Genomic DNA, 57,671 nt, shown 5'->3' on the forward strand with positions numbered 1-57,671 from the left:
TTGGAGAGGTGCCGTATTGGGACAGACCCTGACGGTCTGCCCCGGCAACGCCGTCAGATCCGGAACTGGCCCACCAACTTGCCCAACCGCTGCCCCAACTCCGCCAGACTGCGCGACGTCTGCGCCCCCAATTGGGTCTCGTCCGCCACGTTATCCACCGCCACCGCAATCTGATGCACGCTGCGGTTGATCTCTTCGGCCACGGCCGTCTGCTCTTCGGCGGCACTGGCGATCTGCGCGTTCATCGAGTTGATGGTCGCGATCAAGTCCGCCATCGCGTCGAGCGATGCCCCCGCCTGATTCGCCTGGGCCGACGTACCGTCACCGGCCTCGCTGGAGCGGCGCATCGCTTCGACCGCCGACTGTGTGCCGGCCTGCAAGCGGTCGATCATGCCCTGGATTTCCTGAGTGCTGATCTGCGTGCGTGAAGCCAGCGCCCGCACCTCGTCCGCCACCACCGCAAACCCACGCCCGGCCTCGCCGGCCCTTGCGGCTTCGATCGCGGCGTTGAGGGCCAGCAGGTTGGTCTGTTCGGCAATCGAACGAATCACCCCGAGCACGCCGACAATCGACGCCACGTCCTGTTGCAGGCTGTCGAGGGACACACCGCTGCTGCGGATGTCGTCCACCAGCGCATGAATCTGCCTGATGCTGCCGGCCACCACGCGCTTGGCGGTCTGGCCTTCTTCGTCAGTCTGCTGTGCGGCGACCGCAGCATTCTGCGCGCTCTTGGCGACTTCTTGTGCGGCAGCGGACATTTCATTGATCGCCGTGGCCACCTGATCGGTCTCGTGGCGTTGGCGTTCCATGGCCTGATCGGAGCGCTGGGCCTGATCCGACACCTGGTTCACCAGTCCGGTCAGTTGCGTGGTCATTTCGGTGATCTGCCGCACCAGGCCGTGGATCTTGTCGACAAAGCGGTTGAACGAACCGGCCAGTTCGCCGAGCTCGTCCTGACTGGCGAGGATCAGGCGCCGGGTCAGGTCGCCCTCACCCGCTGCAATGTCATCGAGGTTGGCTTTCATCAGGTTCAGCGGCCGCAGAATGGTATTGGCCAGCACCAGCCCGGCCACTGCGATCACCAGCAACACAATCACCGCCACGCCGACGATGCTCAGCACCACGCCTTCCATGCGCTCCTGAACCTGAGCCTGCACCAGCGCCACTTGCGCCTCGATGCCGTCGAGATTGACCGACGTCCCGACCGCCATGTCCCACTTCGCCAGGTATTCGGTGTAACCGAGTTTGGGCACCAGCACCTGCGCATTGCCCGGCAGCGGCGAGCTGTATTGCAGGTAGTGGGTGCCATCCTTCGCCACTTTCACCAGGTCGCGGTTGACGTAGACGCCGTTCGGGTCACGGTTGTCCTTGAAGCTTTTGCCCACGCCTTCGGGATCGTTGGCCTTGAACAGGCGCACGGTCTCGGAGTCGTAACCGAAGAAATAGCCATCCTTGCCGTATTTGATGCCCGACAGCAACTTGATCACCTGCGCCCGCGCGTCGGTATCACCGGGGGCGGCAGCGTCGTACAACGGCTTGATGGTGGTCATGGCCACCGCGACATAGCTGGCCAGGGTGGCCTTGGCGTCGCCGAGCAGACGCTCGCGGGTCTGTTCGACTTCCTTGTGCGCCTGTTCCTGGAGAATGAACAGCGTGGTCAGACTGATCACCAGCGCAAAGAGCAAGACCGGAAGGACGGCAAGGGACAGGACTTTAGCCTTGAGGCTCAGGCGCATGGGGGGCTCACTCTTTTGGTTTTATTGGCGTGGTTAAAGGCGTTAACGGCACGCGAAAGCAAAAGTTGAGTCTGGAGACACCTCATGTCCTTGTGGGAGCGGGCTTGCCCGCGATAGCGGTGTTTCAGTCACACAAATATTGAATGTGCGGACGCCATCGCGGGCAAGCCCGCTCCCACAGGGAATTTGGTTGTTACAGGACCATCGCGGCCACCCAGCCGAACGCCAGCAACGGCAGGTTGTAGTGCAGGAAGGTCGGTACCACGGTGTCCCAGATGTGGTGATGCTGGCCGTCGATGTTCAGGCCGGAGGTCGGGCCCAGGGTCGAGTCCGAGGCCGGCGAACCGGCATCGCCCAGCGCCCCGGCCGTACCGACGATGCAGACGATGGCAATCGGGCTGAAACCCAGTTGCACGCACAGTGGTACGAAAATCGCCGCCAGGATCGGCACAGTGGAGAACGAAGAGCCGATGCCCATGGTCACCAGCAATCCGACCAGCAGCATCAACAAGGCACCGATGCCTTTGCTGTGGTTGATCCACGACGCTGAAGACTCGACCAGCGTCTGCACCTCGCCAGTGGCTTTCATTACCTCGGCGAAACCGGAGGCAGCGATCATGATGAAGCCGATCATCGCCATCATCTTCATGCCTTCGGTGAACAGGTCATCCGTCTCGCGCCATTTGACGATGCCTGATGCCGAAAAGATCAGGAAGCCGGACAAGGCACCGATAATCATCGAGTCCAGCAGCAACTGAATGATGAAAGCGGCTGCAATGGCAACACCGGCGATCATCAGGCTGCGCGGGTTGTATCGCACCGCCACTTGCTCGACCTGTTCGATTTTTCCCAGATCGTAGACGCGCTTCTTGCGATAACTGATGAAAGCCATGCCCAGGCCGGCCAGCATGCCCAGCGCCGGAATCCCCATCGCATGAGTGACGTTGATGCCGCTGACATCCACACCACTGCGGGCGACGTTGGCCAGCAGGATTTCGTTGAGGAAAATGTTGCCGAAGCCCACCGGCAGAAACATGTACGGCGTGATCAGACCAAAGGTCATGACGCAGGCGATCAACCGACGATCCAGTTGCAGCTTGGTCAGCACATACAAAAGCGGCGGCACCAGCAACGGAATGAACGCAATGTGGATCGGCAGGATGTTTTGCGAAGCGATCGCCACCACCCACAGCAGGCCGATCAGCAACCATTTGACGCTGCCGCCGCCGGATGCGTGCTGACGGTCGACCATGGCCAGGGCCTTGTCGGCCAGCGCGTGGGCCAGACCGGACTTGGCGATCGCCACGGCGAAAGCACCCAGCAAGGCATAGGACAACGCCACCGTCGCCCCGCCGCCCAGGCCACTGTTGAACGCCTTGAGCGTGGCGTCGATGCCCAGGCCGCCGGTCAGGCCACCGACCAGCGCACCGACGATCAACGCGATCACCACATGCACACGGGACAGGCTGAGGATCAGCATGACGCCGACCGCAGCAATCACTGCATTCATTTCACTACCTCAAAAACACGACGGTAAAGCCATTCACCGCCAGACAGGATGAGTCCGCCCGGCAAGCCACGAAGGTCGCCAGCGGATTGGCATGGAGGGTCTTATTAGAAGGGCGCGCACTGTGCCGCAGAGCGGGCGCAGTGTCAAAGCGACCGGTCGCGTCACTGTGTAACTTTCCATGATCAAACCGGCGACAACGGCATATCCGCCACAAAGTGCGTCAATTCGCCATATTGCCTTTGCGCCATAAAGAAAGTCGAAACGCGGCCGTTACAGTGCAAAGTCTCAGATATTTATCGAATAAGGACGTTTCCATGTCGCTCAGACAACTTTCCATCCAATGGAAAATCACCCTGCTCGCCGGCCTGTGCCTGGCCGGTATCGTGACCCTGTTGGTGGGTCTTTCGCTGTATCGCATGGAGCACAGTTCTGAACTGGTCAAAGCCTCCAGCATGGAGATGCTCACCGAGTCGGCCCAGGCTCGCATCGAATCCCAGGGCGAGGTTCAGGCCGCGGGCATTCGCCAGCAGTTCATGGACGCCTATCAATATGGCCACGGCTTCTCACGTCAGGTGCTGTTCCTGCGCGAACAGGCCGAGAAGCGCTTCCTCGATGCCTTCGACCTGCGCGAGGACATGACCCGTCAGGTGAAGTCCGCATTGCAGGCCAACCCGGAATTGCTCGGCCTGTCGCTGGTGTTCGAAGCCAACGCGCTGGACGGCAAGGACGAGCTATTCGCCGGACAAAGTGAATTAGGCAGCAACGACAAGGGCCGCTTCGCCCTGTACTGGTCACAGCCGACCCCGGGCAAGTTGACCTCGATGGCGCTGCCGGAAAGCGACATGGCCGACACCAGCACCGGCCCCAGCGGCCAGGCCGCCAACGCCTGGTTCACCTGCCCGCGCACCACGCTCAAACCGTGCGTGATCGAACCCTACTTTTATGTGATCGACGGGCAAAAGGTGCTGATGACCAGCATCGTGTTCCCGCTGATGGTCAACGGCAAAGTCATCGCCTCGCTGTCGGTGGACATCAACCTCAACAGCCTGCAGGCCATCAGCCAGGGCGCAAGCAAAAAGCTCTATGACGGCCAGACTGCCGTGAGCATCATCAGCCCGGTGGGCCTGCTCGCCGGTTACAGCCCGGACGCCGGCAAGCTCAGCCAGCGCCTCGATGCCGTGGACACCACCAGCGGCGCTGAACTGCTGCGCCTGCTGACGTCGAGCAAAACCGTCAGCAGCCTGCACAGCAACGCGCAGCTGAAAGTGCTGTCGCCGTTCCAGCCGATTCCTGGCGGCCCGTCCTGGGGCGTGCTGCTGGATGTGCCGGAAAAAGTCCTGGTCAGCCGCGCCGAAGCACTCAAGCAGCAACTGGATGCCAGCAACACCTCCGGCACGCTGATCGAGCTGAGCCTCGGCGTCCTCGCCGCCCTGCTCGGCCTGCTGCTGGTCTGGCTGACGGCACGCAGCGTGACCCGACCGATCCTCGGCGTGGCGAACATGCTCGAAGACATCGCCAGCGGCGAAGGCGACCTGACCCGCCGTCTGGCCTATGACAAGAAAGACGAACTCGGTCAGCTGGCCGGCTGGTTCAACCGCTTCCTCGACAAGCTGCAACCGATCATCGCCGAGGTAAAACGCTCGGTGCAGGACGCACGCAACACGGCCGACCAGTCTTCGGCCATCGCGACCCAGACCAGCGCCGGCATGGAGCAGCAATACCGTCAGGTCGATCAGGTTGCCACCGCGTCCCACGAAATGAGCGCCACCGCCCAGGATGTGGCCCGCAGCGCCGCGCAAGCGGCCGAAGCGGCCAAGGATGCCGACCGTGCCACCCGCCAGGGCCTGACCGTGATCGACCGCACCACCGCCAGCATCGACAATCTTGCCGCCGACATGAGCGCCGCCATGGTGCAGGTCGAAGGCCTGGCCGCCAACAGCGAAAAAATCGGCACCGTGCTGGAAACCATCCGCGCCATTGCCGAGCAGACCAACCTGCTGGCGCTCAATGCCGCCATCGAAGCCGCCCGTGCCGGTGAAGCCGGACGTGGCTTTGCGGTGGTGGCCGACGAAGTGCGCAACCTCGCCCGCCGCACTCAGGAGTCGGTGGAAGAAACCCGCCAGGTGATCGAACAACTGCAAAGCGGCACCCAGGACGTGGTCGGCTCCATGGGCAACAGTCATCGTCAGGCTCAGGGCAGCGTCGAACAGGTCGGCCAGGCCGTGACCGCGCTGCGCCAGATCGGCGATGCGGTGACCGTGATCAGCGACATGAACCTGCAGATCGCCAGCGCCGCCGAGGAGCAAAGCGCAGTGGCCGAAGAGATCAACAACAACGTGGCGACGATTCGTGATGTGACGGAGTCGCTGTCGGGGCAGGCGAATGAATCGGCGCGGGTGAGTCAGTCGCTCAATAGCCTGGCGAATCAGCAGCAGAGTTTGATGGACCAGTTTCGGGTCTGACGCTCAAACCCGCTCACCTCAGACTCCTGTGGGGGCGGGTTCACCGCCGAGGCAACTGAATCTCAACCTTCAACCCGCCCCACTCACTCTCCCCCAGCACCAGAACCCCGCCCCACGTCTCAACGATATCCCGCACAATCCCCAGCCCCAATCCATGCCCATGGGTCTGTTCATCCAGCCGCGTGCCCCGGCTGAACACCTGATCGCGCTGCGCCTCGGGAATCCCCGGCCCATCGTCTTCCACGCTCAGCACAAAACCTTCAGCCGTCTCGACCACGCTCAACCGCACCTCGGCATCCGCCCATTTGCAGGCGTTGTCCAGCAGATTGCCGAGCAGTTCCAGCAGGTCCTCACGGTCCCACGGCAATTGCAGCCCGGTCGGCGCGACGTAGTTCAACGAAAGGTGTTCGCCGTGGATCATGCTCAACGTCGCCAGCAACCCAGGCAGTTCCGCATCGCAATCGAACAGCGCCCCCGGCAACGCATCGCCGGAAAGCCGCGCACGGTTGAGCTCGCGGTTCAGTCGTTGCTGCACCTGCTCGAGCTGTTCCTTGAGGATCCTGCGCAACTCGGGATGGGCATCGAGCTGTTCGTTCGAGGCCAGGCTCAATAACACCGCCAGCGGGGTTTTCAGCGCATGCCCCAGATTACCCAGTGCGTTGCGCGAACGCTTGAGGCTGTCTTCGGTGTGGGCCAGCAAATGGTTGATCTGCGCCACCAGCGGTTCCAGCTCCGCCGGCACTTGTTCATCGAGCTGCGAACGCTGGCCCTGCTGCAACTGGGCAATCTGTTCGCGGGCCTTTTCCAGCGGACGCAAGGCCCGATGCACGGTCAGGCGCTGCAGAATCAGGATCAGCAGCAATCCGGCCAGCCCCAGACCCAGACCGATCTGGCGCATGCGCTGGAAGCTCTCGCGCACCGGGGTGTAATCCTGAGCCACGCTGATCGAGATCGACTGGCCAAGCCGTCGATAGTCCGAGCGCAATACCAACAGTTGCTGTCCGTCCGGCCCCAGTTGCAGGTTGCTGTGCAGACCCGGTTGCGGCAACAGCGGCAGGTCCTGATCCCACAGCGAGCGCGAACGCCAATGACTGTCGGCAAAGTCGATGCGGAAATAATGGCCGGAAAACGGCCGCTGATAGGCCGGCGACAGGTGTCGCTCATCCAGTTGCAAGCCCTGCGGACCACGCACCAGCGCCACCAGCAGGCTTTCGCTGTCGTTGCGCAGGCCGGCTTCGAGATAACGCTGCAACCCCACCTCGAACAGCCACAGGCTGACTTGCGCCAGCACCACGCCGACCACCACCATCACGCTGATCAGGCCAAGACTCAAGCGGCGCTGGATCGATCTCACGAAGCCTGCCCGCCGAACAGATAACCCTGGCCGCGACGGGTTTCGATCACGCTTTTGCCCAGTTTGCGCCGCAGGTGATTGACGTGGACTTCCAGCACGTTGGAATCGCGCTCGGTCTCACCGTCGTAGAGGTGTTCGGCGAGGTGGCTTTTGGAAAGAATCTGTTCCGGGTGCAGCATGAAATAGCGCAGCAGGCGGAATTCGGCGGCGGTCAGTTGAATATCGGCGCCGTCACGCACCACGCACTGACGACCTTCGTCCAGGTGCAGCCCCGCGGCCTTGAGCGTCGGCTGGTTGGCCTGTCCCTTGGAGCGGCGCAGCAGCGACTGAATGCGCAAGTACAATTCTTCCGGATGGAAAGGTTTGGTCAGGTAATCATCGGCGCCGGCCTTCAGGCCTTCGATGCGCTCGGCCCAGGAGTCCCTGGCCGTGAGGATCAGCACCGGCGTCGCCAGCCCGCCGGCGCGCCATTGCGCCAGCACGTCAAGGCCCGGCACACCCGGCAGGCCCAAATCGAGAACGATCAGGTCATAGGGTTCGCTGCAGCCTTGATAAATCGCGTCACGCCCGTCCGCCAGCCAGTCCACGGCATAACCCTGACGCTGCAGGCCGGCGATCAGTTCATCGGCCAGAGGGACGTGGTCTTCCACCAGAAGTAAACGCATCGCTCAATCTTCCTTGTCTTTCAGTAAACGGCCGGTGGCGGCTTCGAGATGAAGTTCACGGGTCACGCCGTCGACGGTCACCAACTCGACTTCGTAAATGTAGACGTCGTGCTTTTCTTCCAGCTCGACCTCCAGCAGTCTGGCGCCGGGATAGCGATCCATTGCGTTATGCAGCACCTGCTCCAGCGGCAGGATCACCCCCTGCTGGCGCAGGCGCAGGGCTTCGTCCTGATCGAGATCGCGAGCCCCGGCCACTGAACAGACAATCAAAAGCGCCAACGCGGTTCGACCGCCGGCACGAGCACTGAGCTTCATTACGTATCCTGATGATCCTTGAGCACTTGCCCGCTGACAGCATCCAGCTCCACATCCCATTCCAGTCCCTGCGGATCGCGCAGATCGACCTGATAGAGGTACTTGCCATACTTCTCTTTCAGCTCGGCGTCGGTAATGGTGGCGCCCGGATGCCTGGCCAGCGCCGTGGCAATGAGTTGCTCGAAAGGCACGATAGTACCAGCGTCGAGCAATCGTTGGGCTTCGTCCGGGACAAGATCCCGGGCCTGGACCAGGCTGGCGCTCAATCCGATGAGCGAGGCAAGGCTCAGGGCAGTCAGGGTTTTCATGGAGTCTCCGCGTTGTCAGTGCCGCTATGGACAGCACCCTAACGGTGCGAACTTAACTGAAACTGAATGGCCATCATCGGGCCAGCTTCAGCAAGGCCGGCAACATGTGCTTATAATCTTTCGCTTGCTAACGATCGAGACCGGTATGACCGCCATCCACATCAAGTTCCCTGCACTCACTCTCAAGGCCGGCCCTCGTGCCATGGCACGCATTCGCAACCAGGGCCTGAATGCCGCCGACGTCGGTACCCTGCCCGGTGCAGCCGGCGGGCCGAAAGCGCTGGGGATTCAGGGACTGGATCTGGCTCTGTTCGGCGAGTGGCTGCCGGCGGCACCGCGTGAGCGTTCGCTGATCGGTGCGTCGGTGGGTTCCTGGCGCTTCGCCAGCGCCTGTCTGCCGGATGCCGCCGAAGGGATTCGCCGCCTCGGTCATCTGTACACCGAGCAGAACTTCAACAAAGGCGTGACCATCAGCGAAGTCAGCCGCAGTTCGCAGCGCATGCTCGACGACCTGCTGGACGGGCGCGATGCAGTGCTGCTCGACAACGCTCATTACCGCTTGAACATCATGGTGGTCAAAAGCCACGGCGGGTTGGCGGACGACCATCGTGGCCGGCTCGGGCTGGCGCTGGGTTCGGTGATCGCCGACAACCTGCGGGGCCGCGCGCGGCTGTCGCGGCACTTCGAACGGCTGATCATCCACGACCCGCGCCTGGCGCCGCCGGTGCATGCGCTGAACGATTTCCCGTCGCGTTTCGTCGCCCTCAACGCCGGTAACCTGCGCCAGGCATTGCTGGCTTCGGGGTCGATCCCGATGGTCATGGAAGGCGTGCGTGACCTGCCGGGTGCCGGTGCCGGCACATTTCGCGACGGCGGCCTGCTGGACTATCACCTCGACCTGCCCTACAGCGGCGACGGCATCGTGCTCTACCCGCACTTCACCGACCGGGTGATTCCGGGCTGGTTCGACAAGACCCTGCCCTGGCGCAAGGCCTCGACCGAGCGTTTGCAGGACGTGCTGTTGCTGGCGCCGTCGAAGGAATACCTGACGCGCCTGCCCTACGGCAAACTCCCCGACCGTAACGATTTCAAGCGTTTCATGGGCGATGCACCGAGCCGGCAGAAGTACTGGCGCACAGCGATGGACGAAAGCCGCCGGCTGGGCGACGAGTTCCTCGAACTGACTGCCAATGGTCGCCTCGCCGAGCGCTTGCTGACCCTTTAGTCAGTGTTTTGCCCGCAGCTCTGGTAGACTCGCCGCCTGCCCGAATCGCTGCGGCGACCGTCACCTGAACAGAGCTGAAATCACTGTGGAAATTTTCAAAGAGTTCACCTTCGAATCCGCCCACCGCCTGCCCCACGTCCCGGACGGCCACAAGTGCGGACGCCTGCACGGTCACTCGTTCAAAGTGGCGATTCACCTGAGCGGCGACCTCGACCCGCACACCGGCTGGATCCGCGACTTCTCCGAGATCAAGGCGATTTTCAAGCCGTTGTACGAGCGTCTGGACCACAACTACCTGAACGACATTCCGGGCCTCGAGAACCCGACCAGCGAAGTGCTGGCCAAATTCATCTGGAATGAATTGAAGCCCCTGCTGCCGGAACTCAGCGCCATCCGCATCCATGAGACCTGCACCAGCGGTTGCATCTATCGCGGCGAATGAATTCCGTGACACAAAAAACCACCGAGACCGGTGGTTTTTTTACGCCTATGCTTTTTGGTTCGAAACCGCCAAGAGGACAGCCCCATGACGGACTGGCTGCTGGATCAGGTCTTTGAATTCAACGGGCGACTGATACGCCACGGGGTGCGCGGCGACGGCCCGCCACTGGTGTTCGTGCACGGCACACCCTTCTCTTCTTACGTGTGGCACCGCATCGCGCCGCATTTTTTTTCCAGCCATCGGGTGCATTACTTCGACCTGTTGGGCTACGGACAGTCCGAGCAACCGGACGCCGATGTCTCCCTCGGCGTGCAGAACGAATTGCTGGCGCAACTGCTGGATCACTGGGGCCTGCAGCGCCCGGACGTGGTTGCCCACGACTTCGGCGGCGCCACCGCCCTGCGCGCGCATCTGCTCAATGGCAAGGATTACCGCAGCCTGACCCTGATCGACCCGGTTGCACTGACACCCTGGGGCTCGCCGTTCGTGCAGCACGTGCGCCAGCATGAAACGGCGTTCAGCGGTCTGCCCGATTACATTCAGCGCGCCATTGTCCCGACCTACATTCGCGGAGCCATTCACCGGGAGATCCCCGATGATGAACTGGCGCCCTATGTGCAGCCGTGGCTCGGCGATCCGGGGCAAGCGGCGTTCTACCGGCAGATCGCGCAGATGGACCCGCGTTACACGCTGGAAGCGCAGCCGCTGTACTCGACGATCCGCTGCCCGGTGCAGATTCTCTGGGGCGAAGAGGATCAGTGGATTCCCGTTGAGCGCGGACGCGAGTTGCACCACATGATCCCGGGATCACAGTTTCACCCGATCCCGAATGCCGGGCATCTGGTGCAGGAGGATGCGCCGGAAGCCATTGTTGCCGCCCTGCTGCGTTTTCTCTGACCCGAAAATAATCTGTGGGAACCAGCCTGATGGCTCCCGCATTGTGCTTCAGCGGAGACCGGCGCACCGCTTTCGCGCCAAATCAGCCACCTCGTCTATACATAACCCCGTCAATCCGAGACTGGCACGACCGCTGCAACTTCCTCGCGTCCTCCCTTTTCCAGCAAGGAATGCCTCCCATGACGCAGAACGATCCCGGCAACGATTACCCCCTCAGCGAAGTCCCCATGCACGCGCGTAAAGGCCTGGCCTCGACAGCCATGGTGCTGCTGGGCTTCACGTTCTTCACCGCGACCATGTTTGCCGGCGGCAAGCTTGGCGTGGCGTTCGACTTTGGCGAGATGATGGCGGTGATCATCATCGGCAATCTGCTGCTGGGCCTGTACGCCGCCGCACTGGGTTACATCGCCTTCAAGAGCGGGCTGAACTCGGTGCTGATGGGGCGCTTCTGTTTCGGCGAAGTGGGCAGCAAGCTCAGCGACCTGATACTCGGGTTCACCCAGATCGGCTGGTACGCCTGGGGTACTGCGACGGCCGCGGTGGTGCTCGGCAAATATTTCGCCCTGGACGACGACACGGTGCTCGGACTCATGGTGCTGTTCGGCCTGGTGTTCTGTGCCACGGCGTATGTCGGTTATCGCGGACTGGAGATTCTTTCGTACATCGCGGTGCCGGCCATGATGTTGCTGCTGATGCTGTCGATGTGGGTGGCCACGGTGAAGGTCGGCGGCCTTGATGGTTTGCTGGCCGTCGTACCGACCGGTTCACTGGACTGGTCCACCGCCATCACCCTGGTATTCGGCACCTTCGTCAGCGGCGCGACCCAGGCCACCAACTGGACGCGTTTCTCGCGCTCGGCGCCGGTAGCGGTGCTGGCCAGCCTGATCGGCTTTTTCATCGGCAACGGTCTGATGGTGCTGATCGGCGCCTATGGTGCCATCGTCTATCAACAGCCAGACGTGGTCGAAGTATTGCTGCTGCAAGGTTTCGCCATGGCCGCAATGGCCATGCTGCTACTGAATATCTGGAGCACCCAGGACAACACCATCTATAACTTCGCCGTCGCCGGCTGCAACCTGTTGCGCACCGGACGCCGCAAGACCGTGACCCTGGCCGGTGCGGTGATCGGCACGCTGCTCGCGCTGTTGGGCATGTATGACATGCTGGTGCCTTATCTGATCCTGCTCGGCACCGTGATTCCACCGATTGGCGGGGTCATCATGGCCGACTTTTTCTTCCGCTGGCGCGGTCACTATCCGCGCCTGGCCGACGCACGGCTGCCGGCCTTCAACTGGCCGGGGCTCGGGGCTTACGCCGTCGGCACCCTCGCGGCGTTTCACTCGCCCTGGATCGCGCCGCTGGTGGGGATCGCCGCTGCCGCGCTAACGTATGTCATCGTCACAAGCCTGCTTGGCGCCCGTCGCGCCAGCGCGCCACTACAAGACCTATAAGAAGGATTCGCCCGATGCACATCATCAACGCCCGACTGCGCAACCAGGAAGGTCTGCACGAACTGAACCTGGAAGACGGCCTGATCCGCAGCATCGCCCGCCAGACCGAAGCGCCGACACTGGGTCCGGACGACCTCGACGCGGGCGGCAATCTGGTGGTGCCGCCCTTCGTCGAACCACACATTCACCTCGACGCCACCCTGACCGCCGGCGAGCCGCGCTGGAACATGAGCGGCACGTTGTTCGAAGGCATCGAATGCTGGGGCGAGCGCAAGGTCACCATCACCCGGGAAGACACCAAAACCCGGGCAAAGAAAACCATTCAGGCGCTGGCCGCACACGGCATCCAGCACGTGCGCACGCACGTCGACGTCACCGACCCGCAACTCACCGCGCTCAAGGCCATGCTTGAAGTGCGCGAAGAAAGCCGGCACCTGATCGACCTGCAAATCGTCGCCTTCCCCCAGGAAGGCATCGAGTCGTTCCGCAATGGCCGTGAGCTGATGGAAGAGGCGATCCACATGGGCGCCGATGTAGTCGGCGGGATTCCGCATTTTGAATACACCCGCGATCAGGGCGTCAGCTCGGTGAAGTTTTTGATGGACCTGGCCGAACGCACCGGTTGTCTGGTGGACGTGCACTGCGACGAAACCGACGATCCGCATTCACGCTTCCTTGAGGTGCTGGCCGAAGAGGCTCGCAGCCGCGACATGGGCGCACTCGTGACCGCCAGTCACACCACGGCGATGGGCTCCTACGACAACGCCTACTGCGCCAAACTGTTCCGCCTGCTCGGGCATTCGGGGATCAGTTTTGTCTCCTGCCCGACGGAAAGCATTCACCTGCAGGGCCGCTTCGACACCTTTCCGAAACGCCGGGGCGTGACCCGCGTGAACGAATTGCTCGACGCCGGCATGAACGTCTGTTTCGGCCAGGACTCGATCGTCGACCCGTGGTATCCGCTGGGCAACGGCAACATTCTGCGGGTGCTCGAAGCCGGGCTGCACATTTGCCACATGCTCGGTTACCGCAACCTGCAGAACGCCCTGGATCTGGTCACCGACAACAGCGCCAGGGCCATGCACCTGGGCGAACGATACGGTCTTGAACCGGGCCGCCCGGCCAACCTGCTGATCCTGTCGGCAGACAGCGATTACGAAGTGATCCGCAGCCAGGGCCTGCCGCTGTATTCGATCCGCGGCGGCAAGGTGTTGATGAAGCGACAGATGCCGGTGGTGGAGTTCGTCTAAGGTGTAGAGGTCGGCGTCGCAACGGCGCCGACCTCTCCCGATGGACGCTCTGTCATGCCGTAGTTCGCGCGTAGTTGCTCCGCTGCCATCCTCATTGATGCACGAGGACGCGACATGCACCCGAAAACCGCTTCTGATCCCATGGCCACGCTGTACCGCGAAGGCCGCCATACGTTTGTCGATCTGGTGCCCGATGGCGGGGCTCGACTCGATACCTTGTTTCACACCGCTCCTGCATTGGGTGAACTGGCTGTTGGCGTGGTGTACGGACATTTGCATGCGCGCCCCGGTCTGGACCCGCGATTGCGCGAGGCGGTGTCATTTGCCGCCGTTGTCGCGTCGGGCATGGTCGGACCACCGCTCAGCGTGCACCTCAAGACCGGGCTCGCATCAGGCCTCGCGCCCGGGGAAATGACTGAAGTGCTGCTGCAAGCTTCGGCCTTTGCCGGTTTTCCGCGAGCCGTCAGCGCGGCGGAGCAGCTCAATCATTTGTTTGTCGAAGCGGGCCTTGTCTCACCGCCACCCGCCACCCCAAGAGAAATCTCTTTGAAATTTTGCACTGCAATTCGCGAGGGGCACTCACCGATCCCCGTCAGTGCGGCGGTGAAACGACAGCTGCGCGATGCTGACCGGCTGGCGATGCAGGCCTGCACGGCACGCGCGGTGATCGTCGAATGTTTCAAGGATGCGCAGACCACTCCGCAGGCACTGCTGCATCTGACGGTGGATGCCGAGGCCGTGGTCGCCGTGACACTGTTCAAGGCTCATTGAGCCGAAAACTCTCACGGTTATGGTTCAGGGCGGCGTTATCGCAAAACGATAGCGCCGCCCTGTCAGATCTGACAGGCGACAACCACTGTCAACCGGTTCACAGTAAGCCCCAAGGGATCCATCGTGCCCGGGGGGACGATCATGAAAGGGACTTCACTTTTTCGACTGATTTTCGCTATCTGCCTTGCCATCGCCACGACCTTTGCATTGGCCGGCGTGCGAAACGGCAACGGTGAAGAAGTCCTGCTGCAAGGCTTCCACTGGAACTCCAGCCGTAATCCTGTGCCTTGGTACTCGGTGCTTGCACAGCTGGCAGCAACCATCGGCAACGACGGCTTTACGTTGATCTGGATGCCGCCGCCCTGGACCGACGCCTCACAGTGGAACACCCCCACGGCAGCCGGCGGTGGAGAAGGTTATTTCTGGAACAGCTTCGACAAGAACAGCCGTTACGGCAGTGACCAACAACTCAAACAAACGGTGCTGGCGCTCAACAACGCTGGCGTGAAAGTCGTCTTCGACGTGGTGCCCAATCACATGAGCGATAAAGCGGTCTATTCAATGTTTCCGAAAGGAACCAACGAATGGCGGCAAGACTGCGTGCAATGCGATGAAGGTGACGCGTTCATGGATGGCGCCGCGGACCTGAACACGGCCAACCTTAAGGTTTTCGAGGCGTTCAAAAACGAATTCATCAATCTGCGTGACAACTACGGCGCCCAAGGGCTGCGCTTTGACTTCGTCCGTGGTTATGCGCCGGAAACGGTGGATCGCTGGATGAACGCCTTTGGCAACCAACAATTCTGCGTCGGTGAAAACTGGAAAGCCCCCAACGAATACCCGCAGGACGACTGGCGACACAATGCAAGCTGGCAAGATGTGCTCAAGGACTGGTCGGATCGCTCGCACTGCACAGTATTCGATTTTGCCCTCAAGGAGCGAATGCAGAACGGCTCGCTCGCCGAGTGGCGCCACGGTTTGAATGGCAATCCGGATCCGGCCTGGCGCGCAATCTCTGTGACCTTCGTCGACAATCACGATACCGGTTATTCGCCAGGTGCTTACGCAGGCCAGCATCATTGGGCCCTGCCCGATCCACTGGTCAATATGGCGTACGCCTACATTCTCAGCAGTCCCGGCACACCCACGGTGTACTGGCCGCATATGTACGATTGGCAGAAGGATCGATTGATCCGGCAATTGATCGGACTGCGCAAGAGTGCCGGTATCCGCGCTGATTCGCCGATTCGCTTCAACACCGCTTATTCGGGTCTGGTCGCCACCACATCGGGAGCGCGCGGGACTTTGGTAATAGCGCTGAAATCCGATCTGCAGCAGTTACCGCAAGGCCTCGGCACGCCAGCCTTGAGCTGGGATAACGGCGATATCCGAATCTGGAGCACCCCTGTCGAACCGGCGACCGTTGCAGTCAACGTGCATTGTGACAACGCCAATCCGCAACCTGGCGAACGGGTCCTTGCAGCAGGCTCATCCCTGGAATTCGGAGCCTGGGATCCCCAGCATGCTTTGGCACTGACGCTTGCCAATGGCCGCTGGAACACTACGGTCAACCTGCCAGCTCAGCAGAACATCGAGTGGAAGTGCATCGTGCGGGGGCAAGCCCCGGATGCGGTGTATTGGCAGGCGGGGGCGAATAACTCATTCATCAGCGGGGCCGTAACCGACGCAGTCGGACGGTTCTGATCCAGTATTTCTATATTTACCCTGTGCGTATTGCCGTGCCGAACAGGTGCACCCGGATCAGCTCACCGTCACTTTCTTCCAGTAATACCGGTACCGTTCCACCCGGCATGACCACCTGTACTTCTCCCGCCGACACCCAGCCCGCCCGCCACGCCGCACTCGCCACCGCACTGGCACTGGTGCCGGAAGACGCCGTCGGGCCTTCACCACGCTCGAATACCCGCGCGACGATGCGTTGATCACCTGCGTGCCTGGCCCACTGCAGATTGACCCCGGCCGGGCACGGCTGGCCGGCGCCGACGGGCATGGCGAAAGCGATGGCGGTCAGGCTGTCTGCCAGCGGTGACTCAAGCATCTGCGCGTTGCTCGGCAATGCGGTTTCATCTTGCACCAGTGTCACACAATGGGGATTCCCGATACGCACGAACTGGCTGTGCGCCCACGCAGGATCGATTTGCGCCAATGGCCTTACGCGACTCACTTCCACGTTATCGAGCCGCACCGATTCAACGTCGATTGCACCAACAGCCGCCGGGCCGAATCCGGGTTGCCCGAGGTCCAGCCAGAAACCTTGCACGCCTGCGATATCAGCCGGGTTGACGGAAACGGGCACTGGCGACGGCGCATCCTGTTTGTCGTGATGCACCTGCAACGATGCACCCTGCTCCGGCATCAGCCCTTGCTCAAGCAGTGTCTGAGAGAAAATCGTCAAGCCGTTGCCGCTGCGCTCGGCCAGCGTACCGTCGGTGTTGAGAATCAGCAGATCGAAGGGTGGCGAGGATTGGAACGGACCGATCAGCAAACCATCGCTGCGGTGGGCCTTGCTGCCGGCAGGTCGCTGACCGTCAGGCCAGTCACAACACAGGGCGATCGCGGCGCGGCTCCAGGCCTTCCGAGACATGGCACACTGCGCGGCATCGGTGGGCAGGTCGATGCCCGACTCCCGCAGCGCCCGGGGTGAGATCACCCCGTAGAGATTGCCCCGTGCATCGTAGAACTGCGTCATGAATCGCCTCTTGGTTTCAAGTTGCCAAAGGCCTCACTGTAAAACGTAATTCCCTGTGGGAGCGAGCTTGCTCGCGATGGCGGTGTATCAGTCAATGAAAGTCCGACTGACACGACGCTATCGCGAGCAAGCTCGCTCCCACGGGACAGCTGTGCAAGGATGTCCGCTGCTGAAACGTTTTTTGCCAAGGATTCCCATGACCAGCCTCACGCCCAAAGACACCTTAGTCCCCGGACGTCTGCAACAGATGTCCACGCGCATCGCCTTCTTCATCGCCGGGCTCGGCATCGCCGCCTGGGCGCCGCTGGTGCCTTATGCCAAGGCGCGGGCCGGGCTCGATGAAGGGACGCTCGGCCTGTTGCTGCTGTGTCTGGGTGTCGGTTCGATTCTGGCAATGCCGCTGGCGGGAGTTCTGGCCACGCGATTCGGCTGCCGGCGAGTGGCCACTGGCGGGACGCTGTTGATCTGTGCGGCGTTGCCATTGCTGGCGACGGTGTCGTCGATTCCGGCGTTGATCGCCACGTTGTTCATGTTCGGCGCCGGACTCGGCACGGTGGACTCCACGGTGAACCTGCAAGCGGTGATTGTCGAGCGGGCCAGCGGCAAGAACATGATGTCGGGGTTTCACGGTCTGTTCAGCCTCGGCGGGATCGTCGGGGCGGCGGGTGTCAGCGGCCTGCTCGGTCTCGGGCTGACGCCTTTGGCGGCGATGCTGGTAGTGGTCGCGGTGCTGATCGCGGCCCTGTTCAAGGCTGTGCCGCACATGTTGCCTTACGGCAGCGAAAGCTCGGGGCCGGCGTTCGCGGTGCCTCACGGGATCGTGCTGTTCATCGGCGGCATGTGCTTCATCGTGTTCCTCACCGAAGGCGCGGCGCTGGACTGGAGCGCGGTGTTTCTGGCCGAGGAACGCGGGATCGATACCGCGTATGCAGGCCTGGGTTACGCGGCGTTCGCACTGACGATGACGGCGGGTCGGTTGACCGGTGACCGGATCGTTCGCGCACTCGGTGCGACCCGGATCATTCTGTTCGGCGGTCTGCTGGCGGCGACGGGATTGTTTCTGGCGACATTCGCGCCGGGCTGGGAAGCCGCGCTGCTGGGTTATGCACTGGTCGGCGCCGGGTGTTCGAACATCGTGCCGGTGCTGTACACGGCGGTGGGCAAACAGACAGTGATGCCGGAAAGCATCGCGGTGCCGGCGATCACCACGCTGGGTTACGCGGGGATTCTGGCGGGGCCGGCGGTGATCGGGTTTGTCGCCCATGCCAGCAGCCTGAGTTTCGCCTTCGGGTTGATGGCGACGCTGCTGGTGGCGGTGGCGATAGGCGGCAAAGCCCTCAAGGTCTGAGCAGACAGGCTTGAGACAAAGATCGATTTACGAGAGGTCCACTGTCAGATCTGACAGTGGACGGGCGTAGTACCGCGTCGCAGCATGGGGTCTGCCCACCGCGTGCCGGACCTGTCATGAAATCGAACTTCGGATATGGAATTCTGGTGTCTCTGTTGCTCTGTTTGAGCAACATTACTCTGGCCTCTTCCTTGACCGATCTGGGTGAAGGCTCGGCAAATTTTTCGTCCGAACAGGTCCTGAACAATGACCATGGGCAATACCGGCATTGGTTGTCGATCGGACGGGTTCTCATGAATGGAAGTCAATGCACTGGCAGCCTGATCGATACCCACGGCACCCGCACGAAACGGGACGGCCCGGCCTATGTATTGACCGCCGGTCACTGTGTCGACAGTAACGCCGATCGCTTTACCCTGAACGCTCCTGCCTCCGGCGAAGTGATTTTCAACTATTTCAAGGATACACAGTCCCGCCAACTGGCCTATCCGATCACCCGGATTGTCTGGGGTACACGACGCGGTGGCGACATCGCCATCGTCGAGCTCGATCGATCATTGAAACAGCTGATGGATGACGGAATCATGCCCCTTGAACTGGCACGACAGCCCGTCCCCATCGGTTCCGACGTATTGATCGTCGGTGCTCCTTTCTCCGGTTTCATGATGCGTGTCGCCTGCAAGCAAGGGGCGTCTGCCGACGTTTTTGAAGCAGGGTTCGCCTGGTTTGATCAACTGAGCAATCGCTGCGAGGGAGTGCGCAGTGGTGTTTCGGGATCTCCATTACTGACTCGCTACAGCAACGAAATCCTTGGTGTGATCGGCACCACCACGCGTACGGGCGGACACACGCGATGCGCCCCGGACAGCCCCTGCGAAATCACGAACGGCATACCGCGAAAATCACAGGGTACCAATTACGCGACGTCCGCTGTTCGACTCGCTCACTGCTTCAGGGCGGGCCGCTTTGCCCCGCAAGACACCCATTGTCCACTCGGTCCATCCAGCGACTTTGGGCCACGGCACGATGAAAACTACGTGAGAGTGGCACGTGACAAGCGGGGAAACTTCACTCGGATACAGTGGAAACAGACCTTCACTCTGGATCAGCCGTTTCACCGGATCAAATACACCCGAACGCTGTCTGACTGCGCGAACAGCGAAGGTTATGGGCCAGCCCGGCCAACTCACGCCAACGACACAGACACCTCAATCTACACGTTGCGTGCAGGTCCCGGCTTTTACTTTCTGTGCGTCGTCGGACAACGACACAAGCACGTCTCGCGGAATCGATGGGCGGTTCGCAATGCCAGAGTCTATTGGCGCTGGGCACAGATGGGGCCGATAAACAGCGCTCCGCTCTACAGGCTGTTTGAAAGCATCGAAAACACTTTCATCATTACTCCGATCGACGTCGCACCCGATCAGATTGAAGGCCCATATGACTATAAAGTAGTGCAATGGCAAGGTTCGGATTGCCGGGACCTCGAAGGCTATCAACGCCTCGATCCGGACCTGTGGTCATTCACCGTCTCCGTTGTTGATGGCCCGAGAAGGGTTTGCCTCCGGGGCCATGACATCACTGGAAATCCTTCACCTGCAGCGGATTTCCAGTTACCGGGCTCGGCCGACAGGCGGAACAGGTGAATTACAGGCGACTGACAGCCGCCTGCATGGCAGGTCAGAAACCGACGCTGGCCTGCACGAAGAACGTGCGCGGCGCGCCGACATACATGCCCGAGTTGTTGTCGCTGGAGCGGGTGAAGTACTGCTTGTCGAAAATGTTTTTCACCCCGGCGCCAAGCTTCAGGTTCGACAGCTGCGCACCGAAGTCATAACCGCCGCGCACGTTCCAGGTCATGTAGCCCGGGATGTCGCCATACTGCCCGTCCGCCGTGCCTTCGGTGATGTAGTTGTTGCTGAAGCTGCCGTCGGCATTCACGCCGGTGCCCGGCGAGCGCTGTTTGGACTGAGCGAAACCGTCGATGTTGTAGGTCCAGCGGTTGATGTCGTAACGCAGGCCGACGGTCGCCACCTGACGCGAGTAGAACGGCAGGTCGCGGCCCTTGAAGCCGGGAATCTCGCCTTCATAGGTGGCGCGGGTGTAGGTGAAACCGGCGTTGGCGGTCAGGCCGTCGAGGCGCGGATCGAGCGCCGCCAGGTCGTAGTGCACCGACGCCTCGATGCCCTGATGCCTGGTGGCGCCGAGGTTGGTCCAGCCCACGTCGTTGCTGATGTACTGCAGTTCGTCATCGAAGTCGATGTAGAACAGCGTCACTTCACCGCCCCACACGTCATCGTTGTAGCGGGTGCCGACCTCGTAGGTCTTGGCTTTCTCAGGCTCCAGACCATTGGCGGTCTGGTCACCCGCACCGCCCTGACCGAGTTGGAAATACTGCAGGCTGCCGAACGATGTTTCGTAGTTGGCGAACAGCTTCCACGCATCCGACAGGTGATACATCACGCTCAGCGCCGGCAGCGGCTCGTTGCTCTCGATGCTGCGGTTTTTCTCCGGTACGCGCTTGCCGGCGGTATCGAGCACGGCGCGGTCATGCCAGTCGGTGTTGATGTGCTCGAAGCGAATGCCCGGGGTGATGGTCCATTTGCCGACGTCGATCTTGTTGTCGACGTAGACCGAGTTGGCCTCGGTGCCACCGGTACGGTCCTGGAACACATGGCCGTCGGACGTCCTGGTGACCACCGGCTCATTGTTGACCAGCGCCAGACGGCTCGACTGCTCGTGCATCGCTTCTTTCAGATAGCGGTAACCGACGCTGACTTCCTGGGTGGTCGAGCCGACGTCGAACACACGAGACACTCGCGGTTCGATGCCCAACGTGTAGTAGGAACGCGGGTACGAGCTCAGGGTTTTCAGGTCGCGGGCGGCGATGGTGCTGCCGCGGAAGCTGTCGGTGTAATAGGTCAGCACTTCGGCCTGGGTGCGTTCGTCGATCTGGCGGATCCACTTGAACGATACATCCTTGCGGCGGCCGCTGAAGTTGTCGTAGTCGCGCACGGAGTCGTACGGTTTGTCGTCGTACTGCTTCTGCGTCAGGCCGCCGGGCATGTCGGCGCTGGCATCGTAGTAATGGAAGTTGAGGCTGAAATCGTCCTGATCGGTCGGCGCCCAATGGGTCTTGAGCAGCACATCGTCGATGTCGTTGCCATTGTTGCGTTCGCGGTAACCGTTGCCGTTCACCCCGGAATACAACAGCGCCACGCCCATGCCGTTGTCGGCGGTGCCACCGAGGAATGCCGTGTCGATGTGTTTCCAGCCGCCGTAGCGGGTGGTTTCCAGGGTCGTGCCGATTTCACCGGTGGCCTTTTCCGGGATGGCACGAGTCACGAAGTTGATCACACCGCCGACGTTCTGTGGCCCATAGCGCACGGATCCTGCGCCGCGCACCACGTCAATGCTGTCGAGGTTGCCGGAGGAAATCGGTGCCATCGACAGCTGTGGCTGACCGTAGGGTGCGAACGCCGCCGGCACGCCGTCGATCAGCACCGTGGAGCGCGGCGACAGACGCGACGTCAGGCCACGCACGCCGACGTTCAGCGAAATATCGCTGCCGCCGGTACCGTTGGAATCCTGCACCTGCACACCCGGCACACGTTTGAGAACGTCACTGACGTTCATTGCGCCCTGCTCGACCATGGCTTCGCGGCGGATCACCGTGCGCGCGCCGGGGTGGTTCTGCACCACGGCGGCATCGGCGTCGCCGAGCCAGTCGCCGACCATCTTGATGTCGGTGACACCCAGCTCCAGCGGACCGTCGCTGGCCGCGGTCGGCGCTGGCGCCAGGGTCACAGAGCCTTCATTGATCTGATAATCCAGACCGCTGCCCTGCAGCAACCGGCGCAGCGCGTCTTCCGGCGAAAGATTGCCATCGACGGCCGGCGCCTGTTTGCCCGCCACCAGATCCGGGCTGAAAAACACCTGCAGCGAGGTTTGCTGGCCCAGTTCGCTCAGGGCCTGGCCCAGTGGCTGGGCGCGGATATGAATGGCATCGGCAGCAAAGGTCTGCGGCATCGCGGCGTTGACCGCCAGCGCAAGGGCCAGCGGCAGCCAGGGGGATTTTTTGTTGTTGGCAGAGGTGTTTTTCACGTCGTACGGGGTCCTGTGGATCGCATGAGTGTGCGGCCGTTAATGCAAACCAGTTGCAGTTGAACAGGAAGACGACGAACTCGAAAAAAACCTGAATGCTATTTTGAAATTATTTCCTGACTGCCGTCGGCGAGGGTTCGCACGGCTACCGGAAGGATATTCGGCAAGGCCTTGAGCAAGGCGTCGGTGTTATCGGATTTGAATACGCTGGTCAGGCGCAGACCGGCCACGGCCGGGTTGGCGACTGTCAGCGGTTTTTCGCGATAACGGGAAACCTCTGCGACGACTTCGCTGAGGCTGGCGTTGTTGAACACCAGTTTGCCGCTGCGCCACGCCGTCAGTTCCGCCGGATTGACCGCATAGGCGCGGGCCACCACGCCATTGGTATCGACATGGGTGCCGAGGCCCGCCGTCAGGTTGATGAATTCGTTGTCCGGCGCATGACGCCCCTGCACCCTGACCGTGCCCTGTTCCACGGCGACCCGGGTTTGCGTCACGTCGCGGCGCACATCGAAGCGGGTACCGGTGACCGTGACCTTGCCGCTGCCGGCCTCGACCACGAACGGACGCGAGGTGTCGTGTTCGACGCTGAACGTCGCCTCGCCTTCGGTCAATTCGATCAGTCGTCGATCCTTCTCGAAACGCACCTGCAAACGGCTGCGGCTGTTGAGGTCGATCATCGAGCCGTCCGGCAGCGCCACATGTCTGCGCTCGCCCGGCGCGGTGGCGAATTCGGCGGTGTAACCCACCGGGTGATTCAAGCCACTGAACAGGCCGAGCCCGAGCGCCACTGTGACCACGCAGGCCGCCACGGCATAACGCAACAACGGGCGACGTTCGCGCCGCGCTGGCGGCGTTTCGCACAGGGCCTTGAGACGCGGCGCCGGCAGCAGGTCCGCCGCCGTCCACAAGCCTTGCAGCAACTGGAACTCATCACGGTGATGCGGATGTTCGTTCAGCCAGGCCTCGAAATGGCGATATTGCTCGGCATCGACGGTCGGCTCCTGCAAACGCACAAACCAGCGTGCCGCGTCATCGCGCACCGTTGTTTGCCCGCACGCGCAATCACGAGTATCCATCATGGAATGTCCTGTCCGGCCGGGGATGAAAAGACGTCGCGGTTCATGATTGCGTCCCGTCCAGGCGATCACGCAGATGCCGCAGGGTGCGGATCATATACTTTTCCACCATGTTCCTGGACAGGCCCAGGCGTTCGGCGATTTCCGCCTGGGTCAGGCCCTCGATCTTCTGCCAGACGAAAACCCGCCGGCAGTTGAGCGGCAACTCGGTGAGCGCCCGCTCGATGGAGTCGGCCAGCTGGATCGCATGCATGTAGTGCTCCGGGTCACCGTTCGGCGCCTCACCGAGATCAATCGCCTGCGACTCCATGGCACCCCGCCGGTCCTCACGCCGATAACCGTCCACCGCGATGTTGCGCGCCGTCTGGTGCAGATACGCCCGTGGTTGCTGCACCGCCGAAGAATCGGATTCGAGCACCCGCACAAAGGTGTCGTGCGCCAGGTCCTCGGCCTGCGAGCGATTGCGCAGGCGCCGGGTCCAGGTGCCGATCAACTCTTCGTAATGCTCAAGAAAGCCGGGTCTGCGGGGCAGCATGGGGATCATTGCGGCGTGCTGAGGAAAGGGGCGTGAATAGTAATGCTTCCTATTAAGCCGAAGCAATGGATTCCTCGAACCGCCAACGGAGCAGCCCTCGCCACTTTACAAGTGCAGCGGATTTGGCACCGCGTGACGAAGGCAAGCCTCTCCCCTCACAGTCAGAAACGGCGTGGAACGGCGCGCTCACGACTCGAAGTGCATCTTCCGACACAGATACAACCCCACCAGCGGCAAAACGATGAACGTCACGCCCAACAGCACGATTTCGCTGCCGGAGAACGACGACACCACCGAGTTGACGGCGAACGCCAATGCCATTTGCGAACAGGAATACACGGCACCGGCAGCACCTCGCTTGTCGGTAAACGGCGTCATGGAGATCGCCGAGGCGCACAACACGATGAAGGTGTAACTGAAGAAGACCCCCGACACACTGACCAGAAACGATAAGGTGAACAGCATCGAAAGACTGTTCAGCATCAGCAGCGAAGCACCGCAGCCCAGCAGGATGAACAGTCCCAGATGGATGATTTTCATCATTCCATAGCGGCGGATCAGGCGCGGCAACATCGAGCGGCTCACCAGCAGGCCGGCACTGACCAGCGCCGTGATCCAGCCATAAAGCGTCGGCGAAAAGCCGAACTGATGTTGCAACACGAAGGGACTGGTCGCCGTGTACATCACAAAACAGGACATGCCGATGCCCGCCAGTGTGGCCGCGCAGACAAACGTGGGATTGCGCAGGACAAACCGGTAATTGGCGAAGACATCACGGATGACGATGCTTTTGTTGCGATGCACGTTGGTTTCCGGGCATTGCGCGGCGTACACCGTCCACATGCCGGCCAGCAGAATCGCCAGCGTGATGAAATTGGCCCGCCAGCCGAACCAGGTCTGGATGAAACTGCCGATGACCGGCCCCAGCACGATCGACAACCCGGTGAACAACGTGATGTAGGAACTGGTGATCGCATAGCGGTCACCGCGCACGATGTCCGAGAGCACGATCCTCGACAGCGCCAGACACACGCCGCTGCCCACTCCCTGAATGAAACGCGCGGCCAGAAACGGTCCGATCTCGTTGAGCGAAGCGCCGATCAGATTACCGGCAATGGCGATGACGAGCCCGGTCAGCACGACCGGCTTGCGCCCGTAAATGTCACTGAGGGGGCCATAGACCAGGGCGCTCAGGCCGACCCCGAACAGGAACACGGAAATCGACGATTGCATCAGCGCCTGGGTGGTGTGCATTGCCAGCATCATCTGCGGCAACGCCGAGAGATGGATGTCGGTGCCGAGCAACCCCACCAGCAGCAACAGGGTCACGATCGTCACGACCTTCAGTTCGGGCCGGGTCAGTTGAAAAGGTACGGTCGCAGTCATGGAAGACCTTCAAAACGATGGGAGTCAAAGGGGCACGCCGCGTGACAGGGGCGACGAATTCACGGTGCATTTCACGTATCGACGGTACGCAGCGAGAAGTTCGTCCGTCGCGTCGCGCTCGTAACACTCATGACTGAGAATGATCCCCGGTCGGCAGATGTCCGGAGTCTGTACGGCCCGCCACGCGCTCCACACGGCCAGAAAGCTGGTCAGTTGCGCCATGCCGGTCAGCCCGTTGGCCTCATCGAACGTGGAGACGATCCGGTGCGTTGCCTGCTCGCCGCAGGCCAGTTGCGCCACCACTTCGACGAAGCTGATGTCAGGGCGGTTGCGGGAAAGTCTGCCGTTGCGCACCAGAATGTCGTGCACCTGATCGCTGGCCGAAACGCTTGCCCCCGGCGGCACATGCTCATCCAGCAAACCGAGGTCAATCAGGTTGCGCACGCTGTCGAAGAACCCCGGCCAGCGTGCGGTCTGCTGCCTGATCGTCGCTACGGCGGCCACGCCGGGTGATTCGAGCAGGTAAGGCGACAGGCCGTCATGGTAGACGTCCAGCATTCCCACGCCTTCGACGAAACGGCTTTCCTTCATGTCGAACCGCAGGCAATACCCGAGACTGCCGTCGATCTTCACCAGCGCCTTGCGATTGAGCGCCGGCAAACGGTCACCGAACAGCAAGTCGTAGTTGAGCGGCGGTTGTGGCTGCTGCGGCACACCGCCGCAAACCGCACTCAGGCTAACGATCGTCCCGGCAGCCGAGTTCGAGGCGAGATCGTGCATGAGGATTTCCACCAGACCCGGTTCCAGTCCGAAACCGAAAAACAGCGTCACGTCACGCTCCAGCAGGCGTCGATGCAGCGCCTGATGCGCGGTGAAATCGTCATAGAGCGGCCGGCCGAGGCTGACGTACACCGGGCGTTTCCTGAACAGTGCGTCATTGCGTTCATCCGTGACAAAGGCAATGGTCGCCGGCCCGCTGAGGGCCAGCAGCACCACGTCCAGCTCCGCCGTGTCCAGATGGTCCATGACCTGCAGCGCCGGATGGGCCTGCTCGAGGTCACGCTTGAGCCTTGTCGCCTTGCGCTCGTCCAGGTCGTGGACGTACAGGCGGTCGAAACCCAGTTGCCCGATGTGCAATGCCAGCGGGTAGCCCAGATTGCCGCAGCCGATCAGTCCGATGTTCTTGCTCATGTCGGCGAGACCTTGTGTTTGAACGTGCTCAATGTGTGAGCGATGGCGTCGATGTCCAGCGCAGCGACCTCGAAGATCCGCACGGCCTGTCGGTCGGCGTGCCAACGGTCGCGTTCCGCACCCAGGCCTTCGAAGATCTGCGTCGCCAGCACCGGCATCGCCGGATAAAGGCAATACGCCAGGGATTGCCAGGCGTGCAGCATCAGCGCGACCCTGGTGCGCAACGCATTGCGGTCGTCGCGCCAGGCGTGGCTTTGCGTGGTGTAGTCAGCGATCACCTCAAGCAGATAAACGATCCTGCGCACCGCTGCGTGCGGCGCATGACTGGCGTAGTGTTCAAGGCAGTCGTCCATCGCCGCATTCAGTTCGCGGTAGAACGCCACGTCCTGCCGCAACCAGGGGCCGGCTTCGATGCAGCCTTCGGCAAAATGCCCGATCAGTTCGCGGCCATTGGCGAACACATCGGTCAACGACTGTACGAAACGCCCGGTGAATTCGTTGAAGGCTTCGCGGCGAAAATTGCTTTCGCTGGTCGGGCTGAGGATCTGACAGAGGTACAGACGCACCAGATCCGCCGGATACGCCTGCAAGAATTCGCGGGCCCAGATCGCATGGTTGGCGCCGGTGGAGAACTTCCGGCCGTCCAGCAGACTGAACTGGTTGATCACCGCGACAGGCAATTGTTGAGGGGCCACCCCGAGCACTTTCAGCACATACGGCAACAGGATCCCCGAACCACAGAGGTTGTCGACGCCGCAGAAAAACAGATGCCCGGTTGCCGACGGATAACGCGAAAGGCCGAAAAACGAGCGCAGGGCGCGCTCCATGACCACCGTCAGCACCTGCTCTCCCTTGACCGGCACGCCGCGCCCCCGCAAGGACGAAACCGGAATATCGCCCAGCGCACCCTCCTTGAGGTACTGCTGCAAACGGTCATAACAGATCCGGCTCGCCACGGTATTGTGGCTGTACATCTGGGCCGCGAGTTCGCCGACGACGGCTTGATCGAGCCGCAGGTACAGCCGCGCCACCGGCCGGCGCACGAGTTTCTCCCGGGTGACCGAATGAAACGGCTCGATCAGTTTGCATTCGTCCTGATACAACCCGCAGTTCTCGCACTCCATGCCGATGGTCGAAGCACGGCAGTGCGGGCACTGACCGGCCACATAGCTCTCACAGATGAATTGCCCGGACGCTTCGCTGTAGGGGTGCTCGACGATCCGCTCGGACAGATAACCGGACTCCAGCAACAGACCGAGGAAGCGCTCTTTGACCGCCGCGAAATCCGGCGAATCCGGCATGTGAGGCAGGAACGCGTCGTACTCGACCTGGAACGACTGAAGATCGTTGACGATGACGCTTTCACAACTCTCCACCAGCCCCGTGTAAGTCGTGCCACGGGCAATCGCGGTCTTGTCGATGTGATTGGTGTGACCGTAGGTGCCGCAGTACGCAAACGCATCGGTGCCGGTCAGTTCGCAGCAGCGCTTGAAAACGTCCGCCAGCAGATAGGCCCCCGATAAATGTCCGAGATGCAACGGACCGTTGGGCGTCGGAAATGCCGTCTCGATCAACAGATGACCGTCGCCGGGCATGGCAGCCTTTTCCCGGTCGGCGAGCGCCGCGTGATCGACGTGCCAATAGGACGTGAAACGCAATGCCTCACCGCCGCGGTTTTCCACGGTGTGAGCTTCAAAAGGCTGGAATTCGACATGATCTCCAGCGCGTATCGTGAATTGTCGACTGCCGGACGTCAGCACGCCTTCGCCACTCAGGACCTTCCAGCATTCGCTGTCATGGTGATTGTGGATGCGGGTGCTTTGCGACGGTGCCACGGTGATGTCCCGTGCGTTCATCTGCCCGGACGACACATCGAAGGACGCCGGGAAAGTGCGGGTGATCTTCATGGGGCCTGTCTCTCCGGTCAGGGGCGCGTGAGCATGGTTTCGTACAGCAGGCGCTCACTGCGCCGTACCTGTTCGTAGTCCCGGGCAATCTGCCCGGAGTCGGCACTGACCATGTACAGATGTCCCGGGCGGTCGTGGCCCAGGGCGCGGTCGGTCTTGTGCAAACGGTCGCCCTTCGCCACGCGAAACAGCACGCTGCGTACCGTCCCGATATCCAGCAGCAGGTTCAGGTCCGGCTCGCGCAGCACGTCTCCGGTCATATCGGAAGCCAGGTACACCTTTCTGGCCGCCTTGGTGTGCGGATTCGCTCCGTTGATCCGTGTGCGGAATGCCTGGGGATCCAGCATCGCGTCAGCCAGCAGCGAAAGCTGGGTGAGGCTGTGGGTGTCGTGCAACACCGAAAAATCGACATTGCCCGACAAGCGCGCAGCGACCTCGATCAGACACGGTCCCTCATCGGTCATGCGCATTTCGAAGTGGGCATTGCCGTAGCGAATCCCCAGCGCATCACAGACCCGACCGGCGTAATCGGCCAATGAACGATGCAGTTCAGTCGCCGGGCTGATCAGGTCCGCATAGCTGTCGTTCGACGGCGCTTCATCGTTCAGACGCACTTCTCCCCAGGCATCGCAGACGTAGTGATGCCCCTCCGAGGAGCAGGTGTTGACCAGATACTGCTTGCCCGACAGGTACTCCTGGGCCAGCACTTTGGTGTAGCGGGAGCTGAAGTCATCGAAGATGCTTTTGGCGCCGAGAATGCGATCGAAAGCGTCGGCAATCTGCGCCCGCGTGTTGCAGTAGTGCACACCATCAGTGTTGGCGCCGGCTTCGGGCTTGAGCACGATCTGGCCGCCAATGCGCTCATGGAAAGCGCAGATCTGTTCCAGATCGTCGCTGAGCAACTGCCGGGCCGACTTCAGCCCATGCTGGCGCAGCGTTTCATGCATCAGGTATTTACTGCGGCGGGTGATACTCGATGCGCCGTCATTGCGCGGCACATCAAACATGGCGGCGAGCTTGTCCGCCAGCAGCACACACGGCTCGCACCCGGCGATCACCGCCCTGACATGCCGCCCCTTCAGACGAGCAACAAAATCCGCCGCCTCGGCCTCGGACGCCAGCACATGATGTTCGGTGTAATCCTGTCGATTGAACGTCGGCTTGAGAATCGGATGCTCCATGGCGTCGGCCGTGCACACATGAATGCAACTGAAGCCGAGCCCCTTGAACAGCGGGGCAATGTGGCGACCGCTCGACAATCCACCGACGATGACGATGACATCCTTGTTGAATAATCGACTCACGATTCAATCCCTGTAGATGAATGAAGGAATAACCCTTGCGGCGACCCGGCAGCTTCAGCCGGTTTGAAGCGCTTCCCAATTGACGAAGGTGTCGGCACCCGGCGCCCGGCTGCGCGGCCGGTTGAGGATCCGGTCGATGACGATCTGCCCCCGCCACGCCGCCAGGCTCAGGTTGGGGTCGGCGAGACCACGCTGGCCGCGCGCGGCGTTGAGCATGAAGATCTGCCGGTCGGCCGGCCCCGACCAGATCGCAGCGAAGTCACGATCCACACGGATTTCCCCGCCCTCGCGTTCGAAGCGATGTTCGAGCGCGCCCAGGAACGGATGTCTGGCCGCACGAAAACCGGTGGCCCACAGCACGAGATCGGCTTCCAGCGTCTCCTGGTCGTTGCTGCCCTGATGCTGTGCGGCCAGTTTCCAGCCGTCCTGGTCTCGCCACACTTCACCCACGCTGCGCGAGGGCATCAGGCGCACGACCATCGGCGAGTGTTCGATGTAACGCAGGGTGTAGATGCGCTGATAAATGCTGCGCAGCGTGTGCCCGGAAATACCGTCGCTGGCCAATTCATTGCGTTTGAGAAAAGCCTCGCGATAGCTCGCATCCTGGCTATAGAAAAAATCCGAATGGGCGGGCGTGAACAGGTCGTTGGCGAACGGAGAATCATCGATGGGCGAAAAGTTTTCCCGTCGCGACACCCATGACACCTCGCTCGGCGCCTCCTCGCCGGTTCGCCGCAACAATTCGAGAACGACTTCCGCCCCCGACTGGCCACCCCCGACCACCACGACCCGACGCCCCCCCGCCCGACGCGGTTTATCGGCGAAACGGTAAATATGAAAGTTGGATTCATCGTCGACATGCGGCCGTGCGAACTCGGGCAAGTACGGTTCGATACCGACCCCGACGACGATGTTTTTGCACAATGTCTGGCGACGGGAAGTCTGGACAACGAAATGCTGGCCGTCGAAATCGACGGCTTCCACGCTTTCGCCAAAGTGCACGTTCTGATTGGAGTGCGCAGCCCACTTCAAGTAATCCGCAAACTCAAGACGGGAGATTTGCGCAAACTGCGCATTGAGAAATGGCAACAACCGACCGTGCTGATGCAGGTACGAGACAAACGAAAACGGATTGGTCGGCTCAGTCAGGGTGACCAGATCCTTGAACATCGAGACTTGCAGGCAGGCGTCCGGCAACATCATGCCGCTGTGCCAGGAAAACTCGGCTTTCTTCTCGAAGAAAATATTGCGAACTTCACGCCGTCCGTGCAGTTGCGCCGCGATACTGAGATTCGACGGCCCGCAGCCAATACCCACGCAATCGTAAATCTCGTTTTCCATGTCAGCATTCTCCATTGGCCCACTGCGTTATGCGTGTGGGAGCGTGCAACTGAAAAAGGGCGCGCCTGCACTTCCGGCCTATCGCCGGAACGAACCGCACCTGTTTCTTTTTTCACAGGAATATCGCGTCCGGCTCGATAGAGCCGGTCGCACTTGTCGAGTGGCGAATGATTAAAGCGAAACGGCGATCAGCCAGTGGTTTTCCAGCGCTCGCGCCCGATCATGCGGGCGCACCTCCCTGTTGTGGAAAGGCTGGAGAACCGAACGGAAATATCGAAGAGAAGAAATCATTTGAAATACACACGTCCTTGTGTCGTTAGGTTGGATATGCATTTCCACAAATTGGATCCAATATGGTTCACGTTTTCCAAACCGTCAAATGCCATTCATCGCCGATCTAAAAATCAAATTCGACGCTCCCCGTGCAGACGCTCTGAATGGCGAGAGTCTATGCAACGCAAAATTTCCCGGTATTCTCGATGCCCCGACTTCAAGGAGCCCAGTCATGAGTTCAATTCTCGAAAGCCTTCCAATGGGCCAAAAGGTAGGCATCGCCTTCTCCGGCGGCCTCGATACCAGCGCTGCGTTGCACTGGATGCGCCTCAAGGGCGCCGTGCCCTACGCCTATACGGCAGACATCGGCCAGCCCGACGAGGACGACTACCAGTCGATTCCACGTCGCGCCAAGGAGTACGGTGCAGAAGACGCACGCCTGATCGACTGCCGTGCGCAGCTGGTTGCCGAAGGCATCGCCGCCCTGCAGAGCGGCGCGTTCCACGTCCAGACGGCGGGCGCCACTTATTTCAACACCACGCCTTTGGGTCGCGCCGTGACGGGCACCATGCTCGTTGCCGCCATGAAAGAGGACGGGGTCAACATCTGGGGCGACGGCAGTACCTACAAGGGTAATGACATCGAACGGTTCTACCGCTACGGCCTGCTGGTGAACCCGGAGCTGAAGATCTATAAACCCTGGCTTGACGAGCAGTTCATCGACGAGCTGGGTGGCCGCGCCGAAATGTCCGCGTTCATGCACCAGGCCGGATTCGCCTACAAGATGTCCGCAGAAAAGGCCTACTCGACCGACTCCAACCTTCTGGGTGCGACCCATGAAGCCAAAGACCTCGAGCATCTCGACAGCGGTATCCAGATCGTCAACCCGATCATGGGTGTGGCGTTCTGGCGCGACGACGTGAAAATCGACAAGGAGCAGGTCTCGATCCGCTTTGAAGAAGGCCAGCCTGTCGCCCTCAATGACAAGACCTTTGCCAACGCCGTCGAGCTGATGCTGGAAGCCAACCGTATCGGTGGCCGCCACGGTCTGGGCATGAGCGATCAGATCGAAAACCGCATCATCGAGGCCAAGAGCCGCGGCATCTACGAGGCCCCCGGCCTGGCCCTGCTGCACATTGCCTACGAGCGTCTGGTCACCGGTATCCATAACGAAGACACCATGGACCAGTTCCGCGACAACGGTCGCCGTCTGGGCAAGTTCCTGTATCAGGGTCGCTGGTTCGATCCGCAGGCCATCATGCTTCGCGAGTCCGCCCAGCGCTGGGTCGCACGCGCCATTACCGGTGAAGTGACGCTGGAACTGCGCCGTGGCAATGACTACTCGATCCTCAACACGACGTCGCCGAACCTGACCTATCACCCGGAACGTCTGTCGATGGAAAAAGTGGCCTCGATGTTCTCGCCACGGGACCGCATCGGTCAGCTGACCATGCGCAACCTCGACATCGCCGACACCTCCGACAAGCTGCAGATATTCTCGAAGACCGGCGTGCTCTCGGCGGACAACGCGTCCGTGCTGGCAGACCTCAAGCGCAGCGAAGGCTGAGCCGGCTGACCGCAGCCGTGTCCTGATACGGACACGGCTGCGGCGTTCCGATCCCTTGCGGGAATACCTTTGAAATTCCTTCCGCCAAACGTGCCGGATCCGGACGTTATCGTGCAGGGCGCGGCCTCCCGGTTTCACCCGAGTGCGGAGCGCTTGCGTTCATCGACTTGACGGGAAACGGCAGGGGCTGCCGTTTAGAGCGGGGCATCCATCAGAAACGGGAGCGAGCAGGCTCGCCCCCGCTGGTTTCACTGACGATGAATCAGCCTTTTTCGTCGATCCCGGCTTGCAGGGACTGACTGTCCAGGTGACCGCTCAGGGTCACCGGGCCGACCTTCAGGTTGCCGTTTTCAAGGGAAACCTTCGGTGCGTTTTCTTCAGACTTGTGTGGCAGGTCCAGGCCGGCTTTCACGCCGTAGTCGCGGTTGCTCAGGTCGTTGCTGCTGACCTTCGAACCACCCAGATCGACCTTGCCTTCAGTGGCGGAAATCCGCGCGCCGGTCAGTTGCGTAGCGCCGCCGACGGTGAGGTTCACACCCTGGCTGGCGCTGATGCCAGACGCCTGCTTCACGCTGTCCTTGTGCGCGTATTCGCCTTCGGCTTTCAGTGTCGGCTTGTAATCGGTGCCGGCCAATTTGCCTTTGTCGTCTGCGGGCGTCTTCTTGGCGGTCAGCCCCAGATCCACATCGACCTTGGCGTGGGTGCTGGAGTCCTGACGGCTCTCGACTGACAGATCACCGGCCACGTTGCCGCTGACGTTGCGCGCATCGATCCGCGCACCGCTCAGGCTCGCATCACCCGCGCTGTTCAGCACCACAGTGTCAGCCTTGATCTGGCTGTTCTGCCGGGTGGTGCCTTGCAGGTAATCCACGCCCACCTTGGCCCCGGCATCGAAGCCGTGATCGCTGCTGACTTTTTCATCGGCGGCGGTCGGTGTGCTTTTGCTCAGATTGCCACCGGCGTTCAACGCAACATTCCAGTTATTGCGGCTGTCGGTGGACTGCGCGGACTCCTGAACGAAACCGCCCTTCTGCGCGTCGATGCTGACGTTTGGCGCAGTGACCTGAGTGCCTTGCAGGCGCACCGAATCACCGCTCAGCGCAAGGCCGTTCTGGCTGTTGAGCTGGCCACCGGTGAGGGTTTGCGTGTTCTCGCTGACCCGACCGATGTTGAAATTGCCGCTTAGGTTGCCGCCCTGATCGTGGCTCTTCTCGCTGCTGCTCTTGCTGCCGCCCGCCTTCAGCCCACCGCCAAGATTGCTGCCGTTGGCGACGTGGGTGTCGGTGGCCGCTTGCAGATCGAGTTTGCCGTCGGCCTTCAGCTCGATAGCGCCAGCGCTGTCGATCTTCGTGCCCTGCTGAACCTGGTTGCCGCCGCTGCTCAGTTGCACCGGACCGGTGCCGCCGATGGTGGCAACGTGGGCCTGGCTGTCGGTGGTCTGGTTGCCTTTGTGGTCGAGCTGGAACCCGGCGCCGAGATCGACGTTGGTGCCGTCGGTGCCCGGCAAGGTGCCGACGGTCAATGAGCCGCTGCCCCGCAGACTGGAGCTGTCGCTGCTCTGACGGTCACTGGCCTGATTCAGCGCCAGATCGCCGCCGGTCTTGACGCTGACACCGCCCTGCCCGCCGTCGAAACGGCTGCCTTCGAACTGTGCATCATGGCCAACATTGATATTCACGCCTTGAGTGCCGGCATAGCTGCCGACCACCGCCGTGGAGCTGTTCTTGCTCGACTGGCTGCTGCCGCCCGCGCCGCTGCCGGCCACGTTCACGTCTTCACCGGTCTTGGTGTAGACCCGCACATCGACCTTGGCATCCACCGAATTGTCGGTGCTGCTGCGGGTGTTGTTTGCAGCATCGGCCACCAGTTTGTCAGCGCTGATGTTCACCTTGCCGGCGCTGGCGTTGTACTGGGTGCCCTGATCATGCAGCGTGCCGCCGACCTTCACGTTCACGGTCTGGCCGTCGAACCGGCTGACCACGGCGTTGCTGCTCTGCTCGGTCTTGTCAGCGCTCGCATGACCGACCGCCACGTCGATACCGACGTTCGGCTGACCGAGATTGGCCAGTGCGTCCTTGTCCGGCACCTTGCCGTCGAGCACGTCTTTCACCGCGCCGGCAATCGGCCGGGCGATGTCTTTGTACTCGACGTTGGCGCCGATGTCCGCCGACCAGTTGCTCTCCTTGTGGGTGCTGCTTTCGGTGTGGCTGGCGGCACGATTGTCGACTTCGTTGGCAGCGCCGTTCAGACCGTTGCCGGACTTGAGTTGCGCGCCTTCGGTAGCGAGTTTGTCAGCGTTGATGTTCAGGCTGCCGCTGCTCTGCACAGCGGTGGTTTGCGCGGTGGTTTTAGCGGTGGTGTCTTGCGAGGTGCTGTGCGAGAAGTCCACGCCGCTGCCCGCGCGGTCGAGGCCGCCGGTGTAGTAGAAACCACCGCCGGTGCTGCGGGTTTCCGTTGTAGTGCTGTGGCTGTCCTGCTCGGCCAGCAACGAGACGTTCTTGCCGCTCAGCGTGGTGTCGCCAGCGGTGGATTTCACCTCGGCGCCCTTGAGCGTCACGTCGCCGCCCGCCTTCACTTGCACGCTGCCGCCGCTGAGGCTGGAACCCTGCTGCGTGAGGTCGTTGGCGGTGACGGTCCGGGATTTGTCTTCGTAATGCACACCGGCACGATACTGCTCCGCCGTCTGCTCCCTGGCGTAGGCATCGAAACCACGAGTCTGTGTGCTGTTGCTGCTGTCATGGGTGTTCTGCGTGGAACGCACGTTCACATTGCCCGCAGCATCGGCCACCAAAGCGCCGCCAGCCTTGACCGTGGAACCGGCGACCTCGATGTCTTTGGCGCTTTTCAGCTTGAGGTTGCTGTCAGAAGCCAGCTCGCTGCGCACCGTGGTGCTGTCTTTGATGTTCTGCCGGGACTCGTCCTTGGTGATGCCGAAGAACTGGCTGTCCTTGTCGTGCTGGTTGCTGTGCGAGGTGTCCTGCACACCGTCGATGGTCAGCGAACCGTTGTCGCTGATCACGCTGGCGTCCTTGGCGCCACGCACCTGGCTGCCGCTGATGCGCACGTCGTCAGCCTTGACCGCCAGTTTGCCGGCGGCGTTGATCTTGCTGCCCTGATGTCGGGTCTGGCCCTTGTCGGCGTCGCCGGTCTTGCCGAAGAAACCGCCGCCCACCAGATCACCGGAATAGCGATTGTCGCTGCTGCGGTTGGTGCGGGTCGCGGTGGTGATTTCCACTTGTTTGCCGGCCAGTTGCAGATCGCCGGCACTGTCGATTTCAGCGCCTTCGGAGCGCAACAACGCAGCGGTTTGCAGGGCGATATTGCCGCCCTTCAACTGACTGGTGACGCTGCGCTGCTCTTCGCTGCTGCTGTCCCAGTCGGCTTTCCACAGGTGTTTGCGGTGCTTGCCCTGATCGGTCTGAGTGTGGCTTTCCGTGGCGGCGGTCAAACGCAGATCGCCGCCGCTTTGCACGCTGAGGTTGTTCTTCGCGTCGACCTTGGCGGCTTTGAGTTCGGTGTCTTTGCCGGACGACAATTGCGCGTCGCGGCTAGCAACGATCTGGCTGCCATGCTGGCGTGAATCGCTGTCGGTCCGGGTGCTCTCGTAGGTTTCCCAGGTGATGCCGATGGTGCTGTTGTTCCAGTTTTCGCGCTGTTCCTGAAGCTTGCGGCTTTCAACGGTGCTCAGGGTCAGATTGCGCTTGGCATCGACCTTCACGTCGCGGCCGCTGACGTCGGTGGCGGCCAGCGTCAGGTCCTTGCCGCTGTGCAGCCCGACATCGCCCTGGCTGCTGCGAATACCGGCGCGGGTCACATCGAGGCTGTCCGGAATCGCCTGACCGCTGACGCTCAGGTCGCCAGCCGAACGGATCTGCACGCCGTCACGCCCGGCGACTTGCACCGCACCGACCTTCACACCCGCGCCTTCAGCGGTGCTGACGATGTTGATGCGCCCCGCCTGCATCGCGCCGAACAGGCTGGCGTCGATACGCTGATCGGTGGTGTTGCCCGCCGGGTCCACGGCTTTCACCTGACCGCTGGCGTAGTCGACCTGATTGCGCCCGACAGTGAGGTTCAGTTGGTCCCGTGCAGTGATCGCACCCTGGCTGTCGATGCGCGGCGCGATCAGATTGATCGAGCCCTCACCGTTGCGCAGACCGCCGCCCTGAATCTGCAATTGACCGTTGGCGTCGCGGGTGCTGAGGGCTTGCAGTTTGCCGTCGTTCAGCTCGGGACGACCGACCACCAGATTGGCGTTCGGCGTGTTGATGAAGCTGCCGCCGTTCACCGAAATGCCGTTCGGGTTGGCGAGCACATAGTCGGCGGCGCGCCCGAAGATTTCCTGGGCGCCGTTGATGGCCGACGGGTTGCGGCTGATCACTTCGTTGAGGATCACGCTCGCCGCCTGGCCCTGCAATTGCGGGTTGGCCGCCAGTTGCCCGGCGAGCTGGGATTGCCCGGCCTGCAAGGCGTTGTTCAGCACCAGGCCCTGACGGTCGACGTTGTAGTCGAGGAACTGGTTGTGCGACAGGCCCGAGCCATTGGGCGCAACGATGTTGACGATGGGCACGCCGCCCTGGGTCTGCAACTGCGCGGTGCCGCCGGGGCCGGGTGCGACCACCACACCGCCGGCCATGGCGCCCGGCAGGTGAGCAGCCAGGAACAGGCTGGCGATGGCCCAGCGCAGTTTGCCCCGTGGGGAAAGATGAAACGCAAAGGTGTTCATTGGCATAAAAAACTCTCCATGTAGTGCGGCATCACGTTGCGCGTTGAGTTACAGGCCACGGCTGTCGCGCTTAGATCCGATGGCTGTTGTTCACTGATGTTCATATCTGCAGTCCGACCCGCATCAGCCAGGTTTCAGGCTCGTGGTGCAGGCCGGTCGGGGTGTTGAGGCTGCGTTGGTAATCGACATCCACCTGCAGGTTTTTCCAGCCCAGGTTGAGGCCGATGCTGGCACCGCTCAGGCGTTGAACCGGCGCACCGTGATCGGCCTTGATCCAGCCGTGGTCGAGGCCCACGCGCGGGGTGATCTGCACCGGCAGATCGGTGCGCATCGGCAGACGCAAGGTGTTGCGCCAGATCGCGCCGCTGGCACCGGAGGCACTGCTGACCCGGTAACCGCGAACGGCGGAATCGTCGGTGCCGAGCAGTTGCTCGATGGCCGGCAGCGGATCGGGGCTGTATTGCACATTGAGCTGGCTCTGCCATTGCCAGGCTTGCGCGCCGAACTGACCGTTGCGCCACTGACTGAGGCCGGCGCGGTACTTGCGAAATTGCGCTTTGGGCAGGTTCCTGACCTGATGATCGGCATCGTCGTCGGCGCCGAGCCAGCGCAGACCCTGGGCGTAATTGAAGTCGAGGTTCCACACCGCCCGGTCGAGCCAGAACAGATTGAGCCCGGCCTCGGCGACGGTCAGGGTCGGGCTCTGAATGCCCAGGCGAACGTTTTCCAAATAACTGTCGACATCCTTGTGCGCCAGTTGCAGGTTGGCGCTGAGCTGGTGGCTCTGGTCACGCCACAACACGCGGTCGGCGCGCAGGCTGAGTTGATCGGTGATGCCGGTGCTGTACAGGGTCGAGCCGGGCAGTTTGAACGGCGAACGATATTCGGCATGGCTGGCGAAGGTGCTGAACGTCCAGTACCCGTAGGGAATTGCGTAATAGAGGCTGGCGTTGCGGTTGTAGCGGTCGCCCCGGTTGAGGGTGTCGCTGGCGCTCAGGCTCAACAGATCGTTGAGTTCCAGCGGGCTATCCAGGCTCAAAGTGAACGTGTTGCGATCCCGCCCGGTGCTGGCGCTGCCGAGATTGTCGAAACCGGCGCCGAGGGCCCAGCGCGATTGCCCGGAAGTGCGTGAACGCAAGATGATTTTTGACGCGCCGGGCTGGCTGCCGGGAGCGATGTCGGCGGTCAGATCGAGGGAGCGCAGACGGTTCAACTGATCCAGCCCCTGTTCCAGATCCCGCAGGTTCAGCGGCTTGCCGAGCATGCCCGGAAACGCACCGCCGAGGGACACCGGCAGGCTCTGGTCGGCCAGTTCGATGGACTCGATATAGCCTTCGTCGATCAGGATATCCAGCGACTGCCCCGCTGCCGGCGTGCTGCTCAGGTACGGGCGACTGGCGATATACCCCTTCTCCACGTAGAGCGCAGTGATGGTCGCCAGCAGATGGTTGATCTGGCCGACGCCCATGCACGGCGCCAGCAACGGCTGGATGCGGGCATTGAGCTGGTCTTTGTCGATCAACGTCACGCCGCCGATGCGCGTACCGCTCAGAGGCCAGCAGCGTTCATCGGGTTTGACCGAGTCGGGAATGGCCGGGGTGGCAGGCGCCGGACCGAACGCACCGCGCTCCAGTTGGCGCTTGCGTTGTTCAAGTTGCAGTTGTTGCAAGTCGCGCTGTTGCTGTTGCTGCTGGCGCAGCACTTCCTGGCCTGGATTCGACGGTTCGGCAGCAAAAACGCTGGGTGCACACACACTCAACAACAAAGCCGACAACAGCGGACGAGTCAGATAACTACAGCGAGAAACAGCGCGAATCGAATACGGCACTCAACTTCCTTGCAATCAAATGGCTTAATGCCATCCCATCAATTGCAGTGATAGTCAGAGCCTTCCTACACAAATGCAAGACGCTTCCTACATTGCTTACATTTCTTAAACAAATGCGTTTTTAGCACGGATCGCCAGCGATAACGCCAGCAAGTTGCAGATCATCAGGGTTTCCCCGAGGGCCTGGAACCAGGCTGCCAACATCAATCCCGCACCGATCAGCAGGTAATAAAACAGCCCGAGCAATGCGCCGGCGGTGCCCAAACGATCCGGGTAATTGCGCAAGGCAGCGCCCAGAATGTTCGGGATCGCCATGCCGAACGCCAGTACCACCAACAGCATCGGCAGCACGAACCAGACGTGCGCTTCCAACAGCCATACGCCGATGCCGCCGAGCAACCCCGTGAGTGCCGCCAGGCGAATCAACCGTAACGGGCTGCGACCGGATTGCAGCAGGCGTTTGTTGAACCATGCTCCAAACCCTGAGGCCAGCGCGAGCATCACACCGCTGTAGCCGAACCACTCGCCGCCCAGGCCGAGACGTTCGAACAGAAACGGCCCGAGGCTGTAATAGCTGAACAACGCGACGTTGAACGATGCAATCCACAGAGCCGAACGCCAGATGCCCGGGTCGCGCAACATGTCGCCCAGGGTTGCGAACAGACCGATGGAGGTCAGTTGCGCTGGACGGGTTTCCGGCAAGGTGCGCCAACTCCAGATCCACAAGATCGAAGCCAGCAGCAACAGTGCAGCGAGCACGCCGCGATAGCCGAAGCCTTGAACCAGGCTCGCCCCGCTGAACAGACCGATAGCGGGACTGGCCGCCAGCGCCATGCCTACCAGCGAAAACACACGGGCCAGTTCCGTCCCGCTAAAGCGGTCGCGCAACAACGTCTGGGTCACGACCGAACCCACGGCAGCGCCGAAGGCCGCCAATGCCTGAGCCATCAACAAACCGTTGAAACCGCGAACGCACAAACCCAGCACACAGGCCATTGCATATATCGCCAGACCGGCGAGCATTGAGGGCCGCCGGCCGATCCGGTCACACACGCGGCCCCAGGTCACCACGCCAAACGCGAAGGCCAGAAAATACACGGACAAGGTCTGCGCTGCGGCTTGCGGCCCCACATCGAACGCCCGGCCGATATCCCCCAGCGCCGGGCTGAACAGGGTCTGGGCAATCTGCGGGAACATCAGCAGCGCAATCGCCAACATCAAAAACGTTCTATGGCTCATCACCCTGACTCCTCAACAAAAGCGCCGAGGAGTTTAAAAGGCTGTGACTGGCGTATTATCCAGACCCCGCCAATTTATCGCTGAAATCGGACAACCCATGGCCTGGCTCGAAGCTCACGACCGTTTTGACCCGGATCATTTCCCGGCGCCGGTGATCGGCATTGCCTCTACCCTCGGCGATCACGATTCGGGATTACATCGGCATCAGCGCGGGCAACTGCTCTATACCCGCCGAGGCTGCACGCGCATCACGCTGGCGCAGCAGTTATGCCTGCTGCCACCGTCGCGAGCGGCGTGGATTCCCGGTGGTGTCACGCATCGGGCGGTGATGCAGCAAAGCGTCGACTACCGCTCCATCTACCTGACGCCCGAGTTGTGTCGCGAGCTGCCGCAACAGGTCTGTGTGATCGAGGTCAGCCCGTTGCTTCGTGCCGTACTGGAGCCGATAGCGATTGCGGATTTCGATACCGATTGGCGGCAGGGCAAATTCGTCCATCTGCTGGGACTGTGCCAGAGCGAAATCCGTGAGGCGGCGCAGCAACCGATGCTGTTGCCCTTGCCGCAAGACAAGCGTCTCGCCCCCCTGCTTGCACGCCCCGAACAACTCCCCCCGGAGCTGCAAGTGCTGGAACAACAGATCGGCGCCAGCCGCCGCACCATCGGCCGGATCTTCCAGCGTGAAACCGGCATGAGCTATCAACAATGGCGCCAGCAGTGGCGACTGATGCGTGCCATGGAACTGCTCGCCACCGGGCGCAACCTCGGCTATTGCGCGTTCGAACTGGGTTTTGCCAGCGACAGCGCGTTCATCGCGTTCTTCAAATCCATGACCGGCAGCACGCCTGGTACCTGGCTCAGATAAGCAACTGACGACCGGCGATAAAAATCAATTGCCACAAAATATTACTCACGTCATATTACAGCCGTAATAACAGCCTTTTTTCAGGTATTCGCCATGACCAGCATGCCCACCGTAGAACCCGACCTCGCCGTTCCGGTCAGCGTCCCCCAGCCTCCCCTGCTGAAACGCCTGCTGTTGCCCACTGCGGGCCTGGCTGCGCTGGTGTTTGCCGGGCTGTATGCCGCGCACTGGTGGGGCACCGGGCGTTTTCTCGAAGAAACCGACGATGCCTACATCGGTGCCGACGTGACAGTGATCGGACCCAAAGTCGCCGGTTACATCGAAGAGGTGCTGGTCAGCGACAACCAGCCGGTGAAGGCCGGCGACGTACTGATCCGCCTCGACGCCCGGGACTACCGTGCCAGTCTGGCCAAGGCCGAAGGCGCGGTCGCCGCCGAAGAGGCGCTACTGGCCAATCTCGACGCCACCGAACAACTGCAACAAGCGGTGATCGGTCAGGCCCGCGCCGGCATCGATGCCGCCGGTGCCGAAACCGCCCGCTCCCGGGATGACAATGCGCGCTATAAACGTCTGGTCACCACCAACGCAGTCTCGGTGGAAGCTGCGCAACGGGCCGACGCCACCTTCAAGACCGCGCAAGCCTTGAGCGCCAAGGCCCAGGCCGAGTTGCTGGCCGCGCAACGCCAGCTTTCGGTGATCGAAACCCAAAAACAACAGGCCCGTGCCGCCCTTCAACAAGCCCGGGCCGAACGGGATCTGGCGCAACTCAACCTCGGCTACACCGAACTGCGCGCCCCGGTCGACGGCGTGATCGGCAACCGCCGTGCGCGGGTCGGTGCATATGCACAGGCGGGTTCGCAGCAACTGTCGGTGGTGCCGGCCAACGGTCTGTGGGTCGATGCCAATTTCAAGGAAGACCAACTGGCGCGGATGAAGCCCGGCCAACGTGTGAGCATCCGCGCCGACGTGTTGTCCGGCCAGGAATTCCACGGTCGCCTCGACAGCCTCGCCCCGGCCACCGGTTCGCAGTTCAGCGTGCTGCCACCGGAAAACGCCACCGGCAACTTCACCAAGATCGTCCAGCGTGTACCGGTGCGCATCCTGCTCGACCCCGCCGATAGCGTGCTCGGCCACTTGCGTCCGGGGCTGTCGGTGACGGCTGAAGTCGACACCCGTGCCCAGCCTGAAACCACCGCCGTGGCCAGCGCGCCATGAGCCGTGCCCTCGCCGTCCCTGCGCAGCCGTTCAATGCCGCCGACATGGCGACGACGACCAAAGTGTTCGCCTTCGCCACGATGTGCATCGGCATGTTCATCGCGCTGCTGGATATCCAGATCGTCTCGGCCTCGCTGCGCGATATCGGCGGCGGACTGTCCGCCGGCACCGATGAAACGGCGTGGGTGCAGACCAGTTACCTGATCGCCGAAATCATCGTGATCCCGCTGTCGGGCTGGCTGTCGCGGGTGTTCTCGACCCGCTGGCTGTTCTGCGCTTCGGCCATCGGTTTCACCCTTGCCAGCCTGCTGTGCGGCGTCGCGTGGAATATCCAGAGCATGATCGCCTTTCGCGCGCTGCAAGGTTTTCTCGGCGGCTCGATGATTCCGCTGGTGTTCACCACCGCGTTCTTTTTCTTCACCGGTAAACAGCGGGTGATTGCTGCCGCGACCATCGGCGCCGTGGCGTCGCTGGCCCCGACGCTGGGCCCGGTGATCGGCGGCTGGATCACCGATGTTTCGTCCTGGCACTGGCTGTTCTACATCAACCTGCTGCCGGGGATTTTCGTTGCCGTGGCCGTGCCGATGCTGGTGAAGATCGACCAGCCGGAACTGTCGCTGCTCAAGGGCGCGGACTACCCAAGCATGGTGTTGCTGGCGCTGTTTCTCGGCTGCCTGGAATACACCCTCGAAGAAGGCCCGCGCTGGAACTGGTTCAGCGACCGGACCATCCTCACCACCGCGTGGATCAGCGCCCTGGCCGGTGTGGCGTTTGTCGGCCGCACGCTGCACGTGGCCAATCCGATCGTCGACCTGCGCGCCCTCAAGGATCGCAATTTCGCGCTCGGCTGCTTCTTTTCCTTCGTCACGGGCATCGGCCTGTTCGCGACGATTTACCTGACGCCGTTGTTTCTCGGCCGGGTGCGTGGCTACGGCGCGCTGGACATTGGTCTGGCGGTTTTCTCCACCGGGGTGTTCCAGATCATGGCGATTCCGCTGTACGCCTTTCTCGCCAACCGCCTCGACCTGCGCTGGATCATGATGGCGGGCCTGGCGTTGTTCGCCCTGTCGATGTGGGAGTTCAGTCCGATCACCCACGATTGGGGTGCCGGGCAATTGCTGTTGCCGCAAGCCCTGCGCGGGATTGCCCAGCAACTGGCCGTGCCGCCCGCCGTGACGCTGACCCTCGGCGGGCTGGCGCCAGCACGGTTGAAGCACGCCTCGGGCCTGTTCAACCTGATGCGCAACCTGGGCGGTGCGATCGGCATTGCCGCGTGCGCGACCATTCTCAACGACCGCACCAACCTGCACTTCACGCGGTTGGCAGAGCATCTGAACAGCAGCAACGAAGCGTTGAACCAGTGGCTGGCCCAGGTCGGCGGCAACTTCGCCGCTCTGGGTCAGAGCGGTGAGGTGGGCATCACCGCCGGTCTGCATCAGTTATGGCTGCTGACTTACCGTGAGGCGCAAACGCAGACCTATGGCGACACCTTTCTGATGATCATGGTGTGCTTCGTGATCGCCACGGCGATGGTGCCCTTGATGCGCAAGGTGCAACCACCGGCCGCGCCGAGTGCCGATGCACACTGATCAATCAGGCCTGCGGGGTTTTGCGAAAGCCCACGGCCAGACGGTTCCAGCTGTTGATGGTGCTGATGGCCACGGTCAGGTCGACCATTTCCTTGGGCGAGAAGTGCGCGGCGACCGCTTCGTAATCTTCGTCCGGGGCATGGGTCAGGCTCACTTGGGTCAGGGACTCGGTCCACAGCAGCGCAGCGCGTTCACGGTCGGTGAAGAAAGGCGCTTCACGCCAGGCCGTCACGGCGAACAGACGGCGCGGGGTTTCGCCCCCCTTGATCGCGTCGGCGGTGTGCATGTCGATGCAGAACGCGCAGCCGTTGATCTGTGAAGCGCGCAGTTTGACCAGTTCGATCAGGGGCTTTTCCAGCGGCAGTTTCGAGACGGCGGTTTCCAGGGCGATCATCGCTTTCAGGGCATCGGGGGACGCGGTGTAGAAATCGACACGAGGTTTCATGGTGACTCTCCGGGGCAAGTAAATGTGTGGCTACGTTAGCCCCGGGATCGGGCCGGACAAATAGCCAATCTCCCGGAAGACGGGTAGGCCACTGCTTTCTGGCGCCAGAAAAGAAAGTGCAGAGGGGCGATTGCCAGCGCTTGTTCGGTGCCACTAGAATGCGATCCATTCTTAATTGCACTCCAATTGCAGCCAGGCATCGGATGCCCGCAACGAGTATCTGCCGCTCATGTCGTCTTTCGATCCGCCATTGAATCAGCAAGTCCAGACGCTCTACAGCGAACACCACGGCTGGCTGCAAGGCTGGCTGCAGCGCAAGCTGGGCAATCGCTGCGATGCGGCCGATCTGGCCCACGACACATTCTTGCGTCTGCTCAGCCGCCAGGTACTCAAGCCTTTGGGCAGCGAACCCCGGGCGCTGCTGACGCACATCGCCAAAGGTCTGGTGATCGACCGCTGGCGGCGTCAGGACCTCGAACGCGCCTATCTGGAAACCATCGCCAACTTGCCGCCCGCCGAAGTGCCGTCGGCAGAAACCCGCTATCTGATCCTGGAAACCCTGTGGCGCATCGAGGCCTTGCTGCGTGAACTGCCGGCACAGACCCGCGACACCTTCCTGCTGTCGCAGATCGAAGGCCTGACCTACGCGCAGATCGCCACACGCCTGAAGGTTTCGCTGATTACCGTGAAACGCCACATGCGCGCCGCGTTCCTTGCCTGCCTGAGTGTCGCCTGATGAATTCGTCGATGATCAATCCGCAGATTCTCGGTGAAGCCGCCGACTGGCTGGTGCAGTTGCATTCGGGTACCGCCTCGCCGTCCGATCATCAGGCCATCGCCCAATGGCGCAGCCGCAGCGCCGAACACGCCATGGCCTGGCAACGGGCCGAAGCCCTGCTGGGGGACTTGCGCAGTGTACCGGCCAACGTCGCCATCCAGACTCTGCAACGAGCTTCACGCAAGGAAGGCCTGAGCCGTCGCCAGACCCTCACCCGCCTCGGCCTGCTGTTGATGGCCGGGCCGTTGGGTATCGCCTCGCAACACGTTCCGTGGCAGCAGTGGACCGCCGACCAGCGCACCGCTGTCGGCGAGCAAAAAAACCTGCAACTGCCGGACGGTTCGCAACTGTTGCTCAACACCGACAGCGCCGTGGACATCGCTTTCAGTCCGCTTGAACGTCGGGTGTTGCTGCTCGATGGCGAGGTGCTGATCAACACCGCCAGCGATGCCGCCGCCCGCCCGTTCATCGTTGAAACGCCGCAAGGCCTCGCTCGTGCGCTCGGCACGCGGTTCTGCGTGCGCACCGAAGGTTCGCGCAGCCTGGTGTCGGTGCTCGAAGGCCAGGTGCAGATCACTGCGCAACTGCTCCAGCAACACGCGATCCTCAAGGCCGGCGAACGCCAGCGCTTCAAGCTGAACGGTTTCGACACCGCCGAAACCTTCGACACCGCAAGCCTGGCCTGGGACAAAGGCATGCTGCTGGCCAGCAACATGCGTCTGGACGAATTGCTCGGCGAACTGAGCCGTTATCGTCGCGGCGTCCTGCGCTGTCATCCGGACGTTGCGGCGATGCGCGTGTCCGGTGCGTTTTCCCTGCGCGACACCGACGCCAGCCTGCGCTTGCTCAGCGATACCCTGCCGCTGACCATCAATAGCCTGACCCGCTACTGGCTGTCGGTGGAGCCCCGCGTCTGAGATCGATAAAAAATATTTTCAATGTTCACTGATACCTTTTCGCGTCTCGTTCGGTGAGTGGATAGACCCTCAATTTCCACGCGCTCGACAGGATCGCCGAATGACCGCATTGCCCACGCCCCGCCCCGCTCTTTTTCCGTTCAAGGCCCTGAGTCTCGCCCTGGCTTTCGGCTCACTGGTGCCAACGCTCGGTCACGCCGCCGACGGCGTCAGCGAAAGCACCAGCCAAAGCGTCAACATCGGCCCCGGCCTGCTGAGCCACGTACTGGCGCAGTTTGCAGTGAGCGTCGGCGTGCCGTTGTCGTTCGATCCGGCACAACTGGGCAATCGTCAGAGTCCGGGCCTGCAAGGCAACTACACCGCGCAAAACGGTTTTGCCCGGTTGCTGGAAGGCAGCGGTTTTGAACTGATCAGCACTGGCGACAACGGTTACACCGTGGCGCCGAAAGCCGCAGCGGACGGCGCGCTGGAGCTGGGCGCCACCACCATCAGCGCCCGGCACGACAGCAACGATGACACTTACGGCGGCGAACAGGTCGCCCGTCGTGCGCAAGTCGGCATGCTCGGGAATCAGGCGGTCAACGACCTGCCGTTCAGCGTCACCAGCTATACCGCCAGGACCATGGCCGACCAGCAGGCGCAAACCATCGGCGATGTGCTGCTCAACGATGCCTCGGTGCGCCAGTCCAACGGCTTCGGCAACTTCTCGCAGATGTTCATGATCCGCGGTCTGCCGCTGGCCTCCGATGACATTTCCTATAACGGACTGTACGGCGTGTTGCCTCGGCAGATCATCGCCGTCGAAGCGCTGGAGCGGGTCGAACTGTTCAAGGGCCCGAATGCGTTCGTCAATGGCGTGACCCCGAGCGGCAGCGGCATCGGTGGCGGGATCAATCTGCAACCCAAACGTGCCATGGACACCCCGACCCGCAGCGTCACCCTCGACTACAGTGCCGACGGTCGGGTCGGCACACATCTGGATCTCGGCCAGCGTTTTGGCGAGGACAACCGCTTCGGCGCCCGGGTCAATCTGATGCAGCGCGAAGGCGACACCGCTGTCGATGACGAAGACCAGCGTTCGTCGCTGTTCAGCCTCGGCCTGGACTATCGCGGCGAGCGCCTGCGGGTCTCCACCGATTTCGGCTATCAGAAGCAGGTCATCAATCAGGGCCGCTCGGTGATTTACGTCGACTCAAGCCTGACGAAAGCTCCCAAAGTGCCGCACGCCAACGCCAGCTACGCCCAGAGCTGGAGCTATTCGCAGCTCGAAGACACCTTCGGCATGGCCCGCGCCGAGTACGACCTCAACGACAACTGGACGGCCTACGTGTCCGGCGGCGCCAAGCACACCCGGGAGAATGGCGTTTACTCGTCGCTGACTGTCACCGACCTTAATGGCAACGCCCGTGGCGGCATGCTCTATTCACCCCATGACGAGGACAACCAAAGCGCGATGGCCGGCCTCAACGGTCATTTCGACACCGGCCCCGTCAGCCATCAGTTGAACCTCGGCTGGGCGGGCATCCGGGGCGAGCAACGCTCGGCGTTCGAGACCATTGGCAGCGCCTCGCGCTACAGCACCAACCTCTACAACGTCACCAACAAACCGCGCCCGCCTGCCACCTCGTTCGCCGGTGACATCAACGATCCACGTGTGGTCGGCAAAAACACCCTGCGCAGCGAAGCGATTTCCGACACCCTGGGTTTCCTCGACGACCGCATCCTGCTGACCCTCGGTGTGCGCCGCCAGCAAATGAAAGTCGATGGCTGGGCCACGGCCACCGGCGCCCGCACCTCGAGCTATGACGAGTCGATCACCACCCCGGTCTACGGCCTGGTGATCAAGCCGTGGGAACACGTGTCATTCTACGCCAACCGCATCGAAGGCCTGGCCAAGGGCCCGACGCCACCGACCAGCGCCCTCAACCGCGACGAAACCTTCGCCCCGGTGCGCAGCAAACAGGTCGAGGCCGGCGTGCGCCTGGACATGGGCAGCTACGGCGCCAGTCTCGGCGTCTACCGCATCGAGCAACCGTCGAGCTACACCCAGGACGGGATTTTCCGGGTCGACGGCCAGCAGACCAATAAAGGCGTCGAACTCAACGTCTACGGCGAACCGGTCGACGGCCTGCGGCTGCTCAGCGGCGCGACCGTGATGAAGACCGAACTCGACGGCAGCAGCAACGGCGTCAACGACGGCAACCGCGCCATCGGCGTACCGCGCTTCCAGTTCAATATCGGCGCCGACTGGGACATTCCGGGCCTGGAAGGCGCAGCCCTCAGCGCCCGCATGTTGCGCACCGGCGGCCAGTACCTGAACGCGGCCAACACCCAGAGCATCCCGGCGTGGAACCGCTTCGACCTGGGTTCGCGCTATGCCTTCAGGCTGGATGAGAAACAGATCACCCTGCGGGCCAATCTGGAAAACGTCGCCAACGAAGCCTATTGGGCATCGGCCAATGGCGGCTACCTGACCCAGGGCGCGCCCCGCACGCTGAAAGTTTCGGCGACCGTGGACTTCTGAGTACCACTGGTCACTTGATCGGCACCAAGCCGTGCGCGCTTCAGACCAACTTCAGGTAAATCCCGTTTCTGGAGAGACCTCATGAACACGCGCACCTTGACCTCGTTCCTGCTGGCCGGCCTGTTGGCCACGGCATCCGCCGCCAGTGTTGCCGCCAATGACGGCGCTGACGCCACCGGCACCAAGTCCGGCGCCACCAGCGGCTCGACCCAGCCACCGAACAGTACGCCTGGCGCGCCTTCGGGCGGCAACACTGCCGATGACATGGGCAAAGGCACCGGCACCAATGGCGGCGCCAGCGGTTCTGGATCGGGGGCCGGCGGCGGCACAGGTTCGGCGGGTGGCGGGACAGGCGGAGCTGGCGGTGGCACCGGCAGCTGAACGAACAAGAGCAGGCCATGGTGAACGCAGCATGGCCTGTGTCTGAAGCCTTTTTCGATCAGCGATCCGAACGCAGCAATTCGCCGACGCCGACGTCCATCGACAACACCGCCGCTCGATTGCGGCCGGCGTTCTTGGCCTGATACAGCGCCGCATCGGCGCGCTGGATGAACAGCTCCGGGCTGTCGTTACCCAGCGGAATGAAGGAATAGCAGCCCAGGCTCACCGTGAGATAACCAGAAGGCGAGCCGCTGTGGGTGATGTGTTTGTCCATGACGCTGCGGCGGATCTGCCCGGCAATCGCCAGCGCGCCGTTGATGTCGGTGTCCGGCAACAGCACCGCGAACTCCTCGCCGCCGTAACGCACGGCCAGATCGGACTTGCGCTGGCAGCAGTTCCTCACCACCTGGGCGACTTGCGTCAGACAGTGGTCGCCGGCCACATGGCCGTAGGCATCGTTGTAGCGTTTGAAGAAGTCGATATCGAGCATGATCAGGCTGACCGGGCTCGACTGCCGTGCACCACGGGCAAACTCGGTCTCCAGCGAGCGCTCGAACAGACGCCGGTTGGCCAGCCCGGTGAGACTGTCGTGGGTGGCGATCTGTTCGAGCGCGCGCTGGGCCTTGATCAGGTTCTTCTCGATCCGCTCGCCGTCGCGCACCTGATGGATGAACACCCAACCGAACAGCCCTACGCCGAGCATCACCAGCGCCACGATCACGCTGGATTGAAAGGCTCGGTCATGCCAGCCCGCAAGAATCGTGTCCCGCGATGTCGAAGCAGAAACCACCAGCGGGTACGCGGCCAGTTGCCGATAACCGTACAGCCGCGTGACTCCGTCCACCACCGAATCGATCATCGCCGTGCCGGCAGAAGCGTTGGGCAGCAGCGTTTGGTAGATCTCGCCCTTGGCCAGCGAGGTGCCGATCAAGGCCTCGTCGAAGGGCCGCCGGGCCAGCAGCGTGCCGTCGGTCAGGCCGAGGAACATGGTGCCGTTATCGTCCAGGCTGAAGCTTTTGAAGAACTTGTCGAAGTACGACATCTTGATCCCGGCCAGCAGCACGCCCTGGAAATTGCCGGCATGGTCGTTCACTCGCTTGGAAATCGGAATGATCCACTCACCGTTCTCGCGACTGCGGATCGCCGGGCCGATGTGCGCCACGGATGAAACGTTCTGCTGGTGATATTTGAAGTACTCGCGATCAGCCACACCGTTGCCACGCGGCAGATCCGGGAACGAGGTGATCACCCACTGCCCTTCGCGATCGAACAGAAACATGCCGTGCAACTGTTCCAGCTGCTGCACCCGGCGCGCGAAGGTTCTTTGTAGTCGCGGCCTCTGCGCCGCGCCATAGCCGTCCTCCTGAATCCAGTCGACCAGGCTGGTCATCACCAGATCGGCAGCCAGAAAGGTGTCTTCGGCTTGCTGCGCCATCGCCCGTGTCAGGTTGGCCGAAGCCATCTGCGCGTTCGCCAGATCCTGTCGGCGCGACTGTTCGATTTGCAAATACAGCAAGCCGGACAGACACAGGCACACACCAACGATGAACAGCGCCGCCGCCTTGCGCAGCGGTAAACGTTTGAGTGTGCCGCCGGGGGCCTGATGCGGATCGTGAATGGGGATAGGCAAAAGCGTGTCCTGGGCAGGTACGACAGGGGCAAAGGCCCGAAACCCTTGTGTTTTGTGAGCGTAGCCCACCGGATTGTACGGGGCAACCAAGTGCCACCGGGACCATCCCGACCCCGTAGATATCGGCGCGCAGTGGAAATGGATGACCTGCGCGGCGATTTATTTTTTCAGGCTCCGCACCTCGAGCCGGCTCAAGGCTTGTTGACCTCCCGCAGCAGGTCCGCGACCGGGATGTTCATGATGTTCGAGTAGTAGGGTTTGTAGCCGTAAGCGGTGACGACGACTTTGCAGGGGATTTGTTGTTTGTCTGAGAGGAGGTGGTTGATTTCTGCCACTGACAAGTATCTTTCCGAGCTTCGGTTGCTAGAGGTCTCGGAAATGAAGGCATGGGTCAAATAAGAGTATCCCGCCGGGGCTCCGTCTCTTTTATCCGGCGATATCAATCCAAATGCTGAAAACCGAATGGCTTTATCGACCGAGAAATCCTGATCATCAGCCAAGGCACAATGAAGCATGCCTGAAGCCATTCCTACCCTTTCTCCCCGTCCAAAAAGATCCAGCACATCAACATTCGACCGATACCTGATTACATATAAAGATCTGTCTCTCTCAACAGACACATAGCTTAAATTCGCTGGAGGCCATACATGGTCTTTTGCACAACCAGAACAAATTACGAAAAGCAGGCAAGCGAACAATCTAAACATCAGGAAAATTCCTCCATGATCGAGTCAAACAGCAGATCTCCAGCAGACTTGTTTCCCGAGATACGAGCGGTAAACAGACCCAAGGCGTTTGCATGATTGGTATCCACATTCACGTTCAGTGACGGGCCACAAGTGATAAGCCACTTCTCGCCAAAGTCGGCAACACCATCTGAAGGGTCTCTTTTGCTAGGCGTAGCCTTGATATTGACCCAGTTAGCCGCTACAGGGTCAGGACGATCAAAATAAATATCCGAGCCCAACCAGACCAAAGCGCCCTCCCCCACAGGGTCAAGGGTAACCAGCATCTGAACCCGGTATCCCCATTCAGACATGATTTTCGTCAGGTGTGCGCCATTCCAGCCACCAAGGCTATGGCCAACGATATATACAGGACAGCTTTTGTAAGGGATCAGGTTTAGTACATAACGCTGAATATCTTTCTTTCCTTTGACTTCGTTGTACCCCAGCCAATCCGACTTATATTTCCCCTGTGTTGCCAGATCCTGAACGCGCTGATCGAAGTATTTATGTACTTCTTGAATGTTTCCATACGGCCCTGAAAAATAGTAACTCTCCTTATCCCCGGCACCGCCCACAAAAAACACAACCGCCTTGGTACTCTCCACCGGAACAGCCTTCACACTGACGTCTTTCTTGTCCGTCAGCGTATGTTCCTTGTGCAGCTTGTAATTGTTGCCTTTCTCGCACGTAACCGTTTCCGCACACATGCCTCATTCCTCCAGAAACAGTTTGATGGATTCCGGAAGATGCGAACTGATCGTGTGGGTGAAACCGTCAGCATCGGACACGCCGTGCTCCATCCGACCGTCCGCACGCTGGATCATGTACGGATGATTCGGCATCGGTTCACCGGTGGTGTCGTTCACCAGCTGCAATTTGTCGGTGAAGTGCACGGGCATTGGCAGCAGGCCGCTGAAGGGCGCATTCACCACGGTATCGCCAATGATGACCGTGCCGGATCCACCAATGACCACATTCCCGTGACCACCGGTACTGTCCAGGGTGGCGGCGTTCAGGCCGTTGATAAAAACCGTCGAAGAAACACCACCGGTAATCGGACTGCCGCACGCCGACTTGTCCGTCATACGCGCAGCGGGCAACCCGTCGAAATGCACGTTCGGCGAACCACTGACAATCGGGTTGGTGCCATGCCCCGGCAAAGGACAGGCCGTCGGGTCGGTCACTCGGGCAGCGGGTTTTCCGCTCATGAAAAAGCTCCTTGCAGTATCGCGTCATCATCCATGGGGCGCGCAGCATGAACAAAGTCGCGACGCCGATCAAATCGGCACGCAAAAAAACAGGCGCCTGAAAAGGCGCCTGTTTCTTGATGAGCAACAACCGATTGCGTTAGCGCGACGGCGGAACCCGAATATCCCCCGACCGGCACTGGGTCTTCACACCCTTGCCGCATGCACCGAATTGCAGGTCCTTGCCCATGCACACGCGCACTTCCGAGAGTTCCGGGCCACTGCAGATCACGGCGATGCCGTCGGCCGGGATGCCGGGATTGTTCTTGCGGAACAGGTCGGCGATTTCCTGCGCCTGGAAGTAGTAGGAGCTGCTGAAGGGTTGCAACTCTTCCGGGATTTTCACCGCCGCCACGGCTTTGTCCGCTTCATCGAAATAACCCATCGCCCCGAGGCCGCTGCAGGTGCCGTGTTTGCTCCATTCGTGATCGAGCAGTTTTTTCGTCGGAAACAGCGTCAGGCCTTTCTGCGTTTCGGCGGCCGAGAGCGTGGTCAGCGGCGGGCAGGATTCCGGCCAGCCGCCCTTGGCGTATTGCGGCCACAGGCCATGCAGGACAAAACCATAGCCCTTGCCGGTGCACTGCGGGTCGTCCTTGTGGGTGAGGCAGAACGTCGGCGACCAGGACAGCGTCAGCAGGTAGTAATCAAACACCCCCGCCACCGACTCGGCCGGTGCCTTGCTGGCGTGTGACTGGCGCGCCGAACTCAGGCCGATGCTACCGACCGTCAGCGCAATCAGCGCCATAATTGTAAAAAGCTTTTTCATCTTCCCGTTCCTTGGGACGCTTGCGTCCATGGTTTTTGTGGTCTGACCGTCAAGTGGTCAGGGACTGATTGAGTCATGCGAGTGTTGCAGGCGCATGACGCAAGGCAAAACCTGCATTACCTTGAAAGGACTACCATGCTGTTGCATTCACCACAGGGAACCGACATGAGTAAAGCAGACGAACTCGCCGCGAAACTCAAACAGACACGGCAAACCCATGCTGACGAAGTCACCTGCGCCGAACTGGAAATCGATTGCTGGCCTGCTCAGGTCTACGCCTTGTACCACCGAATCGAAGGCTGGTTGCAACCGGTGACCGAGGTGGGCCTGAAGATTCGGCGAAATCCTACCCATGTCTGCGAAAGTTCACCGGATGGCGAAACCCACGACTACGCCATCGATCAATTGGTCATCGAAGCCAATCACCATAGCCTGACGTTCGACCCCATCGCCCGCTTCACCGAAGACGGCGCCGGCCGTGTGCAGATCAACCTGCCGGGCAAGGAAACATCGCTGCTGCGCACCGTCGACGAACACGGCGAGAGTCACTGGTGGTTGCAGACCCTCGAGACCGGGACACAACTGGATGCCATTGCGTTGACTGAAAACAACCTGCTGCTGGTGGTCCAGGAAGGACTCGGGTTGTAGGTCGCGTCACTGTCGTCGTGTCGAGCAATAGTCGACGATCACCCGGGAGACCGTTTCGATCATCTGCGGATCGGCGTGGCTCGCCGTAAACAGTCGAAATTCAGCATCCGGCAACACCGGCAACCCCACCTCCACACCGAGTGCCGCCAGCCCCTGCCCCAACTGGCTGGCGGCCATTGGTGCCACCGCGAACCCGGCCAGCGCAGCCGCACGCAAACCGGCGCTGCTGGTGCAGAGCATCGCGGTGCGCTGGGCGATGCCGGCCCGGGCCAGGCGGGTCAGCGCGGCTTCGCGATACGGGCAAGGTTCGGGGAACAGCGCCAGCGGCAACGGCGTCGGCAATCGGGTGACCGGTTGCGCCGCCCAGGCCCACACCAGCGGTTCCTGCCACAGCAACAACCCCGGCTCCCGGGTCTCGCACAGCGAGCCGATGACCAGTTCCAGATCACCCTGTTTCATCTGGCTCAATAACGTGCCGGGAATATTCACCTGCACATCGATCTGCATCCCCGGATGCTGCGCCGCGCAATCCTGCAGCGCTCGTAACAGCCGAGGCTCGACAAAATCCTCCGACACGCCGATCCGCACCCGCCCCTGAAACGGCGTGCGCGTGAGCTGTGCCCAGGCGTCGCGGTTCAACGCCAGAATCGTGCGGGCATGGGAGATGAGCCGCTCGCCCTCTGCGGTCAATTGCTGGGAGCGCGTGGTGCGCTTGAGCAGCGGCTTGCCGATCTGCTCCTCCAGCCGTCGCAGATGACCGCTGACCGCCGATTGGGTCAGGTGCAGTTTTTCGGCGGCACGGCTGAAACCGTCCTCGTCGACAACGGTGACAAAAGTCTTCAACAACAGGACATCGAACATAGTTTGATACGTGATCAATCAGCGATTTATTTACGATTTATAGTGAGAAGCCAGCTATGTTGCAATGCCTCGCCTTCCCTACCCGAACGTCGAGGCCCACTGTGACCACCCTCTTGCACATTGAATGCTCTCCCCGTAAACAGCGCTCCGCATCCATGGAGGTGGCGCGCAGCTTCATTGAACGCTATCGACAAAATCATCCGCAGACCCAGGTTCAAACGCTGGACCTCTGGAACCTGCAACTGCCGGAATTCGACGCCGAGGCGATGAACGCCAAATACGCGGGCCTGAGCGGTACGCCGCTGACGCCATCGCAGCAGTCGGCCTGGCAGACCCTCGAAAACCTCGCCGCCCACCTGCACCGGGCCGATGTGCTGGTGTTTTCGGTGCCGCTGTGGAATTTCGGCATCCCCTACAAGCTCAAGCACTTCATCGACCTGGTGTCGCAGAAAGACATTCTCTTCAGCTTCGATCCGGAGCGTGGTTTGCAGGGTTTGCTGAAGGGCAAGCAAGCCGTGGTGGCGTATGCGCGAGGGATGGATTTTTCGGCGCAGTCGATCACGCCTGCCGAGCGCTTCGACTTCCAGAAGCCCTACGTAGAGACGTGGCTGGGGTTTATCGGCATCAGCGATGTGCATGCGCTGATCGTCGAGAAAACAATCTTCGGTGATGAGGTGGATCGCAACTCACGGTTCGCCGCATCGCAACAGGCACGAGACCTGGCGGACAACCTCGGCCGCCGAACCTGACGCAACTGTAATCCGCGCCTCAGCCAACTGAAAGCTGCCGCTGGTTAGCCTCCCCGTCATTGGTCAAACGGGGATTTCCAGCGCATGCTTTCCAACACCTCTAGACGCACCTTCGTCAAAGGCCTGGCCGCCGGCGGTCTGCTCGGCGGCCTCGGCCTGTGGCGCGCCCCGGTCTGGGCCTTGAACGGTTCCGGCCCGCTCAACGAACTGACCGGCACCGACTTCGAGCTGTTCATCGGCGAAACCCCGGTCAATTTCACCGGCCAGCCACGTACCGCGATGACCATCAACGGCGGCGTCCCCGGTCCCCTGCTGCGCTGGCGCGAAGGCGACACCGTGACCCTGCGGGTGCGCAACCGGCTCAAGGCGGACACCTCGATCCACTGGCACGGCATTCTGCTGCCGGCCAACATGGACGGCGTGCCGGGCCTGAGCTTCAAGGGCATCGAGCCGGGTGGCGTGTACGTCTATCAATTCAAGGTCCGCCAGCACGGCACCTACTGGTATCACAGCCATTCCGGGTTGCAGGAACAGGCCGGCGTTTACGGGCCTCTGGTGATCGACGCCCGGGAACCGGAGCCGTTCCAGTACGACCGCGAGCATGTGGTGATGCTCAGCGACTGGACCGACGAAGACCCGGCCAGCCTGATGAAGACCCTGAAAAAGCAGTCCGACTACTACAACTACCACAAGCGCACCGTCGGCGATTTCATCCAGGACGTCAGCGAAAAAGGCTGGGGCGCCACCGTCGCCGATCGCACGATGTGGGCGCAGATGAAGATGAATCCCACCGACATCGCCGATGTCAGCAGCGCCACCTACACCTTTCTCATGAACGGCCACGCTCCCGATGGCAACTGGACGGGGCTGTTCCGCCCCGGCGAAAAACTGCGCCTGCGGCTGATCAACGGCTCGGCCATGACCTACTTCGACGTGCGCATTCCCGGCCTGAAAATGACCGTGGTCGCCGCCGACGGCCTGCATGTCAAACCGGTGACCGTCGATGAGCTGCGCATCGCCGTGGCGGAAACCTATGACGTGATCGTCGAGCCCGCCGCCGACGCCTACACCCTGTTCGCCCAGGCCATGGACCGCACCGGCTACGCCCGTGGCACCCTCGCCGCCCGCGCCGGTTTGTCGGCCCCGGTGCCCGCGCCGGACCCGCGACCGCTGGTGACCATGGCCGACATGGGCATGGGCGGCATGGATCATGGTTCGATGGACATGAGCGACATGAGTGGCATGGATCACGCCGGCATGAACATGGGCCCGATGCAGTCGCATCCCGCCAGTGAAAAGGACAACCCATTGGTGGACATGCAAGCCATGACCACCGCGCCGAAGCTCGACGACCCCGGCCTCGGCCTGCGCAACAACGGTCGCCGCGTACTGACCTACGCCGACCTG

Annotated in this window: 47 protein-coding genes and 2 pseudogenes (2 of these 49 cut by a window edge); 23 read left to right on the plus strand and 26 right to left on the minus strand. The window is 61.6% G+C overall.

Annotated features, from left to right (window positions below):
- On the plus strand, positions 1-32 hold the final stretch of the coding sequence (locus tag NWV16_RS18360) for a LysR family transcriptional regulator (RefSeq protein WP_260520206.1). Its footprint begins 904 nt before the window's first position; the window shows 32 of its 936 coding nt (coding positions 905-936); the start codon falls outside the window, past its left edge; its stop codon occupies positions 30-32.
- A 21-nt stretch (positions 33-53) separates the two neighbouring features.
- On the opposite strand, the gene NWV16_RS27835 is transcribed toward NWV16_RS18360, so the two are convergent.
- From NWV16_RS27835 to NWV16_RS18370, 3 genes and pseudogenes are all read right to left on the minus strand, one after another.
- Positions 54-875 (minus strand): methyl-accepting chemotaxis protein, encoded by an 822-nt coding sequence (locus NWV16_RS27835; RefSeq protein ID WP_409519390.1) that lies wholly within the window; start codon positions 873-875, stop codon positions 54-56.
- 84 nt (positions 876-959) lie between these two features.
- A pseudogene (locus NWV16_RS27840) lies at positions 960-1,736 on the minus strand (cache domain-containing protein); the annotation flags it as partial.
- 193 nt (positions 1,737-1,929) lie between these two features.
- On the minus strand, positions 1,930-3,246 hold the full coding sequence (locus NWV16_RS18370) for a Na+/H+ antiporter family protein (protein ID WP_260520208.1): 1,317 nt from the start codon (positions 3,244-3,246) through the stop codon (positions 1,930-1,932).
- Positions 3,247-4,238: 992 nt separating this feature from the next.
- On the opposite strand from NWV16_RS18370, the pseudogene NWV16_RS27845 reads away from it, so the two are divergent.
- Together NWV16_RS27845 and NWV16_RS27850 are read left to right on the plus strand one after the other, a co-directional pair.
- Positions 4,239-4,850 (plus strand): annotated as a pseudogene (locus NWV16_RS27845) (HAMP domain-containing protein); the annotation flags it as partial.
- Positions 4,851-4,952: 102 nt separating this feature from the next.
- Positions 4,953-5,708, plus strand: a complete 756-nt coding sequence (locus NWV16_RS27850; protein WP_404820941.1) for a methyl-accepting chemotaxis protein — start codon at positions 4,953-4,955, stop codon at positions 5,706-5,708.
- A gap of 40 nt (positions 5,709-5,748) precedes the next feature.
- Here NWV16_RS27850 and NWV16_RS18380 read toward each other — a convergent pair whose 3' ends face one another.
- The 4 genes from NWV16_RS18380 to NWV16_RS18395 are packed head-to-tail and all read right to left on the minus strand — an operon-like array spanning position 5,749 to position 8,350.
- Entirely contained in the window at positions 5,749-7,062 is a 1,314-nt protein-coding gene (locus NWV16_RS18380) for an ATP-binding protein (RefSeq protein ID WP_260520210.1), read from the minus strand.
- Positions 7,059-7,727, minus strand: a complete 669-nt coding sequence (locus NWV16_RS18385) for a response regulator transcription factor (protein ID WP_260520211.1) — start codon at positions 7,725-7,727, stop codon at positions 7,059-7,061. Before NWV16_RS18385 ends, NWV16_RS18380 begins: the two co-directional genes overlap by 4 nt.
- Before the next feature lie 3 nt (positions 7,728-7,730).
- Positions 7,731-8,042 carry a PepSY domain-containing protein gene (locus NWV16_RS18390; RefSeq protein ID WP_260520212.1) on the minus strand — a complete coding sequence of 104 codons (312 nt, stop codon included), beginning with the start codon at positions 8,040-8,042 and terminating at the stop codon, positions 7,731-7,733.
- The gene (locus tag NWV16_RS18395) at positions 8,042-8,350 is read right to left on the minus strand and encodes a PepSY domain-containing protein (RefSeq protein ID WP_260520213.1); all 309 of its coding nucleotides are present in this window, start codon (positions 8,348-8,350) and stop codon (positions 8,042-8,044) included. Before NWV16_RS18395 ends, NWV16_RS18390 begins: the two co-directional genes overlap by 1 nt.
- A gap of 145 nt (positions 8,351-8,495) precedes the next feature.
- Between NWV16_RS18395 and NWV16_RS18400 the strand changes: the two genes are divergently transcribed.
- The 7 genes from NWV16_RS18400 (at position 8,496) to NWV16_RS18430 (ending at position 16,090) form a co-directional block, all read left to right on the plus strand.
- Positions 8,496-9,575, plus strand: coding sequence for a patatin-like phospholipase family protein (locus tag NWV16_RS18400; protein WP_260520214.1), 1,080 nt, complete (start codon positions 8,496-8,498; stop codon positions 9,573-9,575).
- 85 nt (positions 9,576-9,660) lie between these two features.
- Positions 9,661-10,017, plus strand: a complete 357-nt coding sequence (gene queD / locus NWV16_RS18405) for a 6-carboxytetrahydropterin synthase QueD (protein ID WP_007955941.1) — start codon at positions 9,661-9,663, stop codon at positions 10,015-10,017.
- An 84-nt stretch (positions 10,018-10,101) separates the two neighbouring features.
- Complete coding sequence (locus tag NWV16_RS18410; protein ID WP_260520215.1) at positions 10,102-10,914, plus strand: alpha/beta fold hydrolase; 813 nt, start codon at positions 10,102-10,104, stop codon at positions 10,912-10,914.
- A 179-nt stretch (positions 10,915-11,093) separates the two neighbouring features.
- Complete coding sequence (gene codB, locus NWV16_RS18415) at positions 11,094-12,365, plus strand: cytosine permease (protein ID WP_260520216.1); 1,272 nt, start codon at positions 11,094-11,096, stop codon at positions 12,363-12,365.
- A 14-nt stretch (positions 12,366-12,379) separates the two neighbouring features.
- Positions 12,380-13,615 carry a cytosine deaminase gene (gene codA / locus NWV16_RS18420; RefSeq protein ID WP_260520217.1) on the plus strand — a complete coding sequence of 412 codons (1,236 nt, stop codon included), beginning with the start codon at positions 12,380-12,382 and terminating at the stop codon, positions 13,613-13,615.
- A 114-nt stretch (positions 13,616-13,729) separates the two neighbouring features.
- Entirely contained in the window at positions 13,730-14,386 is a 657-nt protein-coding gene (locus NWV16_RS18425) for a carboxymuconolactone decarboxylase family protein (protein ID WP_260520218.1), read from the plus strand.
- 141 nt (positions 14,387-14,527) lie between these two features.
- The gene (locus NWV16_RS18430) at positions 14,528-16,090 is read left to right on the plus strand and encodes a glucan 1,4-alpha-maltotetraohydrolase domain-containing protein (RefSeq protein ID WP_260520219.1); all 1,563 of its coding nucleotides are present in this window, start codon (positions 14,528-14,530) and stop codon (positions 16,088-16,090) included.
- 16 nt (positions 16,091-16,106) lie between these two features.
- Here the strand turns inward: NWV16_RS18430 and NWV16_RS18435 are convergent, their stop codons facing one another.
- Positions 16,107-17,096 (minus strand): diaminopimelate epimerase, encoded by a 990-nt coding sequence (locus NWV16_RS18435; RefSeq protein ID WP_260520220.1) that lies wholly within the window; start codon positions 17,094-17,096, stop codon positions 16,107-16,109.
- A 196-nt stretch (positions 17,097-17,292) separates the two neighbouring features.
- Between NWV16_RS18435 and NWV16_RS18440 the strand changes: the two genes are divergently transcribed.
- Positions 17,293-18,444: an MFS transporter gene (locus NWV16_RS18440; protein ID WP_260520221.1), complete on the plus strand. Its 1,152-nt coding sequence runs from the start codon at positions 17,293-17,295 to the stop codon at positions 18,442-18,444.
- A gap of 116 nt (positions 18,445-18,560) precedes the next feature.
- Positions 18,561-20,090 carry a serine protease gene (locus NWV16_RS18445; RefSeq protein ID WP_260520222.1) on the plus strand — a complete coding sequence of 510 codons (1,530 nt, stop codon included), beginning with the start codon at positions 18,561-18,563 and terminating at the stop codon, positions 20,088-20,090.
- 34 nt (positions 20,091-20,124) lie between these two features.
- Here the strand turns inward: NWV16_RS18445 and NWV16_RS18450 are convergent, their stop codons facing one another.
- The 8 genes from NWV16_RS18450 to NWV16_RS18485 form a co-directional block, all read right to left on the minus strand.
- Positions 20,125-22,548, minus strand: coding sequence for a TonB-dependent receptor (locus NWV16_RS18450; RefSeq protein ID WP_260520223.1), 2,424 nt, complete (start codon positions 22,546-22,548; stop codon positions 20,125-20,127).
- Between the two features lie 98 nt (positions 22,549-22,646).
- On the minus strand, positions 22,647-23,630 hold the full coding sequence (locus NWV16_RS18455; RefSeq protein WP_260520224.1) for a FecR family protein: 984 nt from the start codon (positions 23,628-23,630) through the stop codon (positions 22,647-22,649).
- Between the two features lie 40 nt (positions 23,631-23,670).
- On the minus strand, positions 23,671-24,171 hold the full coding sequence (locus NWV16_RS18460; RefSeq protein WP_260520225.1) for a sigma-70 family RNA polymerase sigma factor: 501 nt from the start codon (positions 24,169-24,171) through the stop codon (positions 23,671-23,673).
- Between the two features lie 177 nt (positions 24,172-24,348).
- Positions 24,349-25,548, minus strand: coding sequence for a multidrug effflux MFS transporter (locus NWV16_RS18465; protein ID WP_065259411.1), 1,200 nt, complete (start codon positions 25,546-25,548; stop codon positions 24,349-24,351).
- 24 nt (positions 25,549-25,572) lie between these two features.
- A complete protein-coding gene (locus NWV16_RS18470; RefSeq protein WP_260520226.1) occupies positions 25,573-26,739 on the minus strand; it encodes a saccharopine dehydrogenase C-terminal domain-containing protein in 1,167 nt (388 codons plus the stop codon).
- Complete coding sequence (locus NWV16_RS18475; protein WP_260520227.1) at positions 26,736-28,646, minus strand: class I tRNA ligase family protein; 1,911 nt, start codon at positions 28,644-28,646, stop codon at positions 26,736-26,738. Before NWV16_RS18475 ends, NWV16_RS18470 begins: the two co-directional genes overlap by 4 nt.
- A gap of 17 nt (positions 28,647-28,663) precedes the next feature.
- Entirely contained in the window at positions 28,664-29,950 is a 1,287-nt protein-coding gene (locus NWV16_RS18480; protein WP_260520228.1) for an ATP-grasp domain-containing protein, read from the minus strand.
- 54 nt (positions 29,951-30,004) lie between these two features.
- Complete coding sequence (locus tag NWV16_RS18485) at positions 30,005-31,291, minus strand: lysine N(6)-hydroxylase/L-ornithine N(5)-oxygenase family protein (protein ID WP_260520229.1); 1,287 nt, start codon at positions 31,289-31,291, stop codon at positions 30,005-30,007.
- 505 nt (positions 31,292-31,796) lie between these two features.
- Between NWV16_RS18485 and argG the strand changes: the two genes are divergently transcribed.
- Complete coding sequence (argG, locus tag NWV16_RS18490) at positions 31,797-33,131, plus strand: argininosuccinate synthase (RefSeq protein ID WP_260520230.1); 1,335 nt, start codon at positions 31,797-31,799, stop codon at positions 33,129-33,131.
- A 262-nt stretch (positions 33,132-33,393) separates the two neighbouring features.
- Here the strand turns inward: argG and NWV16_RS18495 are convergent, their stop codons facing one another.
- The 3 genes from NWV16_RS18495 to NWV16_RS18505 all read right to left on the minus strand — a co-directional run bounded on the left by NWV16_RS18495 (position 33,394) and on the right by NWV16_RS18505 (position 40,924).
- Positions 33,394-37,863, minus strand: coding sequence for a hemagglutinin repeat-containing protein (locus tag NWV16_RS18495; protein ID WP_260520231.1), 4,470 nt, complete (start codon positions 37,861-37,863; stop codon positions 33,394-33,396).
- A gap of 94 nt (positions 37,864-37,957) precedes the next feature.
- Complete coding sequence (locus NWV16_RS18500; protein ID WP_260520232.1) at positions 37,958-39,685, minus strand: ShlB/FhaC/HecB family hemolysin secretion/activation protein; 1,728 nt, start codon at positions 39,683-39,685, stop codon at positions 37,958-37,960.
- Between the two features lie 105 nt (positions 39,686-39,790).
- Positions 39,791-40,924 carry an MFS transporter gene (locus NWV16_RS18505; protein WP_260520233.1) on the minus strand — a complete coding sequence of 378 codons (1,134 nt, stop codon included), beginning with the start codon at positions 40,922-40,924 and terminating at the stop codon, positions 39,791-39,793.
- Between the two features lie 97 nt (positions 40,925-41,021).
- Here NWV16_RS18505 and NWV16_RS18510 point away from each other — a divergent pair, with 97 nt between their 5' ends.
- From NWV16_RS18510 to NWV16_RS18520, 3 genes are all read left to right on the plus strand, one after another.
- A complete protein-coding gene (locus NWV16_RS18510; protein WP_260520234.1) occupies positions 41,022-41,786 on the plus strand; it encodes an AraC family transcriptional regulator in 765 nt (254 codons plus the stop codon).
- Between the two features lie 66 nt (positions 41,787-41,852).
- Positions 41,853-43,001 carry an HlyD family secretion protein gene (locus NWV16_RS18515; protein ID WP_409519391.1) on the plus strand — a complete coding sequence of 383 codons (1,149 nt, stop codon included), beginning with the start codon at positions 41,853-41,855 and terminating at the stop codon, positions 42,999-43,001.
- Positions 42,998-44,590, plus strand: coding sequence for a DHA2 family efflux MFS transporter permease subunit (locus NWV16_RS18520; protein ID WP_260520236.1), 1,593 nt, complete (start codon positions 42,998-43,000; stop codon positions 44,588-44,590). The genes NWV16_RS18515 and NWV16_RS18520 overlap by 4 nt, the downstream gene beginning before the upstream one ends.
- A 4-nt stretch (positions 44,591-44,594) precedes the next feature.
- Here NWV16_RS18520 and NWV16_RS18525 read toward each other — a convergent pair whose 3' ends face one another.
- The gene (locus tag NWV16_RS18525; protein WP_065259422.1) at positions 44,595-45,035 is read right to left on the minus strand and encodes a carboxymuconolactone decarboxylase family protein; all 441 of its coding nucleotides are present in this window, start codon (positions 45,033-45,035) and stop codon (positions 44,595-44,597) included.
- A 229-nt stretch (positions 45,036-45,264) separates the two neighbouring features.
- Between NWV16_RS18525 and NWV16_RS18530 the strand changes: the two genes are divergently transcribed.
- The 4 genes from NWV16_RS18530 (at position 45,265) to NWV16_RS18545 (ending at position 49,635) form a co-directional block, all read left to right on the plus strand.
- Positions 45,265-45,771, plus strand: coding sequence for a sigma-70 family RNA polymerase sigma factor (locus tag NWV16_RS18530; protein ID WP_065259423.1), 507 nt, complete (start codon positions 45,265-45,267; stop codon positions 45,769-45,771).
- Positions 45,771-46,730, plus strand: a complete 960-nt coding sequence (locus tag NWV16_RS18535; protein ID WP_260520237.1) for a FecR domain-containing protein — start codon at positions 45,771-45,773, stop codon at positions 46,728-46,730. The genes NWV16_RS18530 and NWV16_RS18535 overlap by 1 nt, the downstream gene beginning before the upstream one ends.
- 100 nt (positions 46,731-46,830) lie before the next feature.
- Positions 46,831-49,254 carry a TonB-dependent receptor gene (locus NWV16_RS18540; protein ID WP_260520238.1) on the plus strand — a complete coding sequence of 808 codons (2,424 nt, stop codon included), beginning with the start codon at positions 46,831-46,833 and terminating at the stop codon, positions 49,252-49,254.
- 81 nt (positions 49,255-49,335) lie between these two features.
- Positions 49,336-49,635 carry a hypothetical protein gene (locus NWV16_RS18545; protein ID WP_260520239.1) on the plus strand — a complete coding sequence of 100 codons (300 nt, stop codon included), beginning with the start codon at positions 49,336-49,338 and terminating at the stop codon, positions 49,633-49,635.
- A gap of 58 nt (positions 49,636-49,693) precedes the next feature.
- On the opposite strand, the gene NWV16_RS18550 is transcribed toward NWV16_RS18545, so the two are convergent.
- From NWV16_RS18550 to NWV16_RS18570, 5 genes are all read right to left on the minus strand, one after another.
- A complete protein-coding gene (locus tag NWV16_RS18550; protein ID WP_260520240.1) occupies positions 49,694-51,265 on the minus strand; it encodes a GGDEF domain-containing protein in 1,572 nt (523 codons plus the stop codon).
- A 191-nt stretch (positions 51,266-51,456) separates the two neighbouring features.
- Positions 51,457-51,792, minus strand: coding sequence for a hypothetical protein (locus NWV16_RS18555; protein ID WP_260520241.1), 336 nt, complete (start codon positions 51,790-51,792; stop codon positions 51,457-51,459).
- Positions 51,793-51,971: 179 nt separating this feature from the next.
- Entirely contained in the window at positions 51,972-52,700 is a 729-nt protein-coding gene (locus NWV16_RS18560) for an alpha/beta hydrolase (RefSeq protein WP_260520242.1), read from the minus strand.
- 3 nt (positions 52,701-52,703) lie between these two features.
- Positions 52,704-53,201, minus strand: coding sequence for a PAAR domain-containing protein (locus NWV16_RS18565; protein WP_260520243.1), 498 nt, complete (start codon positions 53,199-53,201; stop codon positions 52,704-52,706).
- Between the two features lie 139 nt (positions 53,202-53,340).
- Complete coding sequence (locus NWV16_RS18570; RefSeq protein ID WP_260520244.1) at positions 53,341-54,006, minus strand: ribonuclease T2; 666 nt, start codon at positions 54,004-54,006, stop codon at positions 53,341-53,343.
- A gap of 165 nt (positions 54,007-54,171) precedes the next feature.
- Between NWV16_RS18570 and NWV16_RS18575 the strand changes: the two genes are divergently transcribed.
- Positions 54,172-54,654 carry a hypothetical protein gene (locus tag NWV16_RS18575; RefSeq protein ID WP_260520245.1) on the plus strand — a complete coding sequence of 161 codons (483 nt, stop codon included), beginning with the start codon at positions 54,172-54,174 and terminating at the stop codon, positions 54,652-54,654.
- Positions 54,655-54,660: 6 nt separating this feature from the next.
- Here NWV16_RS18575 and NWV16_RS18580 read toward each other — a convergent pair whose 3' ends face one another.
- Positions 54,661-55,515 carry a LysR family transcriptional regulator gene (locus tag NWV16_RS18580; protein ID WP_260520246.1) on the minus strand — a complete coding sequence of 285 codons (855 nt, stop codon included), beginning with the start codon at positions 55,513-55,515 and terminating at the stop codon, positions 54,661-54,663.
- Positions 55,516-55,616: 101 nt separating this feature from the next.
- Between NWV16_RS18580 and NWV16_RS18585 the strand changes: the two genes are divergently transcribed.
- Both NWV16_RS18585 and NWV16_RS18590 read left to right on the plus strand, forming a co-directional pair.
- Complete coding sequence (locus tag NWV16_RS18585) at positions 55,617-56,264, plus strand: FMN-dependent NADH-azoreductase (protein ID WP_260520247.1); 648 nt, start codon at positions 55,617-55,619, stop codon at positions 56,262-56,264.
- 84 nt (positions 56,265-56,348) lie between these two features.
- On the plus strand, positions 56,349-57,671 hold the 5' portion of the coding sequence (locus tag NWV16_RS18590) for a copper resistance system multicopper oxidase (protein WP_260520248.1). Its footprint extends 390 nt past the window's final position; 1,323 of the gene's 1,713 nt are visible here — the first part of the coding sequence; the start codon lies at positions 56,349-56,351; its stop codon lies off the right edge, out of view.

It is taken from the genome of Pseudomonas sp. BW7P1 (assembly GCF_024981055.1).
Lineage (GTDB): Bacteria > Pseudomonadota > Gammaproteobacteria > Pseudomonadales > Pseudomonadaceae > Aquipseudomonas > Aquipseudomonas bananamidigenes.

What these genes read in the sequence shown, in the direction of transcription:
- NWV16_RS18540 (WP_260520238.1), top strand. Translation starts at nt 46,831, where the DNA reads ATGACCGCATTGCCCACGCCCCGCCCCGCTCTTTTTCCGTTCAAGGCC.
- NWV16_RS27835 (WP_409519390.1), bottom strand. Translation starts at nt 875, where the DNA reads ATGACCACGCAACTGACCGGACTGGTGAACCAGGTGTCGGATCAGGCC.
- NWV16_RS18525 (WP_065259422.1), bottom strand. Translation starts at nt 45,035, where the DNA reads ATGAAACCTCGTGTCGATTTCTACACCGCGTCCCCCGATGCCCTGAAA.
- NWV16_RS18565 (WP_260520243.1), bottom strand. Translation starts at nt 53,201, where the DNA reads ATGAGCGGAAAACCCGCTGCCCGAGTGACCGACCCGACGGCCTGTCCT.
- NWV16_RS18475 (WP_260520227.1), bottom strand. Translation starts at nt 28,646, where the DNA reads ATGAAGATCACCCGCACTTTCCCGGCGTCCTTCGATGTGTCGTCCGGG.
- NWV16_RS18510 (WP_260520234.1), top strand. Translation starts at nt 41,022, where the DNA reads ATGGCCTGGCTCGAAGCTCACGACCGTTTTGACCCGGATCATTTCCCG.
- NWV16_RS18370 (WP_260520208.1), bottom strand. Translation starts at nt 3,246, where the DNA reads ATGAATGCAGTGATTGCTGCGGTCGGCGTCATGCTGATCCTCAGCCTG.
- codB (WP_260520216.1), top strand. Translation starts at nt 11,094, where the DNA reads ATGACGCAGAACGATCCCGGCAACGATTACCCCCTCAGCGAAGTCCCC.
- NWV16_RS18465 (WP_065259411.1), bottom strand. Translation starts at nt 25,548, where the DNA reads ATGACTGCGACCGTACCTTTTCAACTGACCCGGCCCGAACTGAAGGTC.
- NWV16_RS18430 (WP_260520219.1), top strand. Translation starts at nt 14,528, where the DNA reads ATGAAAGGGACTTCACTTTTTCGACTGATTTTCGCTATCTGCCTTGCC.
- NWV16_RS18435 (WP_260520220.1), bottom strand. Translation starts at nt 17,096, where the DNA reads ATGACGCAGTTCTACGATGCACGGGGCAATCTCTACGGGGTGATCTCA.
- NWV16_RS18535 (WP_260520237.1), top strand. Translation starts at nt 45,771, where the DNA reads ATGAATTCGTCGATGATCAATCCGCAGATTCTCGGTGAAGCCGCCGAC.
- NWV16_RS18530 (WP_065259423.1), top strand. Translation starts at nt 45,265, where the DNA reads ATGTCGTCTTTCGATCCGCCATTGAATCAGCAAGTCCAGACGCTCTAC.
- NWV16_RS18545 (WP_260520239.1), top strand. Translation starts at nt 49,336, where the DNA reads ATGAACACGCGCACCTTGACCTCGTTCCTGCTGGCCGGCCTGTTGGCC.
- NWV16_RS18575 (WP_260520245.1), top strand. Translation starts at nt 54,172, where the DNA reads ATGAGTAAAGCAGACGAACTCGCCGCGAAACTCAAACAGACACGGCAA.
- NWV16_RS18385 (WP_260520211.1), bottom strand. Translation starts at nt 7,727, where the DNA reads ATGCGTTTACTTCTGGTGGAAGACCACGTCCCTCTGGCCGATGAACTG.
- NWV16_RS18440 (WP_260520221.1), top strand. Translation starts at nt 17,293, where the DNA reads ATGACCAGCCTCACGCCCAAAGACACCTTAGTCCCCGGACGTCTGCAA.
- NWV16_RS18580 (WP_260520246.1), bottom strand. Translation starts at nt 55,515, where the DNA reads ATGTTCGATGTCCTGTTGTTGAAGACTTTTGTCACCGTTGTCGACGAG.
- NWV16_RS18505 (WP_260520233.1), bottom strand. Translation starts at nt 40,924, where the DNA reads ATGAGCCATAGAACGTTTTTGATGTTGGCGATTGCGCTGCTGATGTTC.
- NWV16_RS18460 (WP_260520225.1), bottom strand. Translation starts at nt 24,171, where the DNA reads ATGATCCCCATGCTGCCCCGCAGACCCGGCTTTCTTGAGCATTACGAA.
- codA (WP_260520217.1), top strand. Translation starts at nt 12,380, where the DNA reads ATGCACATCATCAACGCCCGACTGCGCAACCAGGAAGGTCTGCACGAA.
- NWV16_RS18425 (WP_260520218.1), top strand. Translation starts at nt 13,730, where the DNA reads ATGCACCCGAAAACCGCTTCTGATCCCATGGCCACGCTGTACCGCGAA.
- NWV16_RS18570 (WP_260520244.1), bottom strand. Translation starts at nt 54,006, where the DNA reads ATGAAAAAGCTTTTTACAATTATGGCGCTGATTGCGCTGACGGTCGGT.
- NWV16_RS18560 (WP_260520242.1), bottom strand. Translation starts at nt 52,700, where the DNA reads ATGTGTGCGGAAACGGTTACGTGCGAGAAAGGCAACAATTACAAGCTG.
- NWV16_RS18495 (WP_260520231.1), bottom strand. Translation starts at nt 37,863, where the DNA reads ATGCCAATGAACACCTTTGCGTTTCATCTTTCCCCACGGGGCAAACTG.
- NWV16_RS18395 (WP_260520213.1), bottom strand. Translation starts at nt 8,350, where the DNA reads ATGAAAACCCTGACTGCCCTGAGCCTTGCCTCGCTCATCGGATTGAGC.
- NWV16_RS18400 (WP_260520214.1), top strand. Translation starts at nt 8,496, where the DNA reads ATGACCGCCATCCACATCAAGTTCCCTGCACTCACTCTCAAGGCCGGC.
- NWV16_RS18485 (WP_260520229.1), bottom strand. Translation starts at nt 31,291, where the DNA reads ATGGAAAACGAGATTTACGATTGCGTGGGTATTGGCTGCGGGCCGTCG.
- NWV16_RS18470 (WP_260520226.1), bottom strand. Translation starts at nt 26,739, where the DNA reads ATGAGCAAGAACATCGGACTGATCGGCTGCGGCAATCTGGGCTACCCG.
- argG (WP_260520230.1), top strand. Translation starts at nt 31,797, where the DNA reads ATGAGTTCAATTCTCGAAAGCCTTCCAATGGGCCAAAAGGTAGGCATC.
- NWV16_RS18390 (WP_260520212.1), bottom strand. Translation starts at nt 8,042, where the DNA reads ATGAAGCTCAGTGCTCGTGCCGGCGGTCGAACCGCGTTGGCGCTTTTG.
- NWV16_RS18445 (WP_260520222.1), top strand. Translation starts at nt 18,561, where the DNA reads ATGAAATCGAACTTCGGATATGGAATTCTGGTGTCTCTGTTGCTCTGT.
- NWV16_RS18455 (WP_260520224.1), bottom strand. Translation starts at nt 23,630, where the DNA reads ATGATGGATACTCGTGATTGCGCGTGCGGGCAAACAACGGTGCGCGAT.
- NWV16_RS18520 (WP_260520236.1), top strand. Translation starts at nt 42,998, where the DNA reads ATGAGCCGTGCCCTCGCCGTCCCTGCGCAGCCGTTCAATGCCGCCGAC.
- NWV16_RS27850 (WP_404820941.1), top strand. Translation starts at nt 4,953, where the DNA reads ATGGAGCAGCAATACCGTCAGGTCGATCAGGTTGCCACCGCGTCCCAC.
- NWV16_RS18555 (WP_260520241.1), bottom strand. Translation starts at nt 51,792, where the DNA reads ATGGCTTCAGGCATGCTTCATTGTGCCTTGGCTGATGATCAGGATTTC.
- NWV16_RS18410 (WP_260520215.1), top strand. Translation starts at nt 10,102, where the DNA reads ATGACGGACTGGCTGCTGGATCAGGTCTTTGAATTCAACGGGCGACTG.